Below are 56,031 nucleotides of genomic sequence, written 5' to 3' on the forward strand. Positions count from 1 at the left end.
TCGGCCAGGTGGCCGCCCTGGTGGCCCGCTGGGCGGCCAGGATCGGCACGTTCCTGCGCGCCCTGATCGCCAGCCTGCATCGACTGGCGCCCCTGGTCCGGCGGCTCGACGAGATCCTCACCGAGCTGGCCGGCGGGCTGCGCCGGTCGGCCCGGACCGACCCGCTCACCAGCGCCGGCCCAGCGGGCGCCGGCAAGGCGGCCGCCGGCCCAGCGGGCGCCGGCAAGGCGGGCGCCGGTCGCGCGGCCGGGGAGCGGGTCGACCCCGGAGCACGGGTCGACGCCGGAGAACGGACCGACGCCGGAGAACGGACCGACGCCGGAGAACGGACCGACGCCGGCGGGGAGCGGGCCGACCCCAGCGGGGAACGGGCCGACGTCGCCGGGGATGGCGCGAGCGGCTGGCGCGAGGGCGACCCGGCGCCGGCGCCGCTGGCCGGCGGCGGGCTGCCCGCGGATGCTCATCTGGGGCACCGGTTCACCGGCGAGGACGACCCTGACCTGCCGCATCCGCCGCGCGCCTTCCGAACCCCGGTCCACTACATGTCCGCCGAGGAACGTGAGGCGCACCGGCTCTTCGTGGACCCGGACGGCCGCCTGCGCAGCGCCGCCGATGGCCGGCTCTTCGACACGCACACCGGCCGGACGGTCTGGTCCGGCAACGGTCGCGCCATCTTCGTGATGGACGAGCACGGCAACCTCTACGCCTCACTGCGCCAGCAGGTCGGCGTGATTCACCACTCGTCGTTGCTGGCCGGCGCACCGGTCGCCGGGGCGGGTGAGATCGAGGTACGCCATGGCACACTGCTGGCGATGAGTGACCGCAGCGGGCACTACCGACCCGCTCCGGAGATGAATGATCTGGTGCTCGCCACCCTGCGCGGCCAGGGCCTGAGCCCCGACGAAACCTTCCACCGGCACGGCTGGGACGGCGACCGACGATGACCGAGATTCCCTACCCCGCCCGGGGCTACCTCGACATGCTGCTCTACACGCTCGACTCCGCGCCGGATCTGAGCGACGCGTCGGCAGCGATGATGGCCGACGGGCTGATCGACGGCCGATACTTCGCCGGTCGGGTCGAGGAGTTCGCCGACGCCATCCGGGTGGCGCTGCGGCACGGCGAGCTCCCGCCGGACAGCGTTGACCTCAGCCGTCGGTACGGGGCGGCCGAGATGCTCGACTTCCTCGCCCGGGTCGGGCGCCGGCTCGACGAACTCCGGCCCTGGCCCGAGCCGGCGTTCGTCAAGCTGGCCGCCGCCGACTGGCCCGGTGTCGAGCGGGCCCGGCCCATCGCCCGGGTGCCGCTGCCGGCGTACCAGATCGGCGGGTTGGTCAAGGAGCAGTTCGACGAGGTGGCTGGCCCGTCCGGTCCGCTGCTGGTGCTGGTGCTGCGGCTGCGCGGTGGCGCGGTGGTGGCGCTGCGCGGGCCCGTCGACCCGCGCGCCATGTCGTTCGACCTGGTGGCGCGGGAGGACGGCGAGGCCGGCCCGCTCGTCGAGCTCGTCCGCGACCTGGTCGGCTTCTCGGCCGCTGACCTCGTACCGATCCCGCCGCCCCCGCCGGCCGGCCACGAGTCCGGGGCCGCGCCGGACGCGGGGTAGGAGGGGCCCTACTTCCGGTGGGCCGGCTCGGCTCAGTCGGCGATCGAGCGGCTCCAGCCGGTCGTCGCGGCGGCCCGCAACTCGGCCGGCGAGGTCGGCCGGGCCTGCCGCTCGGCCGCGCGCTGCTCCCGCGTCTGCTCGCGCCGCTTCCGCCACCAGGAGCGGATCCGGTTCGCCCAGAGCCAGCTGCCCAGCAGGCTCGCCCCGAGCAGGCCGCCGAGCAGCCCCACCGACTTCATGATCGCGTCGATGACCAGGGTCCGGCCCGAGTCCCGGTCGACGAAGTACGCGCCGACGGCCAGGCCGGCGCCGGCGAGCAGCAGCACGGCGCCCAGCACGAGCGGCCAGCGGTCGCGCCGCCGCTCGGTCCAGCTGCGCAGGTAGGGAAAGGCGATGAGGAACACCGGGACCACGGCGAACAGGCCGGCCACCAGGTAGACCGAGGCGAACTTCGGGTCCCACATGGACAGCGGCTTCGGCTCGGTCGGCACCTGCGTCGTGTTCACGCCGAGGAAGGCGATCACGAAGCCCACCGACACACCGATCAGGCTCAGCACGCCGGCGGCGAATGCGTTCCACTTCTGGCGCCCGTCGTCCCGCCGGCGCTCCCGGACGTCGATCGCGGTGATCTCCGACCGGAGGCTGCCGCTCAGCTGGCCGAACATCTGACTCAACGCCTGCGCCTGCCCCGAGAGGTCCATGGCCTCGTACAGCGCCGTATGAAACGTCTCGATGCGCATGAGCGGAAATTCGACGCTGAACGTAAGGTCGAATTCCAGATTGCCGAGCTTGTCGGCGAGCGCCTCCAGCGCGTCCCGCGTCTGGACGCCGACCTCCTGGGCCTGCTCGGTCAGCCGGAATTTGCGCACCTGCCGGTACGAGTCGCGCCAGATCTGCCGGAAGGTGGTCGCGGTTCCCACCGCGTGCACGGTGGAGAGATAAATGCTGTCCTCGACCTGCACCTGGTGATTCCACAGCAGGCTCACGTACGGCGTCACCACGCCCATCAACGACCGGTCGTCACGGGTCAGATTCAGCTGCTCCGGTCGTTGCGGCCGGGAGAACTCCTCGCTGTACGGCGGCGTTTCCCGGTACACGATTTCGTTGACCACATCGTCGTCCGGCTGCTCGGACGGCTCTCCGCGGGGGCCGACGAACACCAGCTGATGGCGCTCCGGCAGCAGCACGTTCGCCGCCTGGTTGAGGGCCTCGCGATCCCGGTCCGGGCGCCGGCGCGGCGTCGGGTCCGGCAGCGTCCGGTGGATGTGCTCGGCCAGCGGGATCCGCTCCCCCGTGCCGGAGCGCACCGTGATGTCGCCGCGGATGCACTGCTCGAGGACGGCCGTGATGGCCCGTACGCCCGCCGCCTTTTCCGGCCCGACGAGCGATTCGGTGGCGAAGCTGAACAGGGCCGCCACCACGACCTGGTTGGACGGCAGGGCGAAGATCATCGCTTCGGACTTCGTGAACGTCACCCCGGCCGGCGGCTGGGGCAGGGCGAGACTCTTGGCCACGGCGTCGCCGCCGAACGGCTCGTTCGACAGCAACCGCGGCAACTGCTCGCGATACAGCTTGTAATCCTCACTGAGCGGGCCGAGGTCGAGCGCCGGTGACAGGTCGCGGACGCGGTCCCCGGAATAGTGCCACGGCACGGAGTAGATGCTGATGACCCGCACGGCGCAGCCGTCGGTCACCGTCCCGGCCAGCCCTTGAGGATGCGGGTTCACGACTTCTTCAACCGGCACTGGCGATCATCCTTCGCAAGCATGGACATTGCCTGTTCTGGATTTCTACCGTCCGCGTGCGGTGGCTGAATCCCCTGAAAGGTCAGATGGATTCCCGTAACGGCGCGCGACCCCGGACGTGCCGTACCGTCGCCGCAGGTCCGCGTCGTGCGACCGGCCTCGGTGCTTCGGTCATTTCACTGTCGGCATCACGACGCTGCCACCGTTCGATTCCGGCCCGTCACCCAGCGCAGTTCGGATTCCGCCGTTCCCCTGCCCCGGTCGCCTTTCCCTACCGCGGGTCGTTCTCCGCCAATTCCTGGCGGGCCGCCTCGATCCAGCGCAGGATCCCGGACGCGCCGCACGCCTCCGCCTCGGCGGTCGCCTCGGCCAGCAGCGTGCCAGCCCCCTCCCGGTCGCCGGACTCGGCGGCCAGCTCGGCGAGGGCGAGGAGCGCGGCGGCCACCCCGGCCCGGAAACCGGCGGCGCGGCGCAGCTCCAGCGACTCGGTCAGCCGCTGCCGGGCCAGGTCCCGGTCGCCGGCCTCCATGGCCGCGAAGCCGAGGTGCCGCACCGCGTACGAGCGGGTGATGTCGTCCCCGGCCTCGCGGGCGAGGTCGTACGACCGTTGCAGCGACGGCACCGCGGTGGTCCCGTCGCCGCGGATGACCTGGTGGTACGTGCCCACCCAGAACAGGGCCTCGGCCTCGCCGCGGGTGTCGCCGAGCCGCCGGTACAGCTCGACGGCGCGCTCGAACTGGCCCAGTTCCGCCGGGTCCTCCTGCTGATCTGCGAGGAACCGGGCGTGCGCGATGCGGCCCCGGGCCAGGGCCAGATCCGCCTCCACGCCGTCCAGGTCGGTCTGCGCAGCGGTGAGCGCCGCGGCGTCCCCGCCGAAGACGGCCGTCTCGTAGAGTTCCTTGGCCCGGTGCAGTCGATCATCCCCCATGCCCGTGGACGATACGCGCTCACCGCCGCACCCGGTGTCCCCACCGGATCGCGGATTCAGACCCCCGGCCGGAGAACCTCGCACGGGGAGTCGGCGGTGGCCAGCGTGCTGCGGTTGTCGGCCGTGCTTATCTCGACGGCCACCGAGACGCATCCGCCGGTGGTCTTCAGGACGTTGCCGAACACGCTGTAAACCTGATGCTTGACCAGGTACGGGTAGTCGAACCGGCTGACCGCCCGATCGGCCGGGCGGGTGATGCGCAGCCGGATCGTCACGCCCATCGGCACCCGCTCGGTGGACACGAACAGCGGCCAGGCTGCCTGGCAATGCGGCGAGTACCGCAACGTCAGGGCCCCGTACGGCGGCCGCCCCGCCGTCCGGTCCGGGACTTGGACGGTCCGCGCGCTGATGGCGTCGACCTGGCAGTGCTGCTCCTGTGGATCCGCCCCGTCCGGGGCGGACCAGGGGGCCGGCGGGGCCGCCGGCTCGGCCGCCCGACGCGGCGGGAGCGCCCCGGTGACCAGCCCGATGGCCGCGATGGTCGCCAGCGTCGCGAGGCCGCCCGCGGCGACCAGGGCCCACCGCGGCAGCCGGCGTCGCCGGTCCGGCCCGACGGGCGGTTCGGCGGTGGCCAGCGGTTGGGCGGTGCCCGGCGGTTGGGCGGTGCCCCGCGGTTGGGCGGTGGCCGGCGGTTGGGCGGTGCCCGGCTCGGCCCCCTGGGACAACGCGTTCTCCCGATGCCAGCGCTCCGCCCAGGCCTCCTCATCGCCGCCGCAGGCCCGGACGAACGCCAGGGTCAGCTCCCGGGACGGCAGCCGACCGCCGGAGAGCACACTGGACAGTGCCGTGTGCGAATAGTGGGCCGTCGCAGACATCTTCCGTAGTGACGGTTGGCCGGCCTCCCGCCGCAGCCGGGCCAGCTCCGCGACGAACTCGCCGAGCCGGGCGTCGGCTGAGGTCAGGTCGCTGACTTTCCCGTTCTGACCGGACACGTGCCCTCCCTGGCGCGGAAAAACCTGGTGTCAACGCCCGTCAAGACGGTGCTTTACAAGCGGCCGCACGGACAGGATCGGTGCTGCGGAGGGACGGCCGCTCAATAGTTCCCTCTCAATATGATCTCACAGCGCTCCCCCACCCCCAGCACAGGAGGATGGTGTGAACCACCCCCACGACAGAAAGGCCCGGTGGGCACTGCCCCGACTCGTCCGCGGACTGCTCGCGGCCGGCGCCGTCACGGCGGCGTTGCTGGCCGCTACGGCCACGGCATCGTACGCGGGAATCTCCGGCTACAGCGTCACCGGCACCGGCGGCGCCGGTCTGGCCGTGCGGACCAGCCCGTACGACGCCGGGGCGTCGGCGGTGGCCGTCCTGGCCGACGGCGCCGGATTCACCACCGAATGCGCGGTGCACGGCCGGGACGTCTACGGCAACTCGGTCTGGCACCAGATCAGCTCGCCCGCCAGCGGCTGGATCAGCGACTACTACACCAACACCCCGGGCTTCAACCAGTACATCCCGGGCGAGCCGGAATGCGGCGGCGGGCCACCCACCGGCAGCCGCGAGGACCGGGCGATGGCCTGGGCGCGGTCGGTCCTCGGCCAGGCGTACACGAACGGCGACCTGGGCGACTCCAACCACGCCTGGGACGGCTGGTGCGACAACTTCGTCGGGCACGCGTACGGCCGGGCGGCCAGCGGCTACGCCACCGCGCTGACGCACTACAACTCGCTGAACGGCCGGGGCATGATCCACACCACCGGCACCCCGCCGGCCGGCGCGCTGGTCTTCTTCAACGGCGCCGCCATCAACGGCTACGCCGGGCACGTGATGCTCTCCGAGGGCAACGGCAGCTATCTCACCTCGGCGCCCACCGTCCGGCGGGTCTCGCTCAGCTGGCCGGGCGCGCCGTACCTGGGCTGGTCGTACGCCGACCCGGAGTGGCCCGGGCGGTGACGGCCATGCGCGCCGACCAGCCCGTTCGCTCGCCCGCACGGACCCCGCGCCGAGCCGGCGCCCGGCTGGCGCTCGGCCTGGCCCTGCTCGCCGTGTCCGGCGCGGTCACCGTGGCCGTCCCCGGCGCCGTCCGGGCGGCTCCGCTCCCCCGCCCGGCCATCCCCCCGGCCAGCATCGGCGGCTCGGCCGCCGGCGCCAGCGGCCACGCGGCGGACGGCTGGATCTCCACCATCCACGACGTCAAATCCCTGGTCGGCCCCTGCTAGACGGGACCGGGCCGACCGGGCCGGCGCGTGGGGAAGGACCGCCCCTTCCCCACGCGCCGGCTGGCGCGACGGCAGTGAGCACTTTTCGGGTACGGCCGGATCGTTCCGCCGGCTCAACTGTTGTCCCGGTGCTTCCGACCGATTCTCGGCTAGGGTCTCGGGCATGGTCGGACCTCAGGCTGCCGTGACGTATCTGCTGGTCGACGGCGAGAACATCGACGCCACGCTCGGCGGGCAGGTGCTGGAGCACCGGCCGAACCCGGAGGAGCGGCCGCGCTGGGAGCGGCTGCGGCAGTTCGCCCAGGAGACCTGGGGGCAGCCGGTGCGGGCGCTGTTCTTCCTGAACGCCACCTCCGGGGTGCTGCCCACCCCGTTCGTCCGGGCCCTGCTGGCGCTGAACTACCGGCCGATCGCGCTGACCGGCTCGCCGGGGCAGAAGGTCGTCGACATCGGCATCCAGCGCACCCTGCAGGCGATCGTCAACCGGCCTGGGGACGTGCTGCTGGCCAGCCACGACGGCGACTTCATCCCGCAGATCCGCAATGTGCTGGGCGACGGCCGGCGGGTGGGCCTGATCGGCTTTCCCGAGTTCTTCAACGCCGGCTTCACCAACCTGGTGGACGGCGGGCTGGAGCTGTTCGACCTGGAGGAGGACGCGCACTGCTTCACCAGCCCGCTTCCCCGGGTACGGATCATCTCGGTCGACGACTTCGACCCGGAGCGCTTCCTGGCCTGATCCCGCCCGGCCCCGGCCACCTCAGGCCCCCGACCCGACTCCTTGCATCGCGGAGTCGGCCGCGGCGGCTGAGTCGGCCGCGGCGGCCGCGAGCTTCTCGGTGGCGGGCTTCTCGGTGGTGGCGAGCTCCTCGGTAGTGGCGGGCTCCTCGGTGGTGGCGGGCTTCTCGGTGGTGGCGGGCTTCTCGGTGGTGGCGGGCTTCTCGGTGGTGGCGGGCTTCTCGGTGGTGGCGCGGCCGAGGACGTGGTCGGCGAGCTGGTAGTTGTGGTGCCGGGCGTGGTTCGTCCGGCCCGTCAGCAGCGACTCGGCCAGATCCCGGGCCGCGGCCGCGAACGGCTCCTCGGCCAGCGCGTCGATCAGCTCGTCATACCAGCCCCAGACCCGCAGCTGGTCGTCGCCGGCGTCGTGGTAGCGACTGCGGTCGAACGTCAGGTGCGGGTACTGCTCCTCGATGGTCTGCTCCGACCCCGCCTTGGCCCGCAGCACGGAATCGCGGACGACCAGCAACCCGGAGATGTCCTCGGGATCGTCCTCCGGTCGGTCCGGCCGGAACAGCACGAACGTCTCCATCCGCCGCATGCTCATGGCGGACAGGCGGCGCCCCGAACCCGTCTTCGGCAGGCAGGAGAGGGACCAGTGGTCCCGCTCGTTCGCGATCACGTTCGGCACGGCCGCCATGAGGTACGCCCGGTTGGCCGCCACGACCTGTGCGAAGTACGGTCCGTCGTGCAGCGTGGCGAAGCTCGCCTGCTTCTCCGGGTCGGCCCGCATCCCGTCCTCGGCCAGCGGCTCTTCCGGCTCCGCAGCCGTCTCCGCCTCGGCCGACGCCTCGTCCTCAACCGGCTGCTCGTTCTGGGCCACCGGCTCGGCCGCCATCCCGGCTTCGGCCGCCGCTTCGGCCTCCGCCACCGCTTCGGCCCCCGCCACCGATTCAGGTTCCGCCGGGGTCTCGGCCTCCCCCGGCGTCTCGGCCCCGGGCGGCGTCTCGGCCCCGGCAGCGGCCGCAGGGAAGGGGATCTCCCGGGCCGCGTTCTCGATCGTCGCGTCGGTCACCCGAGCACTCTAGGGGTCCCCAGGCCCGCTGCGGGAGACCCCATCGCGCTGCGCGGTCACATGGACAACGGGCTGTTGTTGAGGGCATCGGGAGACGAGCAGCGAGTTGGGACACGGGCGGATCGGCGGCCCGGTTGCCCTCCCGGATTCGGTCAGCAGCGCAGTCGGGGGGCCAGCGGGACGTCGGTCGGGCCGGACCGGTCCAGGTAGGTGGCGGAGACGAAGTCGATGAACCGTTCCGCGTCGGCCGCGGTCGAGGCCAGCCCGAAGGAGACCCGTACGGCGCCGCCGGTCGGCAGCCTCAGCGCCTCGAGGTACGCGTCGATGGTGCCGACGTGCGGCAGCAGCGCGTCACGCAGCGAGCGACGGCCGATGCCGAACGCCGCCTCGCCGGCGCCGGGGTTGCAGAAGCAGCCCGTACGCAGGGCGAACCCGGCCTCCGCCGCGTCGCGCGCGACGAGCCGCTCGTCCACCAGGGAACCGTCGGGGCGCTGCAGGTTGAGCGCCACCGTGCCGCCGCGACCCGCCGCCGTCGGAGGCCCGTAGATCCGGACCAGGGGCTGGCCGGTGCGGTGCCGCAGCCCGGCAAGCCGGTCCAGCAGCCACCCGGTGAGCAGGCCGACCCGGGCGTGGATGAGCTCGACGCCGATGGAGTCGAGCCAGCGCAGCCCGAACTCCACGTCCGGGATGCTGAGGAAGTTGAGCGTGCCGTCCTCGAACCCGGATTCGTCGGCCATCGGCTGGTGCCAACCGCCCTGCACACTGACCGCCCGGATGGTGCCGCCGGCGAACCACGGCCGGCGCAACCGGGCCAGCGCCTCGCGCCGGGCCAGCAGCGCGCCGACGCCGGTCGGATAGCCAAAGAGCTTGTACCAGCTCAGGCAGACGAAGTCGGGCCGCACGGCGCTCAGGTCGAGCCGATTCGTCGGGGCGTACGCGGCGGCGTCGAGCAGCACGTCGTACCCGTGCCGCCGGGCCAGGTCCACCCAGCCCAGCGGGTGCTGCACGCCGGTGAAGTTGCTCTGCGCCGGGTAGGCGAACAGGCCCCGCCGGCCACCGCCGCGGGCAAGGCCAGCGCCGCGGGCAAGGCCGGTGCCGCGGACGGCGGCCAGCGGGCCACGACCGCCGTCCAGCGCGGCCACCACGTCCCGTTCGGCCACCCGCAGGTCGGGCCCGGCCAGCGGTACGTACTTCACGGGCGCCCCGGCCCGGCGGGCGTACTCCCGGATGCCGTTGACGGAATTGTGGTTGTCCCAGGTCAGCACGAGCGGGGCGGCGCGGCCGAACCGGTAGGCCTCCCCCACCAGCCGGCAGGCGCCGCTGGCGTTCGGCGTGAAGATCACGGCGTACTCACCGGGGTCGGCGCGGAAGAACTCGAGCACCGCCCGGCGGGCCGACTCGACCAGCGCGCCGGCCGCCGCGGAGCTGGCGTTCTCCGAGTGCGGGTTGCTGTACAGCCCGGACAGCAGCCGGTCGTGGTGGGCCGCCAGCTGCGCCCGGGCGGCCACCCCCGCGCCCGCGTAGTCGAGGTAGACCTGCCCGTCGCGGTCGAGCTGCGGGTATTCGGCGGCACGCAGCTGGTCGATCCGGGCGGTGTCCGCGTACCCGGGCGTCGTGGCGAGCCGTCGCGGGTCAACGGTCCTGGCCCCGGGCGCGGCGTCTCCGGTTGTCATCCTCGGCTGCGACCCATCCGGTCCGTGGGGTCGACATCCTCGACCCGTCGCTTGAAGATCGTCCTCATTCGATGCTATTCCGGTCGCGCAACCCCGTGCGGAGTTGACCGCCCGGCCGGCCGGGGGTGGGTGTCGTACCCGGCCGATAGCATCCCGGGCATGCCGACCACCACGCACCTCGGCGCCTGCCCGCTGGACTGCCCGGACACCTGCACCTGGCAGCTGACCGTGCGGGACGGCCGCGCGGTCGGGCTGCGCGGCGACCGGGACCACCCATTCACCCGCGGCGCGCTGTGCGGCAAGGTCAACCGCTACCTCGACGCGCTCAACGGGCCGGACCGGCTGACCACGCCGATGGTCCGGGTCGGCCCGAAGGGCGCCGGTCCGGTGTCGTTCCGGCCCGCCAGCTGGGCCGAGGCGACCGACCGGGTGGCCGAGGGCCTGCGCGCCACGATCGACCGGGACGGCCCGGAGGGCATCCTGCCCTACTACTTCGCCGGCACGATGGGGCTGGTCCAGGGCGGATCGCTGGGCCTGCGCCTGTTCGCGCACCTGGGCGCGTCGCGGCTGCGCACCACGATCTGCACGGCCGCGGCCGGCGCGGCGCTGCAGTCGCTGTACGGCGGCCAGGTGGGCTTCGAGCCCGAGTCCATCGTCGAGGCCCGGCTGATCCTGCTGTGGGGCGCCAACACCCTCTCCACCAACCTGCACCAGTGGCACTTCGTGGCCGAGGCCCGGCGGCGCGGCGCGTACGTGGTGGCCATCGACCCGCTGCGCACCGACACGGCGACGCGGTGCGACGAGCACCTCGCGCCGCTGCCGGGCACCGACGCCGCGCTGGCGCTCGGCCTGCTGCGCTGTGTGCTGGACGCGGGCGCCGCCGACACCGCCTGGCTGGACGCGCACACCACCGGCTGGCCGGAGCTGCGGTCCCGGCTCGCGGAGTGGCCGGTGGAGCGGGCCGCCGCCGAGTGCGGCCTGGACGTGGCGGTGCTGCGCCGGCTGGGCGAGCGGGTCGCCAGCACCCGGCCGATGGCCGTCCGGGTCGGGCTGGGCCTGCAGCGGCACGCCGGCGCCGGCCAGGCGGTCCGGGCCATCTGCACGTTGCCGCTGGTCACCGGTGATTTCCGGTACGCCGGCGGCGGAGCGCTGTGCATGACCGGCGGTCATTTTCCGGTGGACACCGGCCCGGTGGAGCGGCCGCCGGACCTGCCCGCGCCGCGGGCCCGGTCGATCAACATGAGCCGGCTGGGCGCGGTGCTCACCGGCGAGGCGGATCCGCCGGTGACGTCGCTGGTGGTGTTCGACGCCAACCCGGCGGCGACCGCGCCGGACCAGCGCCGGGTGCTCGCCGGGCTGCGCCGGTCGGACCTGTTCACCACGGTTCTCGAGCAGCGCTGGACGGACACCTGCGACCACGCCGACGTGGTGCTGCCGGCCACCATGCAGCCGGAGCACCTGGATCTGCACGACTCCTACGGCCACCACTACCTGACGCTGAACGAGCCGGTCGTGACGGCGCCCGGCGAGGCCGTGCCGAACACCGAGATCTTCCGCCGGATCGCCACGGCGCTGGGGCTGGACCATCCGCGGCTGCACGAGTCGGACGAGGATCTCGTGCGGCAGTTGCTGGCCGGCACCCCGATCGACCTCGCCGAGCTACGGGAGCGGACGTACGTGCGGGCCACCGGCGTGCCGGTCGGGTCGGCGCCGTACGCCGCGGGCGGCTTCCCGACCGCGGACGGGCGGGCGCGGCTGGTCGACCGGGCGCTGCGGCGGATGGGGGTGGACCCGCTGGTCGGCTACACCCCGCCGGTCGAGGGGTCGGATCCGGCGCTGGCTGGCCGGTTCCCGCTGGTGCTGCTGTCGGTGGCGGCCCGGTTCTTCCTCAACTCCACGTTCGCCTCCCAGCAGTGGCATGCCGGAAAGATGGGACCGCCGCGGGTGCACCTGCATCCGGCCGACGCGGCGGCCCGCGGGCTGGCCGACGGCGACCCGGTGCGGGTGCACAACGACCGGGGCGAGTTCCTCGCCTCGGTGGCGGTGGACGACACCACCCGGCCGGGCGTGGCCTTCACCCACAAGGCGTACTGGGCGCGGCTGAGCCCGGGCGGGGCGACCGTCAACGCGGTGACACCGATCCGGGACACCGACCTCGGCGGCGGTCCGACGTTCCACGACAACCGGGTTGAGGTCGAGCCCGTCCCGGCCGCGCCGCCGCCCGGGACGGACCCGGACGGCGGGCGGGCGGGCGCGGCGGCGGTCAGCTCGCGGGCTCCGGCTCGAACTCGCTGACCGGCCGGATGTCGACCTCGAGGTAGTCCAGCTCGCCGTCGAACAGGTCGACGAACCGCCGGCCCCACTCCATCGCCTCCTCCTGGGACCGCACCTGGAGGATGGCGAAGCCCGCGATCAGCTCCTTGGTCTCGATGAACGGACCGTCGGTGACCGTCTTTTTCCCGTTTTCCACCCTGATCCGGGACGTGCCGTCGGTGGTCGGTCGCAGTCCCTCACCAACCAGCAGCACCCCGGCCTGCGCGGCCTCCTGGATGAACCCGCCCATCTTCTGGATGAACTCCGGGCTCGGGTTGTGCGACCGCGGGTCCTGCTCGTCCACCTTGTGCATGAGCATGTAACGCATGTTTTCGGTTCCTCTCGTTCCGGGCTTTCACTGACGCGTCGAGCGGGCGTGCGGCGGATCGACATCGCCGGCGAAGTTTTTCGGCGCCGCCGCGCCCTCTCTTCATCGGGTCGGGGCGGTGCCGGCCGCGCAGGCGGCGGCCCGCTCGCGCAGCAGCGCCCGCTCCCGCTCGTTGCCGGTCAACTCGGCGGCGCGGTCGAACTCGACCCGCGCCTCGGCGTACCGGCCGAGCTTGGCCAGCAGGTCGCCGAGCACGGCGGGCAGCAGGTGGTAGTCGGCCAGGGCCGGCTCGTCGACCAGCGACCGCGCCAGCTCCAGGCCGGCGGCCGGACCGGCGGCGAAGGACACCGCCACCGCCCGGTTCAGCTCCACCACCGGCGACGGGACCAGCGTGGCGAGCCGGGCGTACAGGTCGGCGATCCGCGGCCAGTCGGTGTCGGCCGGTGCGGCCGCCCGGGCGTGGCAGGCCGCGATCTCCGCCTGCAGCGTGTACGGGCCGGCATCGCCGAGCGTCCGCGCCCGGTCGAGGGCGGCCAGGCCGCGCCGGATGAACAGCCGGTTCCACCGGGTGCGGTCCTGCTCGAACAGCAGCACCGGCCCGCCGTCCGGGCCGACCCGGGCCGCGTTCCGGGAGGTCTGGATCTCCAGCAGCGCGGTCAGCCCGAAGACCTCGGCCTGCTCGGGCATCAACCCGCAGAGGATCCGGGCGAGCCGCAGCGCGTCCGCGCACAGCGCCGGACGCATCCAGTCGTCCCCCGCGGTGGCCGAGTAGCCCTCGTTGAAGATCAGGTAGATGACCTCCAGCACCGACGGGAGCCGTTCGGCCCGCTCGGCGGGTGCGGGCGTCTCGTACGGCACGCTGGCGTCGGCGAGGCTGCGCTTGGCCCGCACGATCCGCTGCGCGATCGTCGACTCCGGCACCAGGAAAGCCCGGGCGATCTCCGTGGTGGTGAGCCCACCGAGCATGCGCAGCGTGAGCGCGGCCCGGGCCGGCGCGGGGAGCACCGGATGGCAGGCCGTGAAGACCAACCGGAGCAGATCGTCCTGGATGGGCTGGTCGAGGTTCGCGTCGAAGTCGGGGGTGAACCCCTCGGCCAGGTCGCGGCCCAGCTCCACCAGCTTGCGGTCCAGGGTCTGCCGGCGCCGGACCGCGTCGATCGCCCGCCGCTTGCCCACCGCGGTCAACCAGGCGGCCGGATTGGCCGGTACGCCGTCCCGCGGCCACTGTTCGAGCGCGGCCACCAGGGCGTCCTGGGCCAGTTCCTCGGCCCAGCCCACGTCCCGGACGTGCCGGGCCAGCACGGCCACCACCTTCGCCGACTCGATCCGCCACACCGCCTCGACGGTGCGGTGCGCCTCCGCCGACCCGGCGCTGCCTTCCTGCTGCCGCACGCTGGCGATCCCACCAGGTCAGGGCCCTCACGGGCAAGCCGACGCCCGACCCGACGCCGGCGGGCCGACGCCGACCCGTCGCGGGCGGGCCGACACCCGTCGCGGGGGGGGGCGGGCCGACACCCGACGCGGCGCCGGCGGGCCACGCGTCGGCGCCCGGTCAGGCGTACACGGGTTGCCGGACGCCGCCGTGGTCGGCGCAGGCCGTCGGCCGGCCGCCCTCCCGGCTGATCTTCCCGTCGTCGCACACCACCAGGTAGCCGGCGCCGGCCCAGAAGTCGTCGACGCAGCCGAAGAACGCGCACACCCCGGCCGCTGGGCTGGTCACGTACCCGCCGCCAGCGCAGTAGGTGTAGCCGAACGGGTTCGGCGGCGCCCCGCACCCCGAGGTGGCCGACGGGGTCGGGACCGGCGGGGCCGACCGGCTGGGCGGCGGACCGGCGGGGCTGGGTGGCGGCAGCGTCGCCGGAGACCCGGTCGGAACGGGCACGGCCGGCGCGCGACGCCGAGCGCCGGTGCGGGGAGCGACGATCGAGCGCACCGGCAGGGCCGTGCTGGCGGCCGGACCCACCGAGCCGGCCAGGTCGGCCGGGTCGGCCGGGATCGAATCCGGCGCCTCGGCCGGCACCGGGCCGGGGGTGCCCACCGGGGCCGCCGGGGCCGCCACCCGGTGCCGCGGCGGGCCGGACGGCCACAGCAGCAGGCCGGCGACCGCCAGGACCGCGGTGGCCAGCGCCCCGCCGACCGCGAGCCCGCTCTCCGGCACCAGGGCGCGCAGCGGCGCGGCCGCCGCGGCCGCGACCACCGGCCGGTCCGGGCGGGCCGCGCGATGATCCTCGAGCATCCCGTCCAACCAGGCCAGCAGCTCGGCCTGGCGGCCGTTGGCGGCCACGTACGCGAGGTCGAGCACGGACCGGACCCGGACGGCGCTGGCCGGCGGGAGCAGCAGCCCGCTGGCGATCCGCCGGCCACGCTTGTAGAGCAGCGTGAGCGGCGCCGCCGGGTGGTGCCCCACGCCGGCCAGCTCGCGGTACGGCCACTCCCGCTCGCCCGTCCGGCCGGCCAGCACCACCCGGCGGTCGGTCAGCACGGCGAGCCCGTCGTCGAGGGTCCGCAGCCCGTACGGCGGCCGGCCGGTCAACGGCCCGTCGAAGCGCGGCACCGGCACCCGCTCCGGACCGGGCGTACCGCCGGCGTGCCGGGCCTGGACCGCGACCACCCGGGCCGCCGGGGCCACCGCCAGGACCCGCTCGTCCGGGTCGAGCCGTACCGGCAGCCCCGCCCCGGCTCCGGCCCGATCGTCGGCGGTCAGCGTGCCCGCTCCGGCCGCTCCGCCCGCTCCGGCCGCTCCGGCCGCCAGAGCCGGCGCGCCCGGCGTACCCTCCGCGCCTGCCGCCCCCGCCGGAGCCGGCGGGTCCGGGATGCCGGCCGCGACCGCGGCCCGCAGCCGGCGCAGCTCCGTGTCCCGGCGCTGCCACTCGGCCAGCGCGGTCTCGTACGCCCGCAGCCGGCGTCGGTTCTCCGCGCGCGCCCACCGCCGCCGCCAGCCGGCGCCCGGGAACCGCACCCGGCCACGATGAAGGTGCCTATCCTTCGGCTTCACTTCCGGTACAACCCGCCCGGTATGGCCGAGGAAACGGCACAACCCCGGCCGTCCGGGGCGGGCCGGACGGCCGGGGGTTCGGGTGTCGGGGGCCCGGCCGGCGACGGGCTCGAACGGCGACCGGCTGGGACGGCGACCCGGCTGGGACGGCGGCCGGCTCAGACGGTGAGCGGATCGCCGGTGGAGGTCCGAGCCGGCTCCGGCGCGGCGAAGGTCGCGGTGGCCGGGGTTCGGAACGCGTGCAGCAGGCCGGCGAGCGACAGCAGCAGCATCAGCGCGGCGCCCAGGTACATGGCCAGCGCGCCCTGCTGGGCCTTCACGCCGAACTCGCTGAACCCGTACGAGGTGAGCAGCAGGCCGCGCAGCGTCTCGCCCTTGAACACCGTCTCCCGCTGCGCTGTCACGTCGGCGAGCTGCTTCTGCAGGTCGGCCAGGTTGGCCGCCTTGGCCTGCTCGGCCTGCGCCACCTGGGCCTTCAGCGCGCTCTGCGGCTTGCCGAGATCGGCGTACGTCTGGCCGCCGCCGATCGACTTCAGGTGCAGCCCGATGTAGGAGTTGGCGTAGCACTCGGCCTGCTTGCCGGTGGTCATCCGCTGGCCGGCGTACCGGACCAGGCAGGGGGCCTGCCGCTCCTCGTCGCTGAGCTGGCCGGCCGGGGTGAACACGATGTTCTGCTGGCTGAGCTGGTCATGCACGTAGTTCTTGGCGAAGTTGGCGTTGGCGGTCAGCACGATGCCGACGACCAGCAGCAGGGCGGCGATTCCCAGGCCGCCGATGCTGAACAGGATGTCGAGGGTCCGGCGCTTCATGGGGGGCTCCTTGGGGGCGGCGGCGCGAATCTGTGGTGCGTTCAGATTCGGCGAACCTGCCTACCGGTGTTAGAGCCGTAACCCCCGACCGGACCGGGACCTTCGGCCCGCCGGCGACCGGGCAGGTGGGCCCGTCACGAGCCAGACCGGGTACGGGCGAGAACCAGCCGGGCACGATCGGTGAGCGCCCGCCGGGCGTCCAGGCCCAGGCTCTCGATTGCCACCAGCGCGGTGATGGCCACATCGGCCAACTCGGCCGCCACGTCGGCGGGCCCGTGCGTCACGCCCTTGCGGGGGTTCTGCCCCAGCACGCCGATCCAGGCCGCAGCGGCCTCGCCTGCCTCCTCGGTGACCTTCAGGATCCGGCAGGTCAGCTCGGCCGATTCGGTGCCGTTCGCGGCGTCCAGCCAGGCCCGAGCGGCCCGCACGGCGGGCCAGATCTCCTCGCTCATCGGTCCACGGTAGACAACAACCGGTCGATGACCCGCGGGAACGCGTACGCCCAGGCTCGCTAGCCGGGTGGGGGCGACGAACGGCACCGGCTCAGTCGCGCAGCCAGACCCGCAGCGGTCCCACGGTCCGGAACCCGAGCCGCAGCGGCGGCGCGAGGTCGGCACCCGACTCGTAGCCCACCAGCGGGACGTCCGGGAACCGGTCCAGCACCGCGGCCCAGACCTCGTCGGGGGTGGCGGTCACCGCGAAGACGTTCGAGACCCCGGCCACCGGGCCGGTGCGATTCACCGCCGCTCCTCCGGCGACCGCGCCCTCGGCGTCGTACATGGCCAGGAGCGTGACGGTCGGGTCGGCGAGCAACCCGGGCCGGAAGACGTCGCCGCCGCCGTGCGCGGCGGCCCAGCCGGCGAGCGCGGCCGGGGTGGTCACCGGGACCGCGGGCCGGCGCACCACCGCGGCCGGTCCGCCGGGGGCGCGGTGCAGCCACTCGGCGTCGAACAGGACGGTGAAGCCGGCGCCGGCCAGGTCCAGCGCGGCGAAGCTGTCCTTCACCGAGGCGCCGGCTCCGGCGTCGATCCGGGTCAGCAGGTCCGGCCCGGCCGCCGGCCGCAGAGTCACGGCATCCGGGTAGAACGAGGGCGAGCGTCGCGCGACGGTCCAGGCATCCGCCGCGTACGCGCCGTCCAGATCGTGGGTACGGCACACCGCCGCGCACCACTCGGCGTTGTTGCGGGCGGCCAGCGCGGCCGGCTCGATGGGGTCGCTCACCCGACCGATTGTGCTGGACCGGGCGGCCCACCCAGCGACCGGGCCTCGCGCCGCCCCGCGCTGGCGGCCTCCGTCGGCGCGCCTGCGCGCCCGCCACGAGCCGGCGGGCCGGCGGCATGTCCTACGGGCGGGTCGCCCGCAGGTAGGCGGTGGCCATGGTGCGGTGCCCGGCCGCACCGGCGGCCAGCGCGGCCCGCAGGTACGACTCGACCTGCTCCCGCTCGGCCGGGTTGAGCGCCAGCGCGAGGGCCTCCTCGTAGGTGGGGGCCAGCGGATTGGGCGCGGTCTTCTTCAGCACGTCCCAGTCCCGGGTGGTGAGCGGCGCCCGCACCTCGATCTCGGCCCGGTAGTCGAGCTCGATCCCGGTGAACCCCGCGTCGCGGACCATCCGCAGCAGGTCCCGCTCGTCGAAGTTGAGCATCGGGTCCTCGGTGGGCGGCAGCGGCTCGTACACCTTGAGCAGGCGCTGCATGAGATCCTCGATGGGCGCCATGTCCAGCCCGAACAGGCCGCGCCGGGTCTCGGTGGCGGCGAAGCCGTTGATCGGCTCAAAGATGGACAGCCGCCCGCCGGGCCGCAGCACCCGGAAGAATTCGGTGAATGCCGCGGCCTTGCGCCGCACGTAGATCAGCACCGACCGGGTGGTCACCACGTCGACCGACCGCCCCGGCACGTCCCGCAGGTCGTCGGCGCTGGCCAGCACGAACCGGCACTGGTCCACCCGTCCGTCCGCGGTGGCCCGCCGCCAGCACTCGGTGAGCAGGTCCTCCGAGATGTCGCTGAAGATGACCCGGCCGGTCGGCCCGACCCGGTTCAGCGCGCCGAACCCGATGAGGCCGTCGCCGGTGCCCACGTCCAGCACCACGTCCCCGGCGGTGATCGCGGCCCGGTCCAGCACCCGGTCCCGGTACGCGCCGATCAGCGGCGCCACCCGGGCCCGGACATCCGCGTTGTCCCCGTCGCGCCTGCGCAGCACCCATTGCGCCCACCGGTCCTGCTGCCGCATCCGGTCACTGTCGCACGCGGGCCGCGCTCCCGCGATACCCGAAGGTAAGGAAGGGCCCCCTGTTATCGCTTTTTGCATAGCAGGGGGCCCTTGTTAACGGGTGCGCCGCCGCGCGTGGCGCGCGCCGCGCGTGGCGGGTGCCGCGCGTGGCGGGTGCCGCGCGTGGCGGGCGCCGCGCGTGGCGGGCGCTCAGGCCGAGGGCTTGCGCCACATCGGGTAGAGGCTCGGCCCGTCCGGCAGGTCGATGCTGTTCTCCATCCGGGCGAAGCCCAGCCGCTCGTAGAGGGCCGCGTTGCGCAGGCAGCTCGCCTCCAGGTACGCGGGCGTACCCTCCTCGTCCAGGGCGGCGAGCCGGTGCTCGAGCAGGGCCGCGCCGAGGCCGTGCCCCTGCCGGTCCGGACGGACCGCGATGAACGGCAGGTAGGCGTGGTTCTCGTGCCCGGGGTGGTTGGTGGTCATGAGCTCGTCCAGCACACCGAACCGCTTGGCGTACTCGGGGCCGATCGCGGCCTCGAAGACCGGGCCGAGGTCGTCCGGCTCGGCGTGGGCGTGCACATCCACCGGCAGCCAGAGCGTGACGGCGGCCCGGTCCGCGGTGGTGTAGGCCTCGCCGTCGGCCAGGGTGAGCTCGACGAACGGGCGGAAGAAGGACGGGTGCAACCGCTCCCGGTCCGCCTCGTCCGGAAAGAGCCACTGGCTGATCGGGTCGGCCAGGAAGGCCGTGGCCAGGACGCCGGTCAACTCGTCGGCGTCCGCGGCGGTGGCCCGGACCACACTGATGTCAGGCTGGGTCATCATTCCTCCGGTAGGGATACCGGCACACCCTACGGGCCGGCGCCGCCACAGTGGATGTCGGTCCGGTGAACGCGGTCAGGCGGTTTCCGCGGTCAGGCGCGGGAACAGCGGGCGGGCCGGCGGCAGTACCCCGTCGACCGGGGTGAGCTGCGCGCTCACCCGGGCCGCCGCGTCCGGCAGGAACGGACCGAGCTCCTCGGCCAGCTCTCGGCACGCGTGCAGGAGCGCGGCCAGCACCGCGTCCAGCCGAGCCGTCGACGTACCCCCGGCGCGTTCGGCACGGGCCAGTTCCCACGGGCGGAGCCGTTCGATGGCCCGGTTCGCCTCGGTGACGATCGCCCAGAGGGCCAGGGTCGCGCGCCGGAAGTCGCCCTCGGCCAGGGCGGCGTCGACCAGGCCGGGCGCCGCGGCACGGGCCGCGGCCAGCTCGGCGGTCTCGCCACCGTCCACCGGCGGGCCGGCCCGGTGGCTCGGGGCGGCGGGCGGAACCCGGCCGGCGCGGTACTTGTGCGCCATCGTGACCACCCGGTTGACGAGGTTCCCGATCCCGCCCGCCAGGTCCTCGTTGGCCCGCTCAACCAGCCGGGTCGTCGTGAAGTCCGCGTCGCCCACCCGGGGCACCTCGCGCAGCAGCCACCACCGCACGGCGTCGGTGCCATACCGCCCGACCGTGGCCACCGGGTCCACCGCCGTACCGGCGGATTTACTGATCTTGCGACCATCCACCGTGAGGTAGTCGTGCACCAGGATGTCGGTGGGCAGCGGCAGCCCGGCCGACAGCAGCATGGCCGGCCAATAGACCGCGTGGAACCGCAACACCCCCTTGCCGACCAGGTGGACCCGCCGGTCCGCGCCGACCCACCAGCGCCGGTACGCCTCCCCCGGGCCGCCCGCGGCGCCGTAGTCGAGGCTCGTGAGGTAGTTGCCGAGCGCGTCCCACCAGACGTAGATGACCTGCTCCGGGTCGTCGGGCACCGGGATGCCCCAGCCCCGGGCGCGGTCGGTGGACCGGGACACGGAGAAGTCCCGCAGGCCCCCGTCGAGGAACCCGAGCACCTCGTTACGCCGGGCCGCCGGTTCGATCCGCAGCCGGCCCTCCAGGATGGCCGAACGCAGCGCGTCGGTGTACCGGGACAGCCGGAAGAACCAGTTCCGCTCGGTGATCCGCTGCGGCGGCGTCCCGTGCTCCGGGCACGCGCCGCCCGCGTCGAGCTCGTCCTCGGTGAGGTACGCCTCGCAGCCCACGCAGTACAGCCCGACGTACTCGGCCCGGTACAGGTCGCCGGAATCCGCGCAGGCCCGCCACAACCGGTCGACCCCGGCCGCGTGCCGCGGGTCCGCGCTGGTGGAGAGAAAATCGTCGTACGACAGCGACAGCGGACCGGTCAGCGCGGCGAACCGGTCGGCGTTGCGGTCGACCAGTTCGCGTACGGGCACCCCGGCGGCCTCGGCCGCGAGGACGTTCTTCAGCGAGTTGTCGTCGGTGCCGCTGGTCAGCCGCACCTCGTGACCGCGCCGGCGAAGGTGGCGGGCCAGCACGTCCGCCTGCACCACCTCGAGGGCGAAGCCGAGGTGCGGCGCGGCGTTGACGTACGGGATCGTGGTGGTCAGGTAATGGCGGGTCATCGCGTCTCCTGGGGTGAGCCGCCGACGGCAGCCCCGCCAAACGCGTCGAGGCCCCGGCGACGGGGCCTCGAGATGGTTCGTCTCGCGTGTCAGCAGCCCCGCTGGCGGGGCATCATCACCGGACACGTCGAACGCATGCCTCGATGGTAGCCGATCACGGGGCCACCGGCGGCCGCCGTTTGTGTTCGGTGGCCCGATAGCGCGCCACCAGCGCCCCCTCGACCTCCGGCGGCACCGGGCGGCCCTCCAGGTAGTCGTCGATCTGCGCGTAGCTCAGCCCCAGCGCGTCCTCGTCGAGCCGCCCCGGCGCCAGGCTCTCCAGGTCGGCCGTGGGGGCCTTGCCCACCAACTCCGCCGGCGCGCCGAGCGTCTCGGCGAGCGCCCGCACCCGGCGCTTGGTCAGCCCGGTCAGCGGCACCAGGTCGGCCGCGCCGTCGCCGTGCTTGGTGAAGAACCCGGTGACCGCCTCGGCCGCGTGGTCGGTGCCCACCACCAGGCCGGCCAGCGCGCCCGCCACCGCGTACTGCGCGACCATCCGCTGCCGGGCCTTGATGTTGCCGAGCACGAAGTCCCGTTGCGCGTCGTGGGCGAATGCCAGCCCGGCCGCCTCCAGCGCGGCCAGGGCGGCGTCGCTGGCCGGCCGCACGTCGACGGTGAGCACCCGGTCGGCCCGGATGAACCCGAGGGCGGCCTGCGCGTCGTGCTCGTCGGCCTGCACCCCGTACGGCAGCCGCATGGCCACGAAGCCGGCCTGCCGGCCGGCGGCCCGGACCCGCTCGACGGCCAGCTGGCAGAGCCGGCCGGCGGTGGTCGAGTCGACCCCGCCGCTGATCCCCAGCACCAGCGTCCGCAGGCCGGTTCCGGTGAGCCGATCGGCCAGGAAGCCGACCCGCCGCTCGATCTCCTCGTGCGGGTCGAAGGTCGCCGGCACCCCCAGCTCGGCGGCGATCTCCTGCTGCGCGGACGTCACGGCGGTCATCGGGCACCTCCGGGGTGGGGAAACGTGACCCCACCCAACATTTCCCGAGCGACGCGGGTCAACCCGATGAGACCGAGCCGACAGCGCCGGCACGCCTACTTGCGGCGCTCGGGGTGCTGCCGGTTCCAGACCCGCATCCGCTCCGGGTAGCCGACCTTGGTGGCCTCGTACAGCGGCACCCCGTGCCGCCGGGCGAACTTGCCGGCCGCGCGCGGGTTGCCGGTACGCCGCCGGATCCACTCACCGTCGTGGGCGATGGCCACCACGGTGGTGTCGGTGGCGGTCGTCTCGGGCTCGAGGTAAAGCTCGACGCCGTGCCGGCTGCGGACGAAGTCGGTCAGCTCGGCGAAGTCCTCGGCCGTCGCCTCCCGGTCCAGCCGGGTGGGCGACGGGTCGGCGGCGCGTGACCGCCGGGAGAACAGACCCATGGCGTACTCCTTCCGCGCGACCCGGGCTCGGCCAACCATTGCACCATGGCCGGCTGGCAGGCCGCTGAACGCGCGGTACGAGGTTGCTGAAGGCCCGGCGATCACCTTCGGTAATCTGCCCCGGCCGCCGACCGCCGCAATTCCCCATGAAGCCCGGCTTCACCGGCGCGGGCCGACACAGTAAGTTATCTGCGGGACCAATCAGTTGCCGGGGCGGGACGGCACGGGGCTTCCTTGTGCATCCCCCTGCGTCCGCCCACCGGCCGGTGCGGAAATGAGGGAGTTCCCCGGTGTCGAACCTGAACGCGGCCTGGCCGGCCGCTGCGCGTACCGAGACCACCCACCGGGGAACCGCGCCGCTGCCCCGACGGGCGCCCGCCGCCTCCTTCGCCAACGGCGAACCGGGGCCGCCGCCGGCGCCCACGGCGCCGCGCCTGGTGCAGGCCGCCGGCGCGGCCCTGCAGCACGAGCTCACCGCGCTGCGGCAACGACTGCCGGGCATCCGGGGCTGCGTGCTGGCCACCGTGGACGGCCTGCTGGTCGGCCAGGACCTGACCCGGGGCTGCGAGCCGCACGACATGGCGGTGCTGGCCGCCAGCGTCTTCGGGGTGGGCCGGCAGTGCGGCCTCGGCCTGCGCCAGGGCTCGTTCCGGGAGACCAGCGTGCGCAGCGACCTGGGCAGCTTCACCGTGTACACGGTGACCGACTCCGCGCTGCTCGCCGTGCTCACCGACGACGGCCTGGACATGGGCTGGGTACACCGGGAGGCCCGCCCGGTGGCTCAGCGGATCGCGGCGCTGCTGCCTGCGCCGGAATGACGGCCGGCCGAGCTAGGCTCGGCACATGCCTAGGGCCATCTGGAACGACCAGGTCATCGCCGAGAGCGACGACATCGTGCAGGTCGAGGGCAACGCCTACTTCCCCCGGTCGGCGTTGCGCGACGATGTGGTGCGGGACTCCGACACGCATTCCGTCTGTCCGTGGAAGGGCACCGCGTCCTACTACTCCCTGGAGTTGGACGGTCAGCGGTCCGCCGACGCCGTCTGGTACTACCCCGAGCCCAAGCCGGAGGCGGAGATGATCCGCGACCGGGTGGCGTTCTGGAAGGACGTCAAGGTCGTCGACTGACCGTCGCGCGGGCCCCCGCGCCGGTCGGGACGGGCGGCAGCCGCCACGGGCCGGCGGCCGGTTGGACCGGCGCGAACGGCGCCTCGCCGGCCCGGCGGCGGCGCAGCAGCACGGAGAGCACGGCCGCCACCATGGCCAGCCCGCCGGCCACGTACCAGGCCAGCGTGTACGCGCCGAGCCGGTCGCGGACCAGCCCCGCGCCGGTCGCCGCGATGGCCGCGCCGACCTGGTGCGCCGCGAACACCCAGCCGAAGACGACCGCGCCGCTGGCCCCGAAATACTCCCGGCACAGCGCGACCGTCGGCGGCACGGTGGCCACCCAGTCCAGCCCGTAGAACACGATGAAGACCAGCATGCTCGGGTGGGTGGCGCCGCCGAACAGGCTCGGCAGCACCAGTAGGGACGCGCCCCGCAGCGCGTAGTAGCCGCCCAGCAGCAGCCGGCTGTCCACCCGGTCGGTCAGCCAGCCCGATGCCACCGTGCCGGCGATGTCGAAGACGCCGACCAGCGCCAGCAGCCCCGCCGCGGTGGTCTCGGCCATCCCATGATCGTGCGCGGCCGGGATGAAGTGCGTACCCACCAGGCCGTTCGTGGTGGCCCCGCAGATCGCGAAGCCGCCGGCCAGCAGCCAGAACGGCCCGGTCCGCGCCGCCGCCAGCAGCGTGCCGACCGCCCGTGCCGCGGCCCCGCCGGCCGGCGCCGCCGCCGGTACGACCCGGTCCGCGCCGTAGGCCGGCAGGTCGAGATCCGCCGGGTGTTCGCGGAGCAGCCAACCCACCAGGGGTACGACCACCAGCGCGGCCCCGGCCACGATGAGCGCGGCGGTCCGCCAGCCGTGCCCGCGTACCACCACGGCCAGCAGCGGTAGGAAGATCAGCTGCCCGGCCGCGCCGCCCGCGGTCAACACCCCGGTGACCAACCCCCGGTGCCGCACGAACCAGCGGCCCGTGACGGTGGCCACGAACGCCAGTGCCATCGAGCCGGTGCCCAGCCCCACCAGGACGCCCCAGCAGAGCACCAGCTGCCAGCTCGCGGTCATGAACACGGTGAGGCCGCTGCCGGCCGAGACGAGCAGCAGCGCCGCGGCCACCACCCGGCGGATCCCGAACCGGTCCATCAGGGCGGCCGCGAACGGCGCCGTCAGGCCGTACAGCATGAGGTTGACGGAGACGGCCGCCGAGATGGTGGCCAGCGGCCAGCCGAACTCCGCGTGCAGCGGATGCAGCAGCACCGACGGCGTGGCGCGGAAGCCGGCGGCGCCGACCAGGGCGACGAAGGCCACCGCGGCGACGGTCCAGGCCGGGTGGATCAGGCGGGTACGGCTCACCCGAGCAGTCTCGCCCGGGCGCAGGGGGTGGACGAGTGGCCGGAAAGCCATGGTGCGCAATAATCGGGCCATGGACGTACCCTCACCGCGGCCGGCACACCGCGAACCCGGCCTCTCACCGCGGCCGGCCGACCCGGAAGCCGGCCTCTTGCCGTGGCCGGCCGACTCCGAACCCGGCCTCTCCCCGTGGCCGGCCGACCCCGAACCCGGCCGCGGGCCGCACCGGGTCGCGGTGCTCGCCCTGCCGCACGTGGTCGGGCTCGACCTCGGGACGCCCGCGCAGGTCTTCCACTGCGCCCGGGATGCGGACGGCACCGAGCTGTACGCGGTCCGCACCTGCACCCCGGGCGGTACGGCCGTGCGCAGCTCCGCCGGCTACGGCGTGCTGCCGGACCACGGCCTGGAGCTGCTGGCCGAGGCCGACACCGTGATCGTGCCCGGCATCCACGACGGGCCACCGCTGACCGACGGCACCGTCGAGCCCGCCGTCCGGCGCGCGCTGCGGGACGCGTACGACCGGGGCGCTCGCATCGTTTCGATCTGCACCGGGGCGTTCGTGCTGGCCGCGGCCGGCCTGCTGGACGGCCGCCCGGCCACCACCCACTGGGGCTACGCGGGCCGGTTCCGCCGGCTGCACCCCGAGGTACGCCTCGACCCGGACGTGCTGTTCGTGGACGACGGCCGGGTGCTCACCTCCGCCGGCGTGGCCGCCGGCATCGACCTCTGCCTGCATCTGGTACGCACCGATCATGGCAGCGAGATCGCCAACGTGGCCGCCCGGCGATGCGTCGTGCCGCCGTGGCGGGACGGCGGCCAGGCCCAGTTCATCGACCGGCCGGTCCCGCGTACCCCCGACACCAGCACCTCGCCGGCCCGCGAGTGGGCCGGCCGGCACCTGCACGAGCCGATCACGCTGAGCCAGCTCGCGGCGCGGGCCAGCATGAGCGTACGGACCTTCACCCGGCGCTTCCGGTCCGAGACGGGGCTGAGCCCCGCGCAGTGGCTGCTGCAACAGCGCACCGAGCACGCCCGGCTGCTGCTGGAGACCACCGACCTGGCCGTGGACCAGGTCGCCCGGCGTTCCGGCTTCGGCACCGCGGCCGCGCTCCGGCAGCGGCTGCACCAGCGGGTCGGCGTCTCCCCCAGCGCCTACCGGCGCACCTTCCGCCGACCCGAAGCGGTGCGCTGACCGGGACCGCCTGCTTCAGCTGGTCCCACCGCCGGTCCCGCGCCGCGTCGAGCACCCGCCGGGACCGAGCACGGCCGAGACCTCACGGCGCTCGCGGAATTCTGCCGAGGTGCTGGCGGATCGGCATCGTCACCAGCGGCACGCGATCGCGGAGGCCGTCGACGTGCTTCTCCCGGGTCGAGTGATCGAGGTCGACCCTCGCCGACCGTAGTCGTCCACAGCGAAATGCCTGCTCGCCCGTGAGAACGTTGGATTGCCGCATGTCCTGGTATGCGCCATCTGGAACCGCTGGTGGAGGACTCATCGCAGGACGGAAAGTGTCGTACCGGGGTCATAGCGTAACTATCGTGATCGATGCGGCGAGCGGCGTGCTGGAGGCGGCCCGGGCCTGTCCCGGCGCGCCGGTCTGGCCGCTGCGGGACGCCGCGTTGATCGCCACCCTCGAGACGATTCAGCGGGCCGAGCGACTGCTGTCGGCGGCGAAGCTCGCGGTGGTGCGGGAGGTCGACGGGCGGGGAATTGCCCGCGTGCAGGGTGTGTCGTCCACGGCGGCCTGGTTGCGGGACCGGCTGCGGATCTCGTCGACCGAGGCGCGGCGGCTGGTGGCCGACGCCGCCTGGCTGGAAGCCGACGACCCCGCCGGCGCCCTCGATCCACCTCCCGGACTCGACCTGGATGCTGGACTCGACCCGGCTGCGGGGCTCGGCAGCGGCAGTGGGCGCTCGGACCGGGGCGGTCCGGGCAGCAGCGCCGGCTCGGCCGGCGACGGCGGCGGTCCGGGCAGCAGCGCCGGCCCGGCCGGCGACGGCGGCGGTCCGGGCAGCAGCGATCCGGCCACCGCCTGGCCAGGCCGTCGCGACCCCGGTCCGGCCGGGACCGAGCCAGCCACCGACCCGTCGGACGGTCGGGACGCGGGTTGGACCGCCGGTGGGTCGCCCGGCGATCGGGGTGGGCTGTGGTCGGACATCGGCCGGTCCAGTGTTGCGAGCTGCGGTGACCTGTGGGCGGCTGAGCGTGGAGCAGGCCCGGATCATCGCCGGAGCGGTGGAAGGCGCGCGGCGGGAGGCCGGGTTGGAGGTGGCCGACAAGGCGCTGCGGGTGCTGCTGGGGCAGGCCGGCGAGCTGGAGCCCAGGGCGCTGCGGATGTGTGCCGAGCGGATACTCTGGCACGTCGCCCCGCAAGCAGCCGAGGAGGCCGACCGGCGAGCGTTGCGCAGGGCGGAACGGGAGCTGGACCGGCGTCGCGACCTCACCGTGTCGATTGCGACGGATGGTGCGGTCCGGCTGCGTGGCGTGCTGGACGCGGAGGCCGGGTCGATGCTGATCGCCGCGCTCGACCCGCTGACCGCCCCGAACGGGCCCGGCGACGACCGCGCCCCGGGGCAGCGACGGCACGACGCGTTCGCCGAGGTGCTCCGGCTGGCGCTGCGCGCCGGTGGCCTGCCCAACAACGGCGGCGAGCCCCCGCAACTGGTCATCACCACCGGCTTCGACGCGCTGACCGGGCGGCTCGGCGCCGGGGCTCTCGACATCGGCCCGCGCCTGTCGCCCGAGGCCGTGCGCCGCCTGGCCTGCGACGCGCAGATCCTGCCCGCGGTGCTCGACGGCAAAGGTCAGGTGCTGGACGTGGGCCGGCAACGACGGCTGTTCACCGGCCCGCTGCGCCGTGCCCTCGTCCTGCGGGATCGCGGCTGCGCCTTCCCCGGCTGCGACCGGCCGCCACGCTGGGCGGACGCTCACCACATCAGATCCTGGGCCGACGGCGGCGACACCGCTCTGCACAACGCGGTCCTGCTCTGCCGATACCACCACACGGTCATCCATCGGGGACATTGGCAGGTCCGGCTCGCCCCAGACGGGCACCCCGACTTCATCCCGCCGGCCTGGATCGACCCGACCCAGCTACCCCGGCGCAACCGCTACCACATTCGCTGCTGACCGTGAAGGGGCCGGTGGTGCTCGCCACCCCGACCGGCGCCGGACCGCCGACGCCGACTCCGGGGCCGGACCGCAGACACCCGCGCCGGCACCGGACCGCCGACGCGGTCCGGCTGGTGGTCGGGGCCGCTCGCATTCGGCGGCCGATCTGGCGGGGCATCCGGCTGCTGGTGGCCCGGGTAGGGAGGATTCTCGATGGTTTGACCCGGGTGACGTTCCCGATTCCACCGGCCTGCGGCCTGGATCGAGGACGTGATCGGGCAAACCCCGGCTCGCGGCGGCGGCGCGGCGCCGAGTCGGGAGGCCGTCCGGCTGGCCACATGCCGGCCCAGACCGCGCGGCAGCTATCGGCTCAGGCCGACGGGGCGCCACCGGCGGGGCGGAGTGCGCGGAGCTGGTCGGTGTGCGCGGGCAGATGCACCCGCTCATGGATGTCGACCACCCGGCCCCATGGGACCGGCTCGTCGATGACGATCCGGTCGCCGTCCCGGATGTGCGTCTCCACCGGGACGTCGGCGGCGACCGCGTCGAGCCGGTCGATCAGCGAGCAGAGCCGCTGGCTGGTGGCCCGGAGCAGGGTGGCCAGGCCGGCCAGCCCACCGCACTCGGCGACCAGACCGTCGAGCTGGGGGCGGTGCAGCGCGTTGTGGTTGTAGTACGCGTATGGCGCGCCGGCCAGCACCGCCTCGGTGGCCTCGGCCAGCAGCTCGTCGTTGGCGGCCAGGTGCGCCACGACCTGCTCGGCGGTCCACTCTCCCTCGGGCGGCGGGCCGAAGCCGCCCGCCTCGATCTCGGCCAGCACCAACTCGTAGCCGCGCCGGAGCACCGCCGTGTCCATGCGGCCGAGTCTAGGCCCGGAAACCCGTGTCGATCATGGAGTTGTGGCGGTCCGGGAAAACCCCGAACCCGGCAGAACGGGCACCCCAACTCCATGATCGACGCGGCCCGGCCACCTGAGGACCGGCCACCCGCGACCCGGCCACCCGCGACCCGGCCACGCGAGGACCGGCCACCCGAGGACCGGCCACCCGTGGCCCCGGCCACCCGAGGACCGGCCACCCGAGGACCAACCACGCGAGGGCTGGGGCACGCGGGGCGGGGGCTCAGGCGGCGCGGCGGCGACCGCGGCGGGCGCGGAGGTAGTCCGAGACCACGTACCGGCCGAGGTCCTCGGCGTCCGGGGTGAGCACCCGGCCGCCGCTTCGCCGGGCCACCGCGTCCACGAACCGGCGCAGGCCGGGGTCCTCGCCCAGCATGAACAGGTTGAGTGTGGCGCCGTACCGGGTCAGCTGGTCCACCTCCACGACGGTGGCCTCGATGGTCTCCCGCAGCGGCGGCCAGTGGAACACCGCCTCGCCGTCCTCGGGATCCAGGTGCGCGGTCGGCTCCCCGTCCGTCACCACCAGCACCACCGGTTCGGAGCCCGAGTGCCGGCGCAGGTGCCGCCCGGCCAGCCGGAGGGCGTGCTGCAGGTTGGTGCCCTGCACCATGTCCGGCTCGACCCCGGCGAGTTCCCGCTCGGTCAGCGGCATGGCGGTCGGACCGAAGCCGATGATCTGCAGCGCGTCCTGCGGGAACCGGGTGGCCACCAGGTGCGACAGGGCCAGCGCGGTCTGCTTCATCGGCCCCCAGCGTCCCTCGGAGACCATCGAGAACGACAGGTCGACGCAGAGCGCCACCGCGGCCGACGTCCGGGCCTCGGTCTCCACCACCTCGAAGTCCTCGACGTCGAGCTGGATCGGGATCCCCGGACCCCGCCGCCGGACCGCCCGGCCGATCGTGCGCACCACGTCCAGCGGCTGCTCGTCGCCGTACTCCCAGGTCCTGGACGCCCCGGTGATCTCGCCCGCGGCGCCCGCGGACCGCAGGTCGTGCTGGCCCCGCCGCCCGGCGGACAGCTCCGCGAAGACCGTGCGCAGCGCCGTGCCGCCGAGCCGGCGCAGCGCCTTGGGGCTGAGCGTGAGGCCGTCGCCGGTCCCGCTGATCCAGCCCTGCCGGCGCAGCTCCCGCTCCAGCTCCTGGAGCCGGCGTACGTCGTCGGCCGCGCCCCGGCCGAGGTTCCGGGCCACCGCCTCGACGTCCACGTCGTCCAGGGTGGCGCCCGGATGCTCCTGGCCGAGCTGATCCAGCAGGTCGTCCAGCTCGGCGATCTCGCCCAGCGCGCCGGTCGCCTCACCGTAGCCGAGCGGCTGGTCCCCGCGCATCCGCTCCCGCCGCTCCCAGGGCAGGTCGGGGCGGAGCGCCCGCAGGTTGGCGTCCAGCGCGGCCATCTCGGCGGCCAGCCCGCCGCCGAGGGACTGCTCCAGGAGGCCGGCCAACTCCTCCCGCTGCTGCGGTGACAGCGAACGCATCAGCCGCTCGCCCGCGGCGGCCCGCCGGGCCAGCGCGTCGACCAGGTCCTCCACCGACTCGGGCCGTTCCGGGAAGAACTCGCCGTGCCGCCGCATGAACTCGGCGAACGCGTCGGTGGTGTCCTCGCCGCGGCCGTGCCGCTCCAGCAGGTCGTTCAGGTCGTGCATCATCTCCGCGACCCGCCGCTGGGCCGCCGGGTCCGCGGCCGAGGCCTGCAGGGCATCGCGCAGCCCGGCGAACCGCTGCTCCAGCACCTCGTTCCGCAGGCCGTCCAGAATCTGCTGGTACGTCCGGCGTGCCTCGTCGCTGGCCCACTCGTACGTCGACAGCTCCTGCACCGCCCGGGAGGTGGACCGGGGCAGGCTGTCCAGCACCGCCTCGTTGAACCGGGCCGCCTCGTCGTCCCGGCCCCGCAGCTCGTCCCGCTCCGCCGCGAGCGCCTGGTCGAGCAGGGCCTGGGACCGGGTGACCGCGCCGTCCAGGTTGCCCCGGCGCATCGCCTCCCGGCGCAGCCGCCGGGCCCGGGCCGCGAGGTCGTCCAGCCCGGCGCCGCCGCGCGGGCCGTGCCGCAGCAGGTTCCGCAGCGCGTCCCGCAGGCTGCCCCCGTCGAGCACCTCGGCGCCCACGGCGTCCACCGCGGCCCGCACGTCGTACGGCGGGGCCAGCGGGTCGGGTCCGCCGCGCCACGCCCCGTACCGGAATCGGTTGCCGCCGGCCATGGTCAGCCCCGGCCCCCGCCGGAGCGGCCACCGGCGTCCCGGCCGCCGTACCGGGTCCGCCCGTCGTCGGTCACGTCCTTGGCCAGCCGGCGGGTCAGGTGCAGGCCCTCCAGCACGAACTCGATGCCCGCGGCCGCCTCGCCGGGCGTCGGCGCGTCGCCCAGGCCGAGCCGGTCCAGCACCTTGGCCAGCCCCGGCACCGTGCCGACCTGGCGCAGCAGCTCCGCCGAGCCGACCAGCTCACCGGTCTCCACCACCTCGCCCTCGGACACCAGGGCGGTGAAGCCGGACAGGTCCAGCCCGGCCAGCCGGGCCCGGAACGTCTCGGCGGTGGCCGTCCGCAGCAGGTGGGCCAGGATCTCGATCTCCCGCCCCTCCTCGTTGGCCTCGAACTCGACCTTCCCGCGCAGCGTGCTCGTCACCGAGACGGCATCCCCCACCCGCGCCACCGCGTCGGGGGAAAGGACGGACTCTCCGGGGGCGTCGGCCTCAGCGCCGCCGTTCGCGGCGAGCAGACCCGAGCGGCGCAGCGCCGCGGCGGCCACGGTCTCGGCCGCGGCGATGGCGAACCGGGCCGACACCCCGGACCGGGCGTCCACCGAGGGCGACTCGCGGACCGCGCGGGCGAACCGGGCCAGCACCTCCAGCACGTGCTCCGGCACCGGCGCCACCAGGTCGGCCTCCTGGCGGATCAGCTCGATCTCCAGCCCCAGGTCCAGCGGGTAGTGGGTGCGGATCTCGGCGCCGAACCGGTCCTTGAGCGGGCTGATGATCCGGCCCCGGTTGGTGTAGTCCTCCGGGTTGGCGCTGGCCACCAGCAGCATGTCCAGCGGCAGCCGGAGCTGGTAGCCGCGGACCTGGATGTCCCGCTCCTCCAGCACGTTCAGCAGCGCCACCTGGATCCGTTCGGCCAGGTCGGGCAGCTCGTTCACCGCGAAGATGCCGCGGTTGGTCCGGGGCACCAGCCCGAAGTGGATGGTGTCGGGGTCGCCGAGGGTGCGGCCCTGGGCGATCCGGATCGGGTCCACGTCGCCGATCAGGTCCCCCACGCTGGTGTCCGGGGTGGCGAGCTTCTCGCCGTACCGCATGGATCGGTGCAGCCAGGAGATCGGCAGGTCGTCCCCCACCTCGGCCACGGCGGCGATCGCTGCCGGGGTGACCGGGTGCAGCGGGTGCTCGTTGAGCGGGGATTCCGGCAGTACGGGCGTCCACTCGTCGAGCAGCTGGCCCAGCGACCGGATGAGCCGGGTCTTGCCCTGGCCCCGCTCGCCCAGCAGCACCATGTCGTGGCCGGCCAGCAGCGCCCGCTCCACCTCGGGCAACACGGTGTCCTCGTACCCGACGATGCCGGGGAACCGGTCTGCCCCGCTCCGCATCCGGGCCAGCAGATTGTCGCGAAGTTCCTGTTTGACGGTCTTGTAGCGATGTCCGGCGGCGCGTAGCTCGCCGAGGGTGGCCGGCAGGTCGGCCGGCGGTGCGTGGAAGGTCTCCGTCACCCCACCGACGCTATCTCGGGCACACTTCGAGTGCGTTGCATCCGCGCCCGCGCTCTCAGCCACCGGCGTTAACAGGGGACCCTTCCTATACCGGAAGCGATAACAAGGGGCCCTTCCTTCCACTTCAGCCGGAGCGGCCGCAGCGGGCGCAGGCGCCGCGGCGGCGCAGGTGGTAGGCCGCGGCCGCGGCGACCAGGGCGGCGCCCCACAGCGGCCACAGCATCATCGGCAACGTGGTCACGTGCGCATAGCCGCCCATCCGCCAGAACTGCGGGTTGGCCAGCAGCCCGACCCCGGCCGCGGTCACGGCCACCCCGACCAGCAGCGCCGGGACCACGGCCAGCGAGATCGGGACGCGCCGCCCGGCCAGGCCGGGCAGCCAGCGCGGGAACGCCTCGCCCCACGGCCGGACCAGGCCCGTGGTGAGGATCGCGCCGACCACCGCGAACGCGCCCAGCCCGGCCCCGGCCCAGACGAGCCCGGTCCGGTGCATCTCGGCCAGGAAGGCGGGGGAGATCCCGAGCGGGATGCCGGCGGCCCAGGCGAACCGGGTGGCGGCATACAGCAGCGGGATGACCGCGGCCACACGCGCGGCCCAGCGGCCCCAGCCGGCCGCGGCGGCCGCCGAGGTCCAGCCCGTCGCGCCGGCCCGGCGTCCGCACCCGGCGCACCCGCCGGCCGTCCGGAACTGCCAGCTCAGCAGGGCCCGGACCAGCAGCAACCCGCCGAGTACGGCGGAGAGCTTGTTGGCCAGCGGCCAGTCGAAGATCCGCGAGTAGTCCACCGGCGGCCAGCCGAACGGCGCGCCCAGCAGCAGCATGGGGGCGTACCCGAGGACGATCAGCACCCGCGCGTCGGGCACCACCACCAGCAGGACGAGCGCCAGCAGCCAACCGAGCCCCAGCACGGCCAGCCGGACCGGGCGGGCCGGGCGGACCGCGTACTGGCCCGCCACGGCCAGCGCGAGCACCGCGGCCACGAGCAGCAGCCCGGCGTACAGCGGCGCGCCGGCCGCCGGTGGCACCAGCCGGAGCAGGCTCACCTCGCCGTTGCGGTCGTGCGCGCCGAACGGGTAACCGCGGCCGGTCACGGTCCAGACCAGGGCCAGCAGGGCGGACGCGCCGGCCCAGGCCGCGGCCAACCATCCGGCCCGGCCGGCACGATCGGATTCACCGGTACGCGCCGGAGCGCCGACCCGGCGCGGCACCCCGGCCCGGTCGAGGGCGGCAGCGGCGGGGCGGGCCGGCGCTGATGCGGCCGGAGTGGCGGACGGCTGGCGGGGTGGGCTGGACTGGCTCACGACGGTTCTCCTCGGCTCCGGCATCGGCTACCCCTTCAGGCTGCCGATCCGCCGGCCGGGGCTCCTCCCGGCCGCGCGGGAGCCCGCTCCCCCGCCCGAGGGGCGGGTCAGCCGGCCGGGGTCACGAAACCCGACTCGTACGCCGCGATCACGGCCTGGGTGCGGTCCCGGGCGCCGAGCTTGGCCAGCACGTTGCCCACGTGGGTCTTCACCGTCTCCACGCCCACCACGAGGTCGCCGGCGATCTCGGAGTTGGAGAGGCCGGCCGCGATCAACCGCAGCACCTCGGCCTCCCGCTCGGTGAGCCGGGCGCGCCGCAGCCGGTCACCGCCGCGTCCCCCGCCGGAGTAGGTGGCCACGAGCCGGCGCACGGCCTCGGGAAACAGCAGCGAGTCGCCGGCCGCCACGGTCCGGACCGCCTGCACCACCTCGGCCGGCCGGGCCCGCTTGAGCAGGAAACCGGCCGCGCCGGCCCGGAGCGCCTCGTAGACGTACTCGTCGTTCTCGAACGTGGTGATCACCAGCACCCGCGGCGGCTGGACGGCCGTCTCCATCAGCCGGCGGGTGGCCTGGATGCCGTCGATGGCCGGCATCCGGACATCCATCAGCACCACGTCGGGCCGGTGCCGGGCCACCAGCGGCGGCACCTCGGCGCCGTCGCCGGCCTCGGCCAGCACCCGCAGGTCGGGCTGGGCGTCGAGCACGGCCCGCAACCCCACCCGGACCAGCTCGTCGTCGTCCACGATCAACACACCGATGGTCACGGTGCTCTCCTTTGTTCGCGACTGCGGGGCTGGCAAAATCGGCCAGCTCCTCGCGCTCACGGCGCTCTCCTTTGTTCGCGACTGCGGGGCTGGCAAAACCGGCCAGCTCCTCGCGCTCACGGCGCTCTCCTTTGTTCGCGACTGCGGGGCTGGCAAAATCGGCCAGCTCCTCGCGCTCACGGCGCTCTCCTTTGTTCGCGACTGCGGGGCTGGCAAAATCGGCCAGCTCCTCGCGCTCACGGTGGCTCCGGTCCGCTCAGTGGTAGCCGCGCGGACACGCGCCACTCGTCCCCGTCGGGTCCGGCGGTCAGCCGGCCGCCGAGCAGATCGACCCGCTCCCGCATGCCGCGCAGCCCCCGGCCGCTGCCGGCCCGGCCCGGCCGGTCGGGCCGATCATGACCGGCGCCCGCCCGGTTCACCAGCTCGATGTCCAGCCCGGCGCCGGCCGCCACCCGGACCCGCACGGGCGCGCCGGCGCCGTGCCGGGCCGCGTTGGTGAGGCCCTCCTGGACGATCCGGTAGCCCTCCCGGGAGACCACCGCGGGCAGCTCACCGACCGGGCCGGCCACCGCCAGCCGTACGTCGAGCCCGGCCGCCCGGGTGTCGGCCACCAACCGGTCGAGGTCGGCCAGCGTGCGCTGCGGCGCGACCGGGCGGGCCCCGCCCGACTCGGCCTCGCGGAGCAACCCGAGCACGTGGTCCAGCTCGTCCATGGCCCGCCGGCCGGTCTCCTCGATGGCGGTGAGCGCGCGGCGGGCGAACGCGGGATCGCTGTCCAGCAGCTCCCGGGCCGCGCCGGCCTGCAGGGTGGCCACCGTGAGCGCGTGTCCCACCGAGTCGTGCAGCTCGCGGGCCAGCCGGTTGCGCTGGGCCAGCCGGGCCGCGCGCAGCTCCAGCGCCGCGAACCGCTCGTCCTGGGACGGGCCGAGCAGCACCGGCGCCATCGACCGGGCCAGCGCGCCCAGCCCGGCCACCGCGTACCCGAGGGCCACCAGGGTGGCCACGCCGAGCAGCGCCAGCCAGCCGCCGTCGTGGGCGTCGAACGGGCCGAACCGCTGGTCGCCGAGCGCCGAACGGCCGAGGCCGAACTGTTGCGCCACGAACACCAGCGCCATCGGGAACACGCTGATCAGCGCGAACATCACCAGCCCGCCGATGGTCAGGTGGGTGGCGATCCACAGCGCCGCGCGCAGCCGGGACTCCCGGTCCAGCGGGCGTCCCGGCGGCGGATCCGGCAGGTCGACGTCCAGCAGGGCCCGGGCGGCCGCGATCTCCAGCGCCCGGCTGCCGGCCAGGAAGACCGGCGTACCGGCGATCACCGCGCCGGCCGCCAGCAGCGGGACGACGGCCGCGCGCGGCACGTCGGACCGGGTCAGCATCTGCGCGAAGGTGGCGGCCAGCAGCGCGTACGGCAGCGCCAGCACCCCGCCGAGCAGCAGGAACACCGCACGGCGGTACGTGCTGCCGCTGACCAGCGGGGCGAACACGGCGCGCGGCGTCACGCCGTCATTGTGCCGGCCACCCGGGGGGCGTCACCTCCCCCGGGAGAGCCAGATCAGCGGTGCTCCTCGACGTACCGCTTCGGGTCCTTGTCGGTGAAGCGGAGCCCGGCGCCGCGCGGGTGCTCGCCGTAGAACCGCAGCCACCGGGCGCCCAGCTCGGCCCGCAGCTCGGTGCCGGCGTGCCGGCGGAAGTCCGGCAGCGCCTCGTCCTCCTCCTCGGCCAGGTGCTCGCTGTTCTCGCTGCGCGCCTGGCCGACGGCCTGCCACCACCCGTCCGAGCCGACCTTGTGCTTCTTCGACTCCTCGATCGCGTCCCGGATCTTGTTGTGGTCCCGGATCGCGTCGTCGGTCTCGTCCTCGCCGTCGTCGCCGTGCTTGACCAGATGCGGGTAGAGGATCGTCTCCTCGGCCTCGGCATGGATGTCCAGGTGCAGCGCCAGGTCGTCCCAGATGGCCTTCAGGTCGGCCTCGTCGCGCGCGTCGTCCAGCCGGGCGAAGCCGACCCGGAAGGCGTGGTGGTCGTCGAGGATCAGCGCGGTGATGTCGTCCATGCGGTGGTGCTCTCCTTCGTACCGGCGTCAGCGGCCGCGGCGGGCCTGGATCAGCTTGGGCATCGCGGCCAGGCCGGTGATCGGCGTGAACTCGCGGGCGGCCCGGGCCAGCGTCGCATACTCGTCGTCGGCCAGCTCGATATCGGCCGCGGCGGCGTTGCGTTCCAGCTGCTCCACGCTGGACGCGCCGGGGATGGCCAGCACCGCCGGGTTGCGGACCAGGTAGGCCAGCGCGATCTGGCTCGGCGTGGCGTCGTGCGCGTCGGCCACCTCGCGCAGCGCGGCCAGCAGGCCGGCGCCGCGCTCCAGGTTCTCCGGCAGAAAGAGCGGGTTGGCCCGCCTCACCGCGCCGGCCGGCGGGTTCTTGGCGTCGTACCGGCCGGAGACGAAGCCCTGGGCCAGCGGGCTGTACGCGATGACCAGCCGGCCGTTCCGCTCGGCGTACGGCACCAGGTCGTCCTCGGGGGCGCGATGGGCGATGCTGTACTGCACCTGGTTGGACAGCACCCGCCGACCCAGCCACGCCTCGGCCATCCGCCACCGCTTCAGGCCGTAGTTGCTCACCCCGACCTCGCCGACCAGGCCCACGTCCTGCAGCACCCGCATCCCGCGCATGGTGGTGCGGTCCCGGACCACCGGGTTGGGCTGGTGCACCTGGTAGAGGTCGATCGACCGGACCCCGAGCCGGCCGGCCGAGGCGACCGCCCGTTGCTGCACCACCGGCGCCGTCGGCAGGATCGGGAAGATCTTGCTGGCCAGGAAGACCTTGTCCCGATCGTCGCCGAGCGCCGCGCCGAGGATCCGTTCGCTGCGGCCGAAGGCGTACAGCTCGGCCGTGTCGAACAGCGTCACCCCCAGCTCGAGCGCCCGGCGGACGATCTCGGCGGCCCGCTTTTCGTACTCCGGGCCGTAGCCCCACTCCCGGGACCCGAACTGCCAGGCCCCGAGCCCGATCACGGAAACCGGCTTGGCCGTATCGGCCTGCACGTAGCGCATGCCCCGAACGCTACCCGAGGGAAAGGAAGGGCCCCTTGTTATCGCCTCCGGTATAGGAAGGGGCCCCGGTTAACACCGCGACGCCCTCACCACGGCACGACGCCGTCGTCGTTGAAGAAGCCGCCGCTGGGCCCGTCGGCCGGCAGGGTGGCCAGCCGTACGATGATCGCCGCGCCCTCGGCCACCGACCGCGGCCCGGCATGGCCGTTCAGGTCGGTGCCGGTCCAGCCCGGGTCGGCCGCGTTGATCAGCAGCTGCGAGCCGCGGAACTCCTTCGCGTACTGCGCCGTGACCGCGTTCAGCGCGGCCTTGGAGGTGGGGTACGCCAGCGACGGCGGCATCCCGGCGAGCGGCCCGGCCGGATCGGTCATCGCATGCAGCGAGCCCACCCCGCTGGACACGTTGACGATCCGGGCCGCGTCCGACCGGCGCAGCAGCGGCAGGAACGCGTTGGTCACCGCGATCACGCCGAACACGTTGGTCTCGTACACCTCCCGGACCCGGTCCAGGTCGGCCGCGCTCGGCGGCTCGACCCGGCGGGCCGGGTCGGGCTCGGCGGGCGGGCTGCCGGCGCCGGTGATGGCGGCGTTGTTCACCAGCACGTCAAGCCGGCCGTACGCGTCGCCGACCCCCTTCACGGCGGCCGCGATGCCGTCCGGGTCGGTCACGTCCAGCTCGATGGGGTGGACCTCGACGCCCTCGGTCCGCAGCTCATCGGCGGCGGTCCGCCCGGCGGCCGGCTTCCGGGCCGCGAGCAGCACGGTCATGCCGCGTCCCGCGAGCTGCCGGGCCACCTCGCGGCCGATTCCCTTGTTGGCCCCGGTGACCAGGGCGATGCGCTGTTCCGTCATGTCACCAGCCCATCAGGACGGCGCCGCGCGGGCCAACACCGATGCGGTTCCGATCGTTACCGTGAAGGTATGGACCGGTTGGAGACCCGCGAGCTGAGCTACTTCATCGCGGTGGCCGAGGAGCTGCACTTCGGCCGGGCCGCCGCCCGGCTCGGCATCGCCCAGCCGCCGCTGTCCCGGGCCATCCGGCAGCTCGAACGGCGGATCGGGGTGCCCCTGCTGGAGCGCACCAGCCGGTTCGTCCGGCTCACCGCGGCCGGCGAGGTCCTGCTCGACGAGGCACGCCGGGCGCTCGACGCGGTGTCCGCGGCCGGGCTGCGGGCCCGCCGGGCCGGCCAACCGGACCGGCGGCTGGTGCTGGTGTCGAAGCCGGACGGCGACGCCGGGCTGCTGCCGGAGATCCTCCGGGCGTACGGGGCCGAGCCGGACGCCCTGCCGGTCGATGTCCTGCTCTGCGGGATCGGTGAGCAGGCCGGCGTGCTCCGGCAGGGCCGGGCGGACGTGGGGCTGCTGCACCGCCCGTACGACGATCTGAGCGGCTTCGACACGGCGGACCTGCTGGTGCAGGACCAGGTGGCGGTGCTGCCGGCCGGGCACCGGCTGGCCGGACGGTCCGCGCTCACCCTCGCGGACCTGCGCGACGAGCCGCGGCCCCGGTGGCCGGGTCCACCGGGCGAAGCCGACGATCCGTGGAGCGACCCGGACAGCCCGCTGGTGCGGGACAGCGCGCAGCTCATGCAGCTGGTCGCGCTCGGCCGGGTGGTCGTGGTGCTGCCCGCCTCGGTGCGCTCGCGGACGCGGCCGGGGCTTGTCTGCGTACCGGTGCTGGACGCGCCGCCCAGCACGGTGGTGCTGGCCTGGCCCGAGCGCAGCCGGTCCCGCGCGGTGGCCGCCTTCGTCCGGGCCGCCACGGACGCCGCGGCCTCGCGGCATGATCACCAGACGGGGTGGCCGGCTCACCTGGCGTGACCGGGGTGTCAGGGGGTATGCAGGAGGAATGGCGGCGAGCTTCCGACTGGGCCGGATCGCCGGCGTGCCCGTGAGCGTCAACTGGAGCGTGGTCGTCATCTTCGGCCTGCTCGTCTGGGGGCTGTCGGCCAACCAGTTCCCCCGGGCCTACCCGGGACACCCCGGCTGGGCGTACGCGCTGGCCGGGCTCGCCGCGGCCGTCGTGTTCCTCGCCGGCCTGCTGGCGCACGAGGTCTCGCACGCGGTGGTGGCCAAGCGCAACGGGATCGAGGTGCAGGGCATCACCCTCTGGCTGTTCGGCGGGGTGGCCCAGCTGCGCGGGGAGGCCCGTACGCCCGGCGCCGAGCTGCGGATCGCCGGGGTGGGGCCGCTGGTCAGCCTGCTGGTGGGCCTCGCCTTCGGCGCGGTGGCCGGCGCCCTCGCGGCCGGTGGCCAGCGCGGGCTGGTGTTCGGGGCGTTCGCCTGGCTGGCCGGCATCAACCTGGTGCTCGCGGTCTTCAACGTGCTGCCGGCGGCCCCGCTGGACGGCGGCCGGCTGCTCCGCGCCGCGCTGTGGCGCTGGCGCGGCGACCGCACCTGGGCCGCGGTCGCGGCGGCCCGCGCCGGGCGGGTGCTCGGCGCGCTGCTGATCGCGGTGGGATTGTGGCAGTTCGTCACCGGCTTCGCCCTCGGGGCGCTCTGGCTGGCGCTGATCGGCTGGTTCCTGGTGGGCGCGGCCGTCGCCGAGGAGCGGCAGGCCCGGGTCGGCGTGGCGCTGACCGGCGTGCGGGTGCGGGACGTGATGACGGCCGAGCCGCAGGCCACCACCCCGGACGTGACGGTCGCCGACTTCGTCGAGCACTACCTCTGGGCGTACCGGCACTCCGCCCTGCCGCTGGTGGCCGACGGCCGCCCGGTCGGCCTGGTCACGCTGGCCCGGGTCCGCGGGGTGCCGGCCGACCAACGGGCCGGTACGACCCTCGGCGCGGTCTCCTGCCCGCCGGAGGAGCTGGTGCTGGCCCGCCCGGACGAGCCGCTGCTGGAGCTGCTGCCCCGGCTCAGCGCCGACGGCCGCGCCCTGGTGGTGGAGGGCGACCGGCTGGTCGGCATCGTCTCGCCCAGCGACATCAGCCGGGCCGCCCAGCGCGGCGCGATGGGAACGGCGGCCGGCTGAGCGGGAGGTCGAGGTCCCGGCGCCCACGGCGGCCGGGACCCCGACGGCGGCTCACGGCGTGGGACTGGTCGGCATCCGGTACGGGTTGGGGATCTTGTACGTGCCGACGTAGCAGTACCAGCAGCCCGACCAGGTGTCGGCTGGCGTCCTGGTCGGTCGAGGTGACGTCCGCCACCCTGTCGGACCCGGGTCGCCGGGCGGCGACGGTGTCAACGATCGTCCGTCGCCAGGCCGAGCCCGGCGAGCCGGTCGGGGTCGGCGATCACGTCGATGCCGGCGATCCTCCCGTCGACAACGGTGAAGGCCATCACCGAGAGCGGCCGGCCGGCCGCGGACACCACCACCCCGGCCGCGCCGTTGACCAGGACGGGCCGCGCGAACGGGGAGAACCGCCCGAACGTGGTGGCCTGGGCGGCCACCTCCCGGGCGCCGCTGATCACCGTGGTGTGGCGGCGGCGGGAGGTGCCACCGTCCGAGCGGAGCACCACGTCCGGATGCAGCACCGCGACCAGCGCGTCAAAGTCGCCGTCCCGGGCGGCGGCCAGGAAGGCGTCCACCACCGCGCGCTGGCGGGCGAGGTCCGGGTCGGTCGCCGGGGCCCGCCCCTGTACGCGTCGGCGCGCCCGGCTGGCCAGCTGACGGGCCGCCTCCGGCGTCCGGTCCACCATGACAGCGATCTCGTCGAACGGCACGGCGAACATGTCGTGCAGCACGAACGCCAACCGCTCGGCGGGGGTCAGCGTGTCGAGCACCACCAGCATGGCCAGCCCGACCGAGTCGGCCAGCACCGCCGCCTGCTCGGGGTCGCCCGGGCCGGCCGGCGTGATGATCGGATCCGGTACCCGTACCCCCAGCGGCTCCTCCCGGCGGTGCCGGCGGGTACGCAGGGCGTTGAGGCACACCCGGGCCACCACCGTGGTCAGCCACGCGGCGAGGTTGTCCAGCTCCCTGGCGTCGGTACGGGCCAGCCGCAGCCACGCCTCCTGCACCGCGTCCTCGGCCTCGGCGAACGAGCCGAGCATCCGGTACGCGACCGCCCGCAGCTGCGGACGGTGCTGCTCGAAGCGGTCGGCCAGCCAGGTGTCCTCGCCCATCTCGCGCCCTCCTCGCCGAAGTACGCCACCTCGACCCGCCCGATCCGGCCAGTGTGACGGGCGCCGACCGGAAACCTCGGCGACGTGAGCCGGATCACCGCCGTCACGTCCCCGCCGAGCGCGGGGTCGGGTCGGTGAAGCCGAAATCCAACCGGCCCGACCGCGGCCCGAGCCCGGGAAGCGGCCAATCCGAGGAGGACAGATGAGCACACCCATCCTGGTCACCGGCGGCACGGGCACCCTCGGCCGCCTGGTCGTCCCGCTGCTGCGCGCGGCCGGCCACCCCGTACGGGTGCTCAGCCGCCGGGGTGGGCCGGCCGACCCCGGCATCCAGCAGGTACGCGCCGACCTGCTCGGCGACGACGACCTCGAACCCGCGCTGCGCGGTGTCGAGACGGTTCTGCACCTGGCCGGCGGGCCGAAGGGGGACGACCGGGCCACCGGCAACCTGGTCCGGGCGGCGCGGCGGGCCGGGGTGCGGCACCTGGCGTACATCTCGGTCATCGGCGCCGACCGGGTCCCGCTCGGCTATTTCCGGGCCAAGCTCGGCGCGGAGCGGGCGCTGGCCGACTCGGGCGTGCCGTGGACGATCCTGCGCGCCGCCCAGTTCCACGACCTGGTGCTGGTCATGGCGCGGACGATGGCGAGGCTGCCGGTCATTCCGGTCCCCGGCGGCCTGCGGTTCCAGCCCGTGGACGCCCGCGACGTGGCGGCCCGGCTGGTCGAGCTGGCGCTCGGGGCGCCGGCCGGCCCGGTCCCGGACCTGGCCGGGCCGCGGATCCATCCGATAGCGGAGTTGCTCCGCGGCTACCTGCGCGCCACCGGCCGGCGCCGCCCGTTCCTGCCGGTGCGGGTACCGGGCAGGATCGGCCGGGTCTACCGGGCCGGCGAGAACCTCAGCCTTGACGGGAACATCGGGACCCGCACCTGGGAGGCGTTCCTGGCCGAGTGCACCGCCCCGGCGGGCTCGCCCGCCGGAGGGCTGGCCGGCCGGCGGACTGGTCCGGAAGCCAGACCGGCCGAAGAGCACGGTCCGGAAGCCACCCCGGCCGACGGGAGCGGTCAGGCGCCCGCCTCGTCAAAGGCGTGGCGCAGGTAGATCAGGTGACCGGCGAAGGCCACCAGCACGATCAGGATGCCGATGGGGACCGCCGCCAGCCCGGGCAGGCCCGCCACCGGGCCGAGCAGCAGGATGGCGGCCAGCCCCAGCAGCAGGGAGTCGATCGCGCCGATCAGGGCTGCGCTGGTGTAGAACATCTCCCGCCACCGGCTGGTGTTCTGCGAGCCGGTGATCCCCCAGGCGGCCCTGCCCCGCTCGGGGTGCGCCACCGCGTCGGCGAAGAAGTCGGTGCCGGCCGCGAGGTGCTCCCGGTAGTACGCCCGGATGTCCCGCAGCCGGACCAGATCCTGGTAGTTCTCGACGCTGCTCTCCACCAGCCGGACGAAGGTGAGCCAGCCGAGCACGATCAGGCTCGGCACCGCGGCGCCGAGGTACGGGCCGATCAGGCTGCTCTTGCCGGCCGCGAAGCCCAGCCCGATCAGCGCCGCGGAGAGCGTCGACAGGAAGATGGTGGCCCGGCCCACGGACTCGGCGATGGTGGCGCCCCGGCTGGTCTGCAGCACGAAATGCTCGGTGGTCAGCGCGGTGAGCAGCGCCTGCTGGCGTTCCTTCTCGTCCACCCCGCCCCCCTTTCACCGGACTTATTCGTCACGGTATGGGAAGGTCGCGGCCCGGCGGGCAGCAACGGCGAAGGCCGGGGCCCGGTCGATGATCATCGACCAGACCGCCGGCCCGGATCCTGCTCGGGGTGGAGCCGAGGGGACTCGAACCCCTGACCCCCACACTGCCAGTGTGGTGCGCTACCAGCTGCGCCACGGCCCCCGGTGGTGCCGGCCCGGTCTCCCGGGCACTCGCGAAATAATACACACGCCGGCCGGGGCATCCCAGCGGGGCCACCCCGCCGCGCGGGTCGGCCGGGCGCGGGCGGACCGCCGCGCGGTGCCCGGTCAGTTCAGGGCCACGTCGGGGGGGAAGTGCGCCACCGCGGCCATGATCCCGCCCTGCCGGCGCAGGACCATCTGCCACAGGTCGTCCGGCCGGTCGATGAACGGGTCGCCGGGCAACGCGTCCAGGACGAACCACGACCCCGCCGAGATCTCGTGCTCGACCTGCCCGGGTTCCCACCCGGAGTAGCCGGCGAAGACCCGGATCCCGAGGACGCTGGCCCGCAGCCGGTCCGGGTCCACCGAGAGGTCGACCGTGCCCACGGCGCCGGAGATCCGGTTGAACCCCTTCACCCGCTGCGCGGGGGTGCGCATCCGGGCCAGGCAGATCGCCGACTCCGGCTGCACCGGCCCGCCCTCGAACAGCACCGACGGTTCCCCGGCGAGTTCACCCCATTCCCCGAGAACGTCGGAGACCGGCACCTCGGTCGCGCGGTTGAGGACCACCCCGAGCGCGCCGCCGGCCTCGTGCGCCACGAGGAGCACGACGGTACGGTCGAAGTTCGGATCCTTCAGAGTCGGCGTCGCGACCAGCAGCTGCCCGGTCATCGACTCCATGGACCGACCACCGATCGCCTGCCCTTCTGAATGCATGCCAGCCACCCGCCATCCCCGCGCCAGGTTGGCGCCGAGCGCCCCGGACGCGGGGGTGCGTCCGGCGATCAGCCGTGCGATCGACGCCATGCTCCGCACCATAGCCTGCGGCACAGGCGCTGGTTAAGGTCTGTCAGGCCGGCGCGGCCGAGCAATACCAACAGCAACGGGAGGATGGGACCTGTGCGGCAGACGGCGGAACTGGCGGTAATCGGGGGCTCGGGCCTGTACGCGCTGCTCGACGACGTACGGGAGCGCCCGGTGGACACTCCGTACGGGTCGCCGTCGGATCCGGTGATGCTGGCCGAGATCGGCGGCCGGCGGATCGCGTTCCTGCCGCGGCACGGCCGGGACCACCGCTACCCGCCGCACCGCATCCCGTACCGGGCGAACCTGTGGGCGCTGCGCTCGTTGGGCGTACGGCAGATCCTCGCGCCGTGCGCGGTCGGCGGGCTGCGGCCGGAGCTGGGCCCCGGCACCTTCGTGCTGCCGGACCAGCTCGTGGACCGGACCAGCGGGCGGGCGCAGACCTACTACGACCGCGGCGCCGTGCACGTGCCGTTCGCGGATCCGTACTGCCCGGTGGGCCGCCGCACGGTGCGGGAAACCGCCGACGCGCAGGCGGTGTCCGTCCGGGACGGTGGCACGATGGTCGTGGTCGAGGGCCCGCGATTCTCCACCCGCGCCGAGTCCGCCTGGTACGCCGGCATGGGCGGTTCGGTCGTCAACATGACAGGGCATCCGGAGGCCGTGCTCGCCCGCGAGCTGGCGCTGTGTTACACCGCCATCGCCCTGGTGACCGACTACGACGCGGGCGTGCAGGCCGGCGAGGGCGTCACCCAGGAAGACGTCTTCAAGGTGTTCGCCGAGAACATCGCCACCCTGCGTGACCTGCTGTTACGCGCGATCGTCGCGCTTCCCGAGGAGCGCGACTGCCCGTGCTCGCACAGCCTCGACGGCATCGTGCTGCCGATCGAGCTGCCCTGATCCGCTTCGCGTTTGGCCGCGATCCGGCTCGCCGGTCCCGCGAATGCGGCAGGCTCGGACCATGGCCACGGTGCTGGAGTCGACGTACGACCTGCTGCGCGACCTCGAACTGACGACGATGTTCGGCAACCCCGGCTCGACCGAGGAACCGTTCCTGCGCGACTTCCCGGCCGACTTCCGGTACGTCCTCGCCCTCCAGGAGGCGTCGGCCGTGGCCATGGCCGACGGCTACGCGCAGACCACCGGGCGGCCCGCGCACGTCAACCTGCACACCGCGCCGGGCGTGGGCAACGGGATGGGCAACCTGGTCACCGCCTGGCACAACAAGACGCCACTGATCGTCACGGCCGGCCAGCAGACCCGGGCCATGCTGCTCACCGAGCCGCGCCTGGCCAGCCCCCGGGCGGTCGAGCTGGCCCAGCCGTACGTCAAGTGGAGTCACGAGCCGACCAGGGCGCAGGACATTCCGGCGGCCCTGCTGCGGGCGTACGCCGCCGCGGTGCAGCCACCGGCCGGCCCGGTCCTGCTCTCGCTGCCGATGGACGACTGGCGGCAGCCGGCCGGTGCGCCGCCGCCGCGCCGGCGGGTGAGCACCCGCGTCGCCGCCGAACCCGACCGGCTGCGCGAGGTGGCCGGCGCCCTGTCGGCGAGCCGGAATCCGGCCCTGGTGCTGGGCGGCGCGGTGGACCGCAGCGACGGCTGGGACGCGGCCGTGGCGCTCGCCGAGCGGCTCCGCGCCCCCGTCTGGTGCGCGCCGTCCCCCGAGCGGGTCGGTTTCCCGGAGGATCACCCGCAGTTCCGTGGCGTGCTGCCGTTCGCGATCGCTCCGCTGGCCGAGCGACTGGCCGGGCACGATCTGGTGCTGGTCATCGGCGCCCCGGTGTTCCGCTACTACCCGTACGTCCCGGGTGAGTACGTTCCGGCCGGCACCCGGCTCGTACACATCACCGACGACCCGAACGAGGCCGCTCGGGCGCCGGTCGGAGACAGCATCCTGGGCGACGCCCGGCTGGCCTGCGCCGCGCTGACCGACCTGCTCCCCCCGGCCGACCGCCGGGGGTCCGATGGCCGACCCGGGCCCGCCGCGGCCGAGCCCGCCCAGCCCGCCGCGCCCGAGCCCACCCAGCCCGCCGCGGCCGACCCCGCCGCGCCCGGCGCGCCGGTGCGACCCGAGGCGCTCTTCGACGCGCTCGCCCGGCTCTGGCCGGCGGACGGCGTGCTGGTGGCCGAGACGCCGTCCAACGTCCAGGCGCTGCGCCGCCGCCTGCCCATCACCCGACCCCGGTCCTACTTCGCCGCCGCGAGCGGCGGGCTCGGCTTCGGGCTGCCCGCGGGCGTGGGCGTCGCGCTGGGCGAACGCGACACCGGTCGTGGCCGGCCGGTGGTCGCGGTGGTCGGCGACGGCTCGTTCCACTATTCGGTGCAGGCCCTCTGGACGGCCGCCCGGCTGCGCCTGCCGCTCGTCGTGCTGGTGCCGGTCAACCAGCAGTACGGAATCCTGAAGGCGTTCGCGGCGCACGAGGACACCCCGGGCGTACCCGGTCTCGACCTGCCGGGCCTGGACCTGCTGTCCATCGCCCGCGGCTACGGCTGCGCCACGGCCACGCTGGAATCGCCGGACGCGTTGGCCGACGCGCTGCCCGCGGCGCTCGGCGCGGCCGGTCCGACCGTCCTGGCCGCTCCGATCAGCAGGGACGTCTCGGCGATCCGCTGAGCAGGCCGTCGGGGTCGCGGCCGCGCGCCGGCGTCAGGTCTCGCCGCCAATGTCGATCTGGTACGCCTGATAGACCAGGTCCGCGCCGCGCTGCCGATGCCGGGACAGCTCCCGGAGCAGGTCACCACCCCAGCAACGGATCTGGTCGATGGTCGTCTCCGGGTGGTCCAGCCGGGCGCGCAGCGCGGTGATCGAGTCGAGCACGACCGCGTGCTCGCGGATCAGCACGTGCACCCCGCGGGTCAGCCGGGGAGCGTGGTCGAGCAGCTCCGCGTACAGGCCGTCGTGGCCCTCGGTCATCACCATGTGCTCGCCGAAGGCGCGCCCGAGGGCCCCGACCCGGGCGGCCACCCGCTGCCGCCACCGGGGATCACCGGCCGGCACCGCGAGGGCGCGCTCGACGCCCTGCATGTCGGCCAGCAGGGTGAGCCGGTGGGCCCGGGCGGCCCGCAGGGACGGCCCCTGCGGGCCGGATGGAGACCTGGAGACGGGGGGACGGGCCGGAATGGTCGCCATGACGCACCTCCTCGCGCGCCGGTCATGTGAGGAGATGGTGCGGCTCCGCGGGCCGCGCGTCCAGAGGCCGTTCGCCCCGAATTCGAGGGTTCGCCCGTTCCGGGGTCCCACGGGCCCCACCGGTCACTCCGGTCCCGGCCGGGTCCGGCCGGGTCCAGCCGACGACCGCGAGTTCGGCGAAGTCGGGGGGTCCGGGCGACGCGGACACCCCAAGAGCGGCGTTCTTGTCTTGACCTTGCGGCGCAGCCGTCCGGCGAGCGGGCGCGGAAACGGCGGCGGCCCCGTCCCGTGATGGGACGGGGCCGCCGCCGACTGGTGGAGGTGCCGGGAATCGAACCCGGGTCCTTCGCCGCCTTGTCAGGGCTTCTCCGAGCGCAGCTCGCTGTGCCTCTCTCGGCCCCACCGATCACGCGAGCGAGTCGGTGTGACGGGCCCAGTCGCTGATTGATCTCGCCGCACGGACCCCGCGACCGGGTCCGATTGGCCAGCCCTCTAGCTGATGCCGGCTAACTGGGTCGAAGGCACTCCCAGGCCGACAGACTAGCTACTCGCCTCAGGCGGCGAGAGCGTAGTCAGCGCGATTAACCTTGGCGCTTATAGGTTTCCGACGACCGATTATCGAGACGACGTCGGCTTCCTCGGCTCGCTTCCCCTGCCGCAACGCACGAAGTCGAAACCAGTCACCCCCTAGACGTGGCCGACAACCTCGGCCACCCCAAGTCTAACGCCCAACCACCAGGACTTCATCCCGGCCACCACCGTGACGTCAGCGCATGCCTTTGCCCCGGCGACCCACCACCCGGGCGATTTCCCGATCGGCGTCCCGCTTGGCGAGGTCCTGCCGCTTGTCGTACGACTTCTTGCCGCGGGCCAGGCCGATCTCGACCTTGGCCCAGCCGTCGGAGAAGTAGACCTGCAGCGGCACCAGGGTGAGCCCGCTCTCCCGCAGCTTGCCGAGCAGCCGGTCGATCTCGATCCGGTTCAGCAGCAGCTTGCGGGTGCGCCGCGGCTCGTGGTTGGTCCACGTGCCCTGGGTGTACTCGGGGATGTGCATGGAGTGCAGATACAGCTCGCCGTTGCGCTCCTGCGCGAACGCGTCGACCAGGGACGCCCGGCCGGCCCGCAGCGACTTCACCTCGGTGCCGGTGAGCGCCATGCCGGCCTCGTACGTGTCGAGGATGGCGTAGTCGTGGCGCGCCTTCTTGTTGGAGGCGACAACCTTCCGCCCCTTCTCCCGCGGCACCCACACCACCCCCCAACCAAGATCACACGCACCCAGCCGAGCCACCCTACCCGGCCACCCCAACCAACCGAACAAATAAACAACCCCGCCCAGCCCCAAAAGCTTCCCACCCCGGGTCACCCCTGAAGCCAGCACCGAGGGCGTGGTGGCCGGCCCCACCCCCGCCGGAAGATCGACCAAGGGGCCGCCGCTCCGACGGACATCGAGCCGGACGGGGTTTCCGCCGGGCCCGCCCACGTCGGGATCAAGCCTGACCGCCCAGAGTGGGCGGGCCCGGCGGAAACCCCTGGCGGCGCGGACCCGGCAGGAAAGCCAACCAGCCCGAGGCAGCGCTACACCCGGAGGTAGAACCGGAGCGTGATCCAGGCGGTGACCGCGCTGACCAGGCAGCCGACGCCGGCCATCACCGGGAACATCAGCAGCACGCTGCTCCACTCGATCTGGGTGAGCAGGTTGGTGAGGTCGTGCAGCGACCCGTCCAACAGCAGCCCCTTGAAGATCGCCAGCAGGCCGAAGGCAAGGAGCGAACCGATCAGGCCCGCCACCACCGCCTCCAGCACGAATGGCGCCTGGATGAACCAGTTCGACGCGCCGACGAGTTTCATCACGGCGACCTCGCGCCGTTTGCTGTACGCGGCCACCTGGATGGTGTTCGCCACCAGCAGCAGCGCGGCCAGCGCCATCAACGCCGCGGCGCCGAGCGCGAGGTTCCGGACCGAGCCGAGAATCTTGAAGACCTTGTCGAGCAGCTTGCGCTGGTCGATGATCTGGTCGACCCCGGCCGTGCCCTTGTACTTGTCGTAGATCTGGGTGAACTGCTCGGGGTTCTTGAGCCGCACCCGGAACGACTCCGGCAGCTGGTTCTCGTTCACGGCGCCGACCAGGTCGGGGGCGTCCCGGTACATGTCCTTGAACTTCGTGTACGCCTCGCCGCGGGACTCGAAGATGTAGTCCTTGACCAGGGGGTCGCTCGCCAGCTTGGTCTTGATGCCGTCCTTCTGTTCCTGAGTCGCGTCCTGGTTCAGGAACATGGCGACTTCGATCTTGCTGTAGTAGAAGTCCTTCATGCTGTTGACCTGAAGGAACATCAGGCCGCTGGCACCCAGCATGGTCAGCGACACCGCCATCGTGATGATCATCGCGATCGTCATGGTGACGTTGCGCCAGAGTCCGACGAGCACCTCGGACATGACGTACTTCAAGCGCATCGGGGGGTTCCTTCCGGATCTCCGCAGAGGATCGTTCGTGGTCGAAGCGGGGGGCGGTGCGGCCAGCGGCTCAGCCGTAGACGCCGCGGGCCTGGTCGCGCACGATCCGCCCGCTCTCGATCTCGATGACGCGCCGACGCATCTGGTTCACGATGTTCGAGTCGTGCGTGACCATGACCACGGTGGTGCCGGTCCGGTTGATCCGGTCGAGCAGCCGCATGATCTCGATCGACGTGTCGGGGTCCAGGTTTCCGGTCGGCTCGTCCGCCAGCAGGATCAGCGGCCGGTTGACGAAGGCCCGCGCCACCGCCACCCGCTGCTGCTCACCACCGGAGAGCTCGTGCGGGTACCGGTGCTCCTTGCCGCCGAGGCCGACGAGCTCGAGAACCTCCGGCACGACCCGGCGGGCGACCGCCTTGGTCTTGCCGATCACCTCCAGGGCGAAGGCCACGTTCTCGTACGCGGTGCGGTTGGGCAGCAGGCGGAAGTCCTGGAAGACGCAGCCGATCGAGCGGCGGAAGTGGGGGATCTTCCACGAACGCATCGAGGTGACATCGCGGCTGTTGACGACGACCTTGCCCTTGTTGGGCGTGACCTCGTGCAGCAGCAGCTTGATGATCGTGGACTTGCCAGAACCTGATGGACCGATGAAGAAGACGAACTCACCCTTCTCGATCCCAACCGACACGTTGTCCAGCGAGGGGCGGGACGCCTTCGGGTACGTCTTCGTCACTTGCTCGAGCTGAATCACGGGTGGTGAGTCTACGCGGTGTAACGGAAACGCCAAGTCCGGTGCCCGGTCGCTGCCCGATGTTGTCAGCTAGGCGAAATTTGTCGTCCTCATCGAACCGTGCGGCGCGACGAGTCGGTCACCCGGCGTCAACGGCGAGCTGCTGCTGCTTGCGCCACCGGATGCCCGCCTCGATGAAGCTGTCCAGTTCGCCGTCGAAGACCGAGCTCGGATTGCCCGTTTCCTGCTCGGTGCGCAGATCCTTCACCATCTGGTACGGGTGCAGGACGTACGAGCGCATCTGGTCCCCCCACGAGCCCGCCGCGTCGGTCCGCAGGCCCTCCAGCTTGGCCTGCTCCTCCTGGCGCTTGCGCTCCAGCAGCCGGGACTGCAGCACCCGCATCGCCGAGGCCTTGTTCTGCAACTGCGACTTCTCGTTCTGGCAGGTGACCACGATGCCGGTCGGGATGTGCGTGAGCCGCACCGCCGAGTCGGTGGTGTTCACGCTCTGGCCGCCCGGCCCGGAGGACCGGTAGACGTCGACCCGGATCTCGTTCTCGGGGATGTCGATGTGGTCGGTCTGCTCGGTGACCGGCAGCACCTCGACCCCGGCGAAGCTGGTCTGCCGCCGGCCCTGGTTGTCGAAGGGGCTGATCCGCACCAACCGGTGGGTGCCGGACTCGACACTGAGCGTGCCGTACGCGTAGGGCACCTTCACCGCGAAGGTGGCGGACTTGAGGCCGGCCTCCTCCGCGTACGAGGTCTCGTACACCTCGGTCGGATAGCCGTGCCGCTCCGCCCAGCGCAGGTACATCCGCAGCAGCATCTCGGCGAAGTCGGCCGCGTCCACCCCGCCGGCGCCGGCCCGGATGGCCACCAGCGCCTCCCGGGAGTCGTACTCCCCGGAGAGCAGGGTGCGGACCTCCATCTCCTCGATGGCCTTGGCCAGCCGGGTGAGCTCGGTCTCCACCTCGGCCAGCGTGCCCGCGTCGTCCTCGGCCTGGGCCAGGTCCAGCAGCACCCGGGCGTCGTCCAGCCGGCTGCGCAGGCTCTCCAGCTTGGCGATCTCACCATTGACGTACGACAGCCGCGAGGTCACCTCCTGCGCCCGGCCCTGGTCGTCCCAGAGATCGGGGGCGGAGGCCTCCTGCTCCAGGGCGGCCTTGTCCTGGCGGAGCTTGTCGAGGTCGAGGACGGCCTCGATGTTCCGCAGCGTGGCGTCGAGGTCCCGGAGCTGGTCGGAGATGTCGGCAGGTGTCACAACCATCAACAATACGTGCCCGCGCGTCGAACCCGGTCACCCGGCATGGCGGGTGGGGGGCCGGGTTGTGTCGACGGTCACCGGGTCGGGGCGCTCTTCAGCCAGGACAGGGCGGCCTTGTGGTATTGAACGGCGAACTCCAGCGCGGCGGCGCCGTACTGGTCGCCGGACTTCTTGGCGTCCTTGGCCTGCTCGCGCGCCGCAGCCAGCGCCTCGGCGTGGTAGTCGTTGGCGCTCTCATAGAGCGACTTGAGCTGGTTGGCCGAGTGCTGGGGGCCGAACGCCACCCGCAGGGCGGTCGGGTTGCGCAGCGTGTCCCGGCCGGGGTTCTCGTTCAGCCAGCGGGAGAAGACCCGCTTGCCGGACGCGGTGATCGCGTACGGCTGGCTGGACCGGGGGCCCGGCCTGCCGAGCCGGACGTAGCCCTGGTCGGCCAGCACCGGAAGCTCGCGGTAGACCTGGCTGCGGGTCATCGACCAGTACGGGGCGAGCCGGCGCTCGGCGGCCGCCATCAACTGGCCGCCGGTCATCGGTCCCTCGTGGAGCAGCCCGAGCAGTGCCGCGGCCGTCGGGTTGATTGCTGTTTCCGCCATGGCCTCTACGCTGCCACTTTGTGGACCCGGCGTCCAGGATTTGGCCTGATCCGCCCGATCTGCTCTCCACAGTGCACTGTCTGCGGGCGACTGTCGGTTGAGGACTATCGATGTCTCGGCGCCGGGTGCGACCGGCGCTCGAACCCAGCCGGCAACGGATCTTCGTACTCTAGGCTATTTTTCGGTCAAACGGGCCGTAACGGCGCGATAAGCCTCCACACCGTGAAGCAGCGGCGCCCGCGGCCGGTTCCGGCCGCGGGCGCCCTCATGATCGTCGTGCCTCAGCCCATGTGCGGGTACGTGTGGTCCGTCGCCGGCACGAACGTCTCCTTGATCGTCCGCGGCGACGTCCAGCGCACCAGGTTGTGCCAGGAGCCGGCCTTGTCGTTGGTGCCGCTGGCCCGGGCGCCGCCGAACGGCTGCTGCCCGACGACCGCCCCGGTCGGCTTGTCGTTGATGTAGTAGTTGCCCGCGGCGTACCGGAGCTGCTCGCTCACCTCGTCGATCACCCGCCGGTCGGTGGCGAAGATCGACCCGGTCAGCGCGTACGGCGCCACCGACTCGGCCTGCGCGACGGTCTCGGTGAACCGGGCGTCGTCGAAGACGTGCACCCCGAGGATCGGCCCGAAGTATTCGGTGGTGAACGACTCGTGCGCCGCGTCGGTGCTCTCGAACAGCGTCGGGCGGACGAACCAGCCCTCGGAGTCGTCAGCCGTGCCGCCGGCCAGGATCCGGCAGGCCGGGTCGTTGGAGATCATGTCCAGCGCCGCCGTGTGCCGGGCGAACGCCTTGGCGTCGATGACCGCGCCGCCGAAGTTGGTGAAGTCGGTGACGTCGCCGTACCGCAGCGAGTCGGCGGTGGCGGCCAGCCGGTCGCGCAGGCCGCCCTCCCACAGCGACCGCGGGACGTACGCCCGGGACGCGGCCGAACACTTCTGCCCCTGGTACTCGTAGGCCCCTCGGATCAGCGCCGTGTGCAGGGCGTCCACGTCGGCGCTGGGGTGCGCCACCACGAAGTCCTTGCCGCCGGTCTCGCCGACCAGCCGCGGGTAGCCGCGGTAGCGGTCGATGTTGTCGCCGACCGTCCGCCACAGCTGCTGGAAGACCTTGGTCGAACCGGTGAAGTGGATGCCGGCCAGGTCCGGGTCGGCCAGCGCGACGTCGGAGACCTCCTCGCCGCGCCCGGTCACCATGTTGATCACACCGGGCGGCAGGCCGGCCGCCTCGAACAGCCGCATCGTGAAGTGCGCGGCGAGCTGCTGGGTGGGCGCCGGCTTCCACACCACGGTGTTGCCGAGCAGGGCCGGGGCCGAGGGCAGGTTGCCGGCGATGGCCGTGAAGTTGAACGGCGTGATCGCGTAGACGAACCCCTCGAGCGGCCGGTGATCGAACCGGTTCCACACGCCGGGCGAGGAGGCCGGCTGCTCGGCCAGCAGCCGCCGGGCGAACGCGACGTTGAAGCGGAGGAAGTCGATCAGCTCGCAGGCCGAGTCGATCTCGGCCTGGATGGCCGTCTTCGACTGGCCCAGCATGGTGGCCGCGTTGAGGGTGTCCCGCCAGGGGCCGGCGAGCAGGTCGGCGGCGCGCAGGAAGACGGCCGCGCGGTCGGCGAACGGCAGCGCCCGCCAGCCCGGCGCCGCCTCCTTGGCGGCCCGTACGGCCGCCTCGGCGTCGGCATGCGTGGCGTGCCCGGTGATTCCCAGCACATGCGCGTGCCGGTGCGGCTGCACCACGTCGATCCGGTCCCCGCCGGCCATCCGGGTCTCGCCGGCGATGGTCATCGGCAGGTCGATCCGGTCGGCGGACAGCTCCTCGATGCGCCGTTGCAGGCGCTTCCGCTCGGCGCTGCCGGGCGCGTAGTCGTGGACCGGCTCGTTGCGCGGCTCGGGTACGGAGAAGACGGCGTCCATTCCAGCTCCAGGCGATCTCGGCTGCGGTGGCGAAATCGGACCCGCCGGCCCCGGTCGGATGAACCGGGCACCGTACGCCGCGCGTGGTGGTCGTGCCGCCTCGCGCGACGGGCGGGACCTTCGCCAATCCTCCCACGCCCACCCGGCCGGCCCACAGTCCAGCGGGTTCGGCCCACAGTCCAGCGGGTCCGGCGCCCAGCGGCACCGCGTACCCTCGGCGGGTAGACATCCGCGCGGAACCGCCGCAGAGGGAGACGATGAGCACGAAGCCCGGCAGCTCCGAGACCGCCCACACGGCCGGCGGATCCGGTACGGCGCCCGGCGCGCCCGCGCTGGCGCTGCTGGCGATCGCCTGGCTCACCGCCATGCTCTGGTCGACGCACGTGGCCATGTCGGCCAACGGCGGCACCACGGCGATCTTTTCGGCCGCGTACGCGCTGCCCGGCGTCATCTCGGCGAGCCTGGTGTCCGGCGCGGCCGTGGGCCTCCTGGTGGTCGACCTGCTGGCCCGCCGCGGGATCCGCCGGCCCTGGCCACGGACGCTCGGGGCCGTCGGCGCGGGCGTGCTGGTGGGCCTGGTCGCCGCCGTGACGGTGAGCCTGGGCAACGGGGACGACTCGGTGGTGGCCGTGCTCGCCGGGACGGTGGCGGCGGCCACGGTCATCGGCGGCGCGGTGGCCGCGCTGCGCACGCCGCTGGTGGGCGCCGTCGTGACAGCGGCGCTGGCCGTCTCGGCCGCCACGTTCGCGCTGAGCTACTTCCAGCGGGAGATCACCGGGCTGTACGGGTCGGACGACAGCATCACCTCCCAGCTGACCGCGCTGACCTGGTTCTCCCGCACCCTCTCGGTGGTCTGCGGGCTGGTGGCCGGGCTGACCGCGTACCGGTATCTCAGCCTCGCGGACCGGCGGGCCGCCGCCGGCGATCCCGGGCACCGGCCGGCGCGCTGGCCGGGCTATCTGGCCGCCGGGGCCGGTCCGGGCGCCTTCCTGCTGATCGCCGAGGTGCTCATCTGGACCGCCGGCGGCCGGCTGCTCCGGCTCGCCGGCCAGCTGAGCGAGGCGGACCGGGCCGCGCAGGGCCTGCTGGGCGGGTCCCGGGTGGTGCACGGGCTCAGCGTGCTGTTCCTCGGCGCCCTGGTCTCGATGATCGCCTTCGGCCGCACCCTCCGGCCCGCCGCCGAGGCCGAGACCGAGGATCCGCCGCCGGCCCCCCGCCGCCGGCCCGCGCCGCCGCGCGACCGGGCCGAACCCGCCGCCCAGCCGCCGTCCCGCGACCCCGACCGGAACACCGAGTGGGAAGCCATGAGCCGGGACGAAGTGTAAGGAAGGGCCCCTTGTTATCGCTTTCGGTATAGGAAGGGCCCCTTCTTAACGCCTGCCGGAGCGCGGGGCCCGGCCCGGCTCAGAGGAGCGTGTCGAGCTCCGAGACGTCGTACCACTCCAGCTCGTGGTCCTCGACCGTGTCCACCGTGAACTGAGCGTC

Annotated in this window: 53 protein-coding genes, 1 tRNA gene and 1 other RNA gene (2 of these 55 cut by a window edge); 16 read left to right on the forward strand and 39 right to left on the reverse strand. The window is 73.8% G+C overall.

The window, feature by feature from the left end:
* On the forward strand, positions 1-944 hold the 3' portion of the coding sequence (locus tag ACFFHU_RS08555; RefSeq protein ID WP_377337159.1) for an IQM protein middle domain-containing protein. Its footprint begins 637 nt before the window's first position; the window shows 944 of its 1,581 coding nt (coding positions 638-1,581); its start codon lies off the left edge, out of view; the stop codon is at positions 942-944.
* A complete protein-coding gene (locus ACFFHU_RS08560) occupies positions 941-1,603 on the forward strand; it encodes a hypothetical protein (protein ID WP_377337160.1) in 663 nt (220 codons plus the stop codon). The genes ACFFHU_RS08555 and ACFFHU_RS08560 overlap by 4 nt, the downstream gene beginning before the upstream one ends.
* A 32-nt stretch (positions 1,604-1,635) precedes the next feature.
* Here ACFFHU_RS08560 and ACFFHU_RS08565 read toward each other — a convergent pair whose 3' ends face one another.
* The 3 genes from ACFFHU_RS08565 to ACFFHU_RS08575 all read right to left on the reverse strand — a co-directional run bounded on the left by ACFFHU_RS08565 (position 1,636) and on the right by ACFFHU_RS08575 (position 5,268).
* Positions 1,636-3,348 carry a hypothetical protein gene (locus ACFFHU_RS08565; RefSeq protein ID WP_377337161.1) on the reverse strand — a complete coding sequence of 571 codons (1,713 nt, stop codon included), beginning with the start codon at positions 3,346-3,348 and terminating at the stop codon, positions 1,636-1,638.
* Between the two features lie 271 nt (positions 3,349-3,619).
* Positions 3,620-4,276, reverse strand: a complete 657-nt coding sequence (locus ACFFHU_RS08570) for a tetratricopeptide repeat protein (protein ID WP_377337162.1) — start codon at positions 4,274-4,276, stop codon at positions 3,620-3,622.
* 56 nt (positions 4,277-4,332) lie between these two features.
* The gene (locus tag ACFFHU_RS08575; RefSeq protein ID WP_377337163.1) at positions 4,333-5,268 is read right to left on the reverse strand and encodes a helix-turn-helix domain-containing protein; all 936 of its coding nucleotides are present in this window, start codon (positions 5,266-5,268) and stop codon (positions 4,333-4,335) included.
* A gap of 163 nt (positions 5,269-5,431) precedes the next feature.
* Between ACFFHU_RS08575 and ACFFHU_RS08580 the strand changes: the two genes are divergently transcribed.
* The 3 genes from ACFFHU_RS08580 (at position 5,432) to ACFFHU_RS08590 (ending at position 7,231) form a co-directional block, all read left to right on the forward strand.
* On the forward strand, positions 5,432-6,229 hold the full coding sequence (locus ACFFHU_RS08580; protein ID WP_377337164.1) for a hypothetical protein: 798 nt from the start codon (positions 5,432-5,434) through the stop codon (positions 6,227-6,229).
* 5 nt (positions 6,230-6,234) lie between these two features.
* Complete coding sequence (locus tag ACFFHU_RS08585; RefSeq protein ID WP_377337165.1) at positions 6,235-6,495, forward strand: hypothetical protein; 261 nt, start codon at positions 6,235-6,237, stop codon at positions 6,493-6,495.
* 163 nt (positions 6,496-6,658) lie between these two features.
* Positions 6,659-7,231 carry an NYN domain-containing protein gene (locus ACFFHU_RS08590; RefSeq protein ID WP_377337166.1) on the forward strand — a complete coding sequence of 191 codons (573 nt, stop codon included), beginning with the start codon at positions 6,659-6,661 and terminating at the stop codon, positions 7,229-7,231.
* Between the two features lie 21 nt (positions 7,232-7,252).
* Here the strand turns inward: ACFFHU_RS08590 and ACFFHU_RS08595 are convergent, their stop codons facing one another.
* Positions 7,253-8,284 (reverse strand): hypothetical protein, encoded by a 1,032-nt coding sequence (locus ACFFHU_RS08595; protein WP_377337167.1) that lies wholly within the window; start codon positions 8,282-8,284, stop codon positions 7,253-7,255.
* 152 nt (positions 8,285-8,436) lie between these two features.
* The gene (locus ACFFHU_RS08600) at positions 8,437-9,957 is read right to left on the reverse strand and encodes an aminotransferase class V-fold PLP-dependent enzyme (RefSeq protein ID WP_377337168.1); all 1,521 of its coding nucleotides are present in this window, start codon (positions 9,955-9,957) and stop codon (positions 8,437-8,439) included.
* Positions 9,958-10,116: 159 nt separating this feature from the next.
* On the opposite strand from ACFFHU_RS08600, the gene ACFFHU_RS08605 reads away from it, so the two are divergent.
* The gene (locus ACFFHU_RS08605; RefSeq protein WP_377337169.1) at positions 10,117-12,252 is read left to right on the forward strand and encodes a molybdopterin-containing oxidoreductase family protein; all 2,136 of its coding nucleotides are present in this window, start codon (positions 10,117-10,119) and stop codon (positions 12,250-12,252) included.
* Here the strand turns inward: ACFFHU_RS08605 and ACFFHU_RS08610 are convergent.
* From ACFFHU_RS08610 to ACFFHU_RS08660, 11 genes are all read right to left on the reverse strand, one after another.
* Positions 12,221-12,598 carry a YciI family protein gene (locus tag ACFFHU_RS08610; protein WP_377337170.1) on the reverse strand — a complete coding sequence of 126 codons (378 nt, stop codon included), beginning with the start codon at positions 12,596-12,598 and terminating at the stop codon, positions 12,221-12,223. The two genes, ACFFHU_RS08605 and ACFFHU_RS08610, sit on opposite strands and share 32 nt — an antisense overlap.
* A 102-nt stretch (positions 12,599-12,700) precedes the next feature.
* Positions 12,701-13,990: an RNA polymerase sigma factor gene (locus ACFFHU_RS08615; RefSeq protein WP_377337171.1), complete on the reverse strand. Its 1,290-nt coding sequence runs from the start codon at positions 13,988-13,990 to the stop codon at positions 12,701-12,703.
* 160 nt (positions 13,991-14,150) lie between these two features.
* Positions 14,151-15,557 carry a hypothetical protein gene (locus ACFFHU_RS08620; RefSeq protein WP_377337172.1) on the reverse strand — a complete coding sequence of 469 codons (1,407 nt, stop codon included), beginning with the start codon at positions 15,555-15,557 and terminating at the stop codon, positions 14,151-14,153.
* 194 nt (positions 15,558-15,751) lie between these two features.
* On the reverse strand, positions 15,752-16,402 hold the full coding sequence (locus ACFFHU_RS08625; RefSeq protein WP_377337173.1) for a hypothetical protein: 651 nt from the start codon (positions 16,400-16,402) through the stop codon (positions 15,752-15,754).
* Between the two features lie 134 nt (positions 16,403-16,536).
* Positions 16,537-16,854, reverse strand: coding sequence for a nucleoside triphosphate pyrophosphohydrolase family protein (locus tag ACFFHU_RS08630; RefSeq protein WP_377337174.1), 318 nt, complete (start codon positions 16,852-16,854; stop codon positions 16,537-16,539).
* A gap of 91 nt (positions 16,855-16,945) precedes the next feature.
* Positions 16,946-17,623: a hypothetical protein gene (locus ACFFHU_RS08635; RefSeq protein ID WP_377337175.1), complete on the reverse strand. Its 678-nt coding sequence runs from the start codon at positions 17,621-17,623 to the stop codon at positions 16,946-16,948.
* Between the two features lie 121 nt (positions 17,624-17,744).
* Positions 17,745-18,629: a class I SAM-dependent methyltransferase gene (locus ACFFHU_RS08640; RefSeq protein WP_377337176.1), complete on the reverse strand. Its 885-nt coding sequence runs from the start codon at positions 18,627-18,629 to the stop codon at positions 17,745-17,747.
* Between the two features lie 189 nt (positions 18,630-18,818).
* Positions 18,819-19,424 carry a GNAT family N-acetyltransferase gene (locus ACFFHU_RS08645; protein ID WP_377337177.1) on the reverse strand — a complete coding sequence of 202 codons (606 nt, stop codon included), beginning with the start codon at positions 19,422-19,424 and terminating at the stop codon, positions 18,819-18,821.
* A gap of 75 nt (positions 19,425-19,499) precedes the next feature.
* Positions 19,500-21,050 (reverse strand): methionine--tRNA ligase, encoded by a 1,551-nt coding sequence (gene metG / locus ACFFHU_RS08650; protein ID WP_377337178.1) that lies wholly within the window; start codon positions 21,048-21,050, stop codon positions 19,500-19,502.
* 154 nt (positions 21,051-21,204) lie between these two features.
* Positions 21,205-22,029 (reverse strand): NAD(+) synthase, encoded by an 825-nt coding sequence (nadE, locus tag ACFFHU_RS08655; RefSeq protein WP_377337179.1) that lies wholly within the window; start codon positions 22,027-22,029, stop codon positions 21,205-21,207.
* A 95-nt stretch (positions 22,030-22,124) separates the two neighbouring features.
* Positions 22,125-22,457 carry a hypothetical protein gene (locus ACFFHU_RS08660; protein ID WP_377337180.1) on the reverse strand — a complete coding sequence of 111 codons (333 nt, stop codon included), beginning with the start codon at positions 22,455-22,457 and terminating at the stop codon, positions 22,125-22,127.
* A gap of 290 nt (positions 22,458-22,747) precedes the next feature.
* Here ACFFHU_RS08660 and ACFFHU_RS08665 point away from each other — a divergent pair, with 290 nt between their 5' ends.
* Both ACFFHU_RS08665 and ACFFHU_RS08670 read left to right on the forward strand, forming a co-directional pair.
* Complete coding sequence (locus ACFFHU_RS08665; RefSeq protein ID WP_377337182.1) at positions 22,748-23,275, forward strand: roadblock/LC7 domain-containing protein; 528 nt, start codon at positions 22,748-22,750, stop codon at positions 23,273-23,275.
* Between the two features lie 25 nt (positions 23,276-23,300).
* Complete coding sequence (locus tag ACFFHU_RS08670) at positions 23,301-23,585, forward strand: DUF427 domain-containing protein (protein WP_377337183.1); 285 nt, start codon at positions 23,301-23,303, stop codon at positions 23,583-23,585.
* Here ACFFHU_RS08670 and ACFFHU_RS08675 read toward each other — a convergent pair.
* Positions 23,569-24,912 carry an MFS transporter gene (locus ACFFHU_RS08675; RefSeq protein WP_377337184.1) on the reverse strand — a complete coding sequence of 448 codons (1,344 nt, stop codon included), beginning with the start codon at positions 24,910-24,912 and terminating at the stop codon, positions 23,569-23,571. The genes ACFFHU_RS08670 and ACFFHU_RS08675 overlap by 17 nt on opposite strands.
* A 70-nt stretch (positions 24,913-24,982) precedes the next feature.
* On the opposite strand from ACFFHU_RS08675, the gene ACFFHU_RS08680 reads away from it, so the two are divergent.
* Both ACFFHU_RS08680 and ACFFHU_RS08685 read left to right on the forward strand, forming a co-directional pair.
* Entirely contained in the window at positions 24,983-26,101 is a 1,119-nt protein-coding gene (locus ACFFHU_RS08680; RefSeq protein ID WP_377337185.1) for a helix-turn-helix domain-containing protein, read from the forward strand.
* Between the two features lie 993 nt (positions 26,102-27,094).
* Positions 27,095-28,039 (forward strand): HNH endonuclease signature motif containing protein, encoded by a 945-nt coding sequence (locus tag ACFFHU_RS08685; protein ID WP_377337186.1) that lies wholly within the window; start codon positions 27,095-27,097, stop codon positions 28,037-28,039.
* A gap of 352 nt (positions 28,040-28,391) precedes the next feature.
* On the opposite strand, the gene ACFFHU_RS08690 is transcribed toward ACFFHU_RS08685, so the two are convergent.
* The 9 genes from ACFFHU_RS08690 to ACFFHU_RS08730 form a co-directional block, all read right to left on the reverse strand.
* The gene (locus ACFFHU_RS08690) at positions 28,392-28,877 is read right to left on the reverse strand and encodes a hypothetical protein (RefSeq protein ID WP_377337187.1); all 486 of its coding nucleotides are present in this window, start codon (positions 28,875-28,877) and stop codon (positions 28,392-28,394) included.
* A 265-nt stretch (positions 28,878-29,142) separates the two neighbouring features.
* Positions 29,143-31,110, reverse strand: a complete 1,968-nt coding sequence (locus tag ACFFHU_RS08695) for a hypothetical protein (RefSeq protein ID WP_377337188.1) — start codon at positions 31,108-31,110, stop codon at positions 29,143-29,145.
* A gap of 2 nt (positions 31,111-31,112) precedes the next feature.
* Positions 31,113-32,606, reverse strand: coding sequence for a sigma 54-interacting transcriptional regulator (locus ACFFHU_RS08700; RefSeq protein WP_377337189.1), 1,494 nt, complete (start codon positions 32,604-32,606; stop codon positions 31,113-31,115).
* Between the two features lie 124 nt (positions 32,607-32,730).
* Positions 32,731-33,906 carry a hypothetical protein gene (locus ACFFHU_RS08705; RefSeq protein ID WP_377337190.1) on the reverse strand — a complete coding sequence of 392 codons (1,176 nt, stop codon included), beginning with the start codon at positions 33,904-33,906 and terminating at the stop codon, positions 32,731-32,733.
* Between the two features lie 107 nt (positions 33,907-34,013).
* Positions 34,014-34,670: a response regulator gene (locus ACFFHU_RS08710; protein ID WP_377337191.1), complete on the reverse strand. Its 657-nt coding sequence runs from the start codon at positions 34,668-34,670 to the stop codon at positions 34,014-34,016.
* 236 nt (positions 34,671-34,906) lie between these two features.
* Positions 34,907-36,172, reverse strand: coding sequence for a sensor histidine kinase (locus tag ACFFHU_RS08715; RefSeq protein WP_377337192.1), 1,266 nt, complete (start codon positions 36,170-36,172; stop codon positions 34,907-34,909).
* Between the two features lie 53 nt (positions 36,173-36,225).
* Positions 36,226-36,723, reverse strand: a complete 498-nt coding sequence (locus ACFFHU_RS08720) for a hemerythrin domain-containing protein (protein WP_377337193.1) — start codon at positions 36,721-36,723, stop codon at positions 36,226-36,228.
* Between the two features lie 27 nt (positions 36,724-36,750).
* Complete coding sequence (locus tag ACFFHU_RS08725) at positions 36,751-37,719, reverse strand: aldo/keto reductase (RefSeq protein WP_377337194.1); 969 nt, start codon at positions 37,717-37,719, stop codon at positions 36,751-36,753.
* An 86-nt stretch (positions 37,720-37,805) separates the two neighbouring features.
* Complete coding sequence (locus tag ACFFHU_RS08730) at positions 37,806-38,570, reverse strand: SDR family oxidoreductase (protein WP_377337195.1); 765 nt, start codon at positions 38,568-38,570, stop codon at positions 37,806-37,808.
* A 69-nt stretch (positions 38,571-38,639) separates the two neighbouring features.
* Between ACFFHU_RS08730 and ACFFHU_RS08735 the strand changes: the two genes are divergently transcribed.
* Both ACFFHU_RS08735 and ACFFHU_RS08740 read left to right on the forward strand, forming a co-directional pair.
* Positions 38,640-39,539: a LysR family transcriptional regulator gene (locus tag ACFFHU_RS08735; protein ID WP_377337196.1), complete on the forward strand. Its 900-nt coding sequence runs from the start codon at positions 38,640-38,642 to the stop codon at positions 39,537-39,539.
* Between the two features lie 28 nt (positions 39,540-39,567).
* Positions 39,568-40,692, forward strand: coding sequence for a site-2 protease family protein (locus ACFFHU_RS08740; protein ID WP_377337197.1), 1,125 nt, complete (start codon positions 39,568-39,570; stop codon positions 40,690-40,692).
* Positions 40,693-40,901: 209 nt separating this feature from the next.
* Here ACFFHU_RS08740 and sigJ read toward each other — a convergent pair whose 3' ends face one another.
* Entirely contained in the window at positions 40,902-41,786 is an 885-nt protein-coding gene (gene sigJ, locus ACFFHU_RS08745; protein WP_377337198.1) for an RNA polymerase sigma factor SigJ, read from the reverse strand.
* Positions 41,787-41,988: 202 nt separating this feature from the next.
* On the opposite strand from sigJ, the gene ACFFHU_RS08750 reads away from it, so the two are divergent.
* Positions 41,989-42,885: an SDR family oxidoreductase gene (locus tag ACFFHU_RS08750; protein ID WP_377337199.1), complete on the forward strand. Its 897-nt coding sequence runs from the start codon at positions 41,989-41,991 to the stop codon at positions 42,883-42,885.
* Here ACFFHU_RS08750 and ACFFHU_RS08755 read toward each other — a convergent pair.
* The 3 genes from ACFFHU_RS08755 to ACFFHU_RS08765 all read right to left on the reverse strand — a co-directional run bounded on the left by ACFFHU_RS08755 (position 42,849) and on the right by ACFFHU_RS08765 (position 44,384).
* Positions 42,849-43,466 (reverse strand): hypothetical protein, encoded by a 618-nt coding sequence (locus tag ACFFHU_RS08755; protein WP_377337200.1) that lies wholly within the window; start codon positions 43,464-43,466, stop codon positions 42,849-42,851. The genes ACFFHU_RS08750 and ACFFHU_RS08755 overlap by 37 nt on opposite strands.
* Positions 43,467-43,595: 129 nt before the next feature.
* A tRNA-Ala gene (locus ACFFHU_RS08760) sits at positions 43,596-43,668 on the reverse strand.
* A gap of 125 nt (positions 43,669-43,793) precedes the next feature.
* Positions 43,794-44,384 (reverse strand): YqgE/AlgH family protein, encoded by a 591-nt coding sequence (locus ACFFHU_RS08765; protein ID WP_377337286.1) that lies wholly within the window; start codon positions 44,382-44,384, stop codon positions 43,794-43,796.
* A gap of 183 nt (positions 44,385-44,567) precedes the next feature.
* Here ACFFHU_RS08765 and ACFFHU_RS08770 point away from each other — a divergent pair, with 183 nt between their 5' ends.
* A complete protein-coding gene (locus tag ACFFHU_RS08770) occupies positions 44,568-45,371 on the forward strand; it encodes an S-methyl-5'-thioadenosine phosphorylase (RefSeq protein ID WP_377337201.1) in 804 nt (267 codons plus the stop codon).
* A gap of 61 nt (positions 45,372-45,432) precedes the next feature.
* Complete coding sequence (gene mdlC, locus ACFFHU_RS08775) at positions 45,433-47,085, forward strand: benzoylformate decarboxylase (RefSeq protein WP_377337202.1); 1,653 nt, start codon at positions 45,433-45,435, stop codon at positions 47,083-47,085.
* Positions 47,086-47,118: 33 nt separating this feature from the next.
* Here mdlC and ACFFHU_RS08780 read toward each other — a convergent pair whose 3' ends face one another.
* The 8 genes from ACFFHU_RS08780 to pruA form a co-directional block, all read right to left on the reverse strand.
* Entirely contained in the window at positions 47,119-47,601 is a 483-nt protein-coding gene (locus tag ACFFHU_RS08780; RefSeq protein ID WP_377337203.1) for a hypothetical protein, read from the reverse strand.
* A 313-nt stretch (positions 47,602-47,914) separates the two neighbouring features.
* Positions 47,915-48,289: a transfer-messenger RNA gene (gene ssrA, locus ACFFHU_RS08785) on the reverse strand.
* 78 nt (positions 48,290-48,367) lie between these two features.
* Positions 48,368-48,844 (reverse strand): SsrA-binding protein SmpB, encoded by a 477-nt coding sequence (smpB, locus tag ACFFHU_RS08790; protein ID WP_377337204.1) that lies wholly within the window; start codon positions 48,842-48,844, stop codon positions 48,368-48,370.
* 332 nt (positions 48,845-49,176) lie between these two features.
* Positions 49,177-50,052 carry a permease-like cell division protein FtsX gene (gene ftsX / locus ACFFHU_RS08795; RefSeq protein WP_377337205.1) on the reverse strand — a complete coding sequence of 292 codons (876 nt, stop codon included), beginning with the start codon at positions 50,050-50,052 and terminating at the stop codon, positions 49,177-49,179.
* 70 nt (positions 50,053-50,122) lie between these two features.
* The gene (gene ftsE / locus ACFFHU_RS08800; protein WP_377337206.1) at positions 50,123-50,803 is read right to left on the reverse strand and encodes a cell division ATP-binding protein FtsE; all 681 of its coding nucleotides are present in this window, start codon (positions 50,801-50,803) and stop codon (positions 50,123-50,125) included.
* 118 nt (positions 50,804-50,921) lie between these two features.
* Entirely contained in the window at positions 50,922-52,043 is a 1,122-nt protein-coding gene (prfB, locus tag ACFFHU_RS08805; RefSeq protein ID WP_377337207.1) for a peptide chain release factor 2, read from the reverse strand.
* Between the two features lie 77 nt (positions 52,044-52,120).
* Positions 52,121-52,636, reverse strand: coding sequence for a helix-turn-helix transcriptional regulator (locus tag ACFFHU_RS08810; protein WP_377337208.1), 516 nt, complete (start codon positions 52,634-52,636; stop codon positions 52,121-52,123).
* A 281-nt stretch (positions 52,637-52,917) separates the two neighbouring features.
* The gene (pruA, locus tag ACFFHU_RS08815) at positions 52,918-54,546 is read right to left on the reverse strand and encodes an L-glutamate gamma-semialdehyde dehydrogenase (protein WP_377337210.1); all 1,629 of its coding nucleotides are present in this window, start codon (positions 54,544-54,546) and stop codon (positions 52,918-52,920) included.
* Positions 54,547-54,803: 257 nt separating this feature from the next.
* Between pruA and ACFFHU_RS08820 the strand changes: the two genes are divergently transcribed.
* Positions 54,804-55,871, forward strand: coding sequence for a hypothetical protein (locus ACFFHU_RS08820; RefSeq protein ID WP_377337211.1), 1,068 nt, complete (start codon positions 54,804-54,806; stop codon positions 55,869-55,871).
* A 79-nt stretch (positions 55,872-55,950) separates the two neighbouring features.
* Here the strand turns inward: ACFFHU_RS08820 and ACFFHU_RS08825 are convergent, their stop codons facing one another.
* Positions 55,951-56,031, reverse strand: the 3' portion of a protein-coding gene (locus tag ACFFHU_RS08825) for a DUF6912 family protein (RefSeq protein ID WP_377337212.1). Its footprint extends 417 nt past the window's final position; 81 of the gene's 498 nt are visible here — the last part of the coding sequence; its start codon lies beyond the right edge, outside the window; its stop codon occupies positions 55,951-55,953.

The sequence above is a fragment of the Plantactinospora siamensis genome, from assembly GCF_042434095.1.
GTDB lineage: Bacteria > Actinomycetota > Actinomycetes > Mycobacteriales > Micromonosporaceae > KBS50.

Bases quoted from the DNA above. Each gene is read 5' to 3' on its own strand.
- ACFFHU_RS08590 (WP_377337166.1), top strand. From the start codon at position 6,659: ATGGTCGGACCTCAGGCTGCCGTGACGTATCTGCTGGTCGACGGCGAG.
- ACFFHU_RS08600 (WP_377337168.1), bottom strand. From the start codon at position 9,957: ATGACAACCGGAGACGCCGCGCCCGGGGCCAGGACCGTTGACCCGCGA.
- ACFFHU_RS08820 (WP_377337211.1), top strand. From the start codon at position 54,804: ATGAGCACGAAGCCCGGCAGCTCCGAGACCGCCCACACGGCCGGCGGA.
- ACFFHU_RS08690 (WP_377337187.1), bottom strand. From the start codon at position 28,877: ATGGACACGGCGGTGCTCCGGCGCGGCTACGAGTTGGTGCTGGCCGAG.
- pruA (WP_377337210.1), bottom strand. From the start codon at position 54,546: ATGGACGCCGTCTTCTCCGTACCCGAGCCGCGCAACGAGCCGGTCCAC.
- mdlC (WP_377337202.1), top strand. From the start codon at position 45,433: ATGGCCACGGTGCTGGAGTCGACGTACGACCTGCTGCGCGACCTCGAA.
- sigJ (WP_377337198.1), bottom strand. From the start codon at position 41,786: ATGGGCGAGGACACCTGGCTGGCCGACCGCTTCGAGCAGCACCGTCCG.
- ACFFHU_RS08605 (WP_377337169.1), top strand. From the start codon at position 10,117: ATGCCGACCACCACGCACCTCGGCGCCTGCCCGCTGGACTGCCCGGAC.
- ACFFHU_RS08720 (WP_377337193.1), bottom strand. From the start codon at position 36,723: ATGGACGACATCACCGCGCTGATCCTCGACGACCACCACGCCTTCCGG.
- ACFFHU_RS08780 (WP_377337203.1), bottom strand. From the start codon at position 47,601: ATGGCGACCATTCCGGCCCGTCCCCCCGTCTCCAGGTCTCCATCCGGC.
- ACFFHU_RS08680 (WP_377337185.1), top strand. From the start codon at position 24,983: ATGGACGTACCCTCACCGCGGCCGGCACACCGCGAACCCGGCCTCTCA.
- ACFFHU_RS08570 (WP_377337162.1), bottom strand. From the start codon at position 4,276: ATGGGGGATGATCGACTGCACCGGGCCAAGGAACTCTACGAGACGGCC.
- ACFFHU_RS08645 (WP_377337177.1), bottom strand. From the start codon at position 19,424: ATGACCCAGCCTGACATCAGTGTGGTCCGGGCCACCGCCGCGGACGCC.
- ACFFHU_RS08730 (WP_377337195.1), bottom strand. From the start codon at position 38,570: ATGACGGAACAGCGCATCGCCCTGGTCACCGGGGCCAACAAGGGAATC.
- ACFFHU_RS08560 (WP_377337160.1), top strand. From the start codon at position 941: ATGACCGAGATTCCCTACCCCGCCCGGGGCTACCTCGACATGCTGCTC.
- ACFFHU_RS08725 (WP_377337194.1), bottom strand. From the start codon at position 37,719: ATGCGCTACGTGCAGGCCGATACGGCCAAGCCGGTTTCCGTGATCGGG.
- ACFFHU_RS08670 (WP_377337183.1), top strand. From the start codon at position 23,301: ATGCCTAGGGCCATCTGGAACGACCAGGTCATCGCCGAGAGCGACGAC.
- ACFFHU_RS08640 (WP_377337176.1), bottom strand. From the start codon at position 18,629: ATGCGGCAGCAGGACCGGTGGGCGCAATGGGTGCTGCGCAGGCGCGAC.
- ACFFHU_RS08765 (WP_377337286.1), bottom strand. From the start codon at position 44,384: ATGCATTCAGAAGGGCAGGCGATCGGTGGTCGGTCCATGGAGTCGATG.
- ACFFHU_RS08585 (WP_377337165.1), top strand. From the start codon at position 6,235: ATGCGCGCCGACCAGCCCGTTCGCTCGCCCGCACGGACCCCGCGCCGA.
- ACFFHU_RS08660 (WP_377337180.1), bottom strand. From the start codon at position 22,457: ATGGGTCTGTTCTCCCGGCGGTCACGCGCCGCCGACCCGTCGCCCACC.
- metG (WP_377337178.1), bottom strand. From the start codon at position 21,050: ATGACCCGCCATTACCTGACCACCACGATCCCGTACGTCAACGCCGCG.
- ACFFHU_RS08735 (WP_377337196.1), top strand. From the start codon at position 38,640: ATGGACCGGTTGGAGACCCGCGAGCTGAGCTACTTCATCGCGGTGGCC.
- ACFFHU_RS08630 (WP_377337174.1), bottom strand. From the start codon at position 16,854: ATGAGCGAGGAGATCTGGCCCGCCGTGCGGGCCGCTCGGGCCTGGCTG.
- ACFFHU_RS08750 (WP_377337199.1), top strand. From the start codon at position 41,989: ATGAGCACACCCATCCTGGTCACCGGCGGCACGGGCACCCTCGGCCGC.
- ACFFHU_RS08695 (WP_377337188.1), bottom strand. From the start codon at position 31,110: ATGGCCGGCGGCAACCGATTCCGGTACGGGGCGTGGCGCGGCGGACCC.
- ACFFHU_RS08625 (WP_377337173.1), bottom strand. From the start codon at position 16,402: ATGAAGCGCCGGACCCTCGACATCCTGTTCAGCATCGGCGGCCTGGGA.
- ACFFHU_RS08740 (WP_377337197.1), top strand. From the start codon at position 39,568: ATGGCGGCGAGCTTCCGACTGGGCCGGATCGCCGGCGTGCCCGTGAGC.
- ACFFHU_RS08610 (WP_377337170.1), bottom strand. From the start codon at position 12,598: ATGCGTTACATGCTCATGCACAAGGTGGACGAGCAGGACCCGCGGTCG.
- ftsX (WP_377337205.1), bottom strand. From the start codon at position 50,052: ATGCGCTTGAAGTACGTCATGTCCGAGGTGCTCGTCGGACTCTGGCGC.
- nadE (WP_377337179.1), bottom strand. From the start codon at position 22,029: ATGACCGCCGTGACGTCCGCGCAGCAGGAGATCGCCGCCGAGCTGGGG.
- ACFFHU_RS08810 (WP_377337208.1), bottom strand. From the start codon at position 52,636: ATGGCGGAAACAGCAATCAACCCGACGGCCGCGGCACTGCTCGGGCTG.